General features: G+C 42.0%; 41 protein-coding genes and 1 tRNA gene (2 of these 42 only partly in view). 33 read left to right on the top strand and 9 right to left on the bottom strand.

What is annotated here, in order from left to right; genetic code table 11:
- The 20 genes from K6V30_RS06485 to K6V30_RS06390 form a co-directional block, all read left to right on the top strand.
- Positions 1 to 765: the end of an alpha-amylase family protein gene (locus K6V30_RS06485; protein ID WP_055269083.1), read on the top strand. It extends 1,485 nt beyond the left edge of the window; only the last 765 of its 2,250 coding nucleotides appear in the window; the start codon falls outside the window, past its left edge; the stop codon is at positions 763 to 765.
- Between the two features lie 26 nt (positions 766 to 791).
- Positions 792 to 2,816, top strand: coding sequence for a DUF6259 domain-containing protein (locus K6V30_RS06480; RefSeq protein ID WP_224207267.1), 2,025 nt, complete (start codon positions 792 to 794; stop codon positions 2,814 to 2,816).
- Positions 2,817 to 2,853: 37 nt separating this feature from the next.
- The gene (locus tag K6V30_RS06475) at positions 2,854 to 4,464 is read left to right on the top strand and encodes a phosphodiester glycosidase family protein (RefSeq protein ID WP_055269081.1); all 1,611 of its coding nucleotides are present in this window, start codon (positions 2,854 to 2,856) and stop codon (positions 4,462 to 4,464) included.
- Positions 4,465 to 4,555: 91 nt separating this feature from the next.
- On the top strand, positions 4,556 to 4,843 hold the full coding sequence (locus K6V30_RS06470; RefSeq protein ID WP_055269080.1) for an SGNH/GDSL hydrolase family protein: 288 nt from the start codon (positions 4,556 to 4,558) through the stop codon (positions 4,841 to 4,843).
- Between the two features lie 22 nt (positions 4,844 to 4,865).
- On the top strand, positions 4,866 to 6,047 hold the full coding sequence (locus K6V30_RS06465) for a DUF4855 domain-containing protein (protein ID WP_008762541.1): 1,182 nt from the start codon (positions 4,866 to 4,868) through the stop codon (positions 6,045 to 6,047).
- A 27-nt stretch (positions 6,048 to 6,074) separates the two neighbouring features.
- Positions 6,075 to 8,273 carry an alpha-N-acetylglucosaminidase gene (locus tag K6V30_RS06460; RefSeq protein WP_016269716.1) on the top strand — a complete coding sequence of 733 codons (2,199 nt, stop codon included), beginning with the start codon at positions 6,075 to 6,077 and terminating at the stop codon, positions 8,271 to 8,273.
- A gap of 143 nt (positions 8,274 to 8,416) precedes the next feature.
- Positions 8,417 to 9,733, top strand: a complete 1,317-nt coding sequence (locus tag K6V30_RS06455; RefSeq protein WP_008762539.1) for a sugar MFS transporter — start codon at positions 8,417 to 8,419, stop codon at positions 9,731 to 9,733.
- A 31-nt stretch (positions 9,734 to 9,764) separates the two neighbouring features.
- On the top strand, positions 9,765 to 10,952 hold the full coding sequence (gene nagA / locus K6V30_RS06450; protein WP_055269079.1) for an N-acetylglucosamine-6-phosphate deacetylase: 1,188 nt from the start codon (positions 9,765 to 9,767) through the stop codon (positions 10,950 to 10,952).
- Positions 10,933 to 11,718, top strand: coding sequence for a glucosamine-6-phosphate deaminase (locus tag K6V30_RS06445; RefSeq protein WP_008762537.1), 786 nt, complete (start codon positions 10,933 to 10,935; stop codon positions 11,716 to 11,718). The genes nagA and K6V30_RS06445 overlap by 20 nt, the downstream gene beginning before the upstream one ends.
- Before the next feature lie 6 nt (positions 11,719 to 11,724).
- Positions 11,725 to 12,729, top strand: a complete 1,005-nt coding sequence (locus K6V30_RS06440; protein WP_055269078.1) for a Gfo/Idh/MocA family protein — start codon at positions 11,725 to 11,727, stop codon at positions 12,727 to 12,729.
- A gap of 9 nt (positions 12,730 to 12,738) precedes the next feature.
- A complete protein-coding gene (locus K6V30_RS06435; RefSeq protein WP_055269077.1) occupies positions 12,739 to 14,145 on the top strand; it encodes a putative oxidoreductase C-terminal domain-containing protein in 1,407 nt (468 codons plus the stop codon).
- 55 nt (positions 14,146 to 14,200) lie between these two features.
- Positions 14,201 to 14,968, top strand: coding sequence for an FAD:protein FMN transferase (locus K6V30_RS06430; RefSeq protein WP_055269076.1), 768 nt, complete (start codon positions 14,201 to 14,203; stop codon positions 14,966 to 14,968).
- Positions 14,969 to 14,972: 4 nt separating this feature from the next.
- The gene (locus K6V30_RS06425; RefSeq protein ID WP_055269075.1) at positions 14,973 to 16,298 is read left to right on the top strand and encodes a Gfo/Idh/MocA family protein; all 1,326 of its coding nucleotides are present in this window, start codon (positions 14,973 to 14,975) and stop codon (positions 16,296 to 16,298) included.
- A 3-nt stretch (positions 16,299 to 16,301) separates the two neighbouring features.
- Positions 16,302 to 16,541, top strand: coding sequence for a hypothetical protein (locus K6V30_RS06420; RefSeq protein WP_055269074.1), 240 nt, complete (start codon positions 16,302 to 16,304; stop codon positions 16,539 to 16,541).
- Between the two features lie 87 nt (positions 16,542 to 16,628).
- On the top strand, positions 16,629 to 17,972 hold the full coding sequence (locus K6V30_RS06415; protein ID WP_055269073.1) for a Gfo/Idh/MocA family protein: 1,344 nt from the start codon (positions 16,629 to 16,631) through the stop codon (positions 17,970 to 17,972).
- 713 nt (positions 17,973 to 18,685) lie between these two features.
- Positions 18,686 to 21,331 carry a DNA gyrase/topoisomerase IV subunit A gene (locus K6V30_RS06410; protein WP_010536292.1) on the top strand — a complete coding sequence of 882 codons (2,646 nt, stop codon included), beginning with the start codon at positions 18,686 to 18,688 and terminating at the stop codon, positions 21,329 to 21,331.
- A 38-nt stretch (positions 21,332 to 21,369) separates the two neighbouring features.
- Positions 21,370 to 22,230, top strand: coding sequence for a DUF3316 domain-containing protein (locus K6V30_RS06405; protein ID WP_010536291.1), 861 nt, complete (start codon positions 21,370 to 21,372; stop codon positions 22,228 to 22,230).
- A 55-nt stretch (positions 22,231 to 22,285) separates the two neighbouring features.
- Positions 22,286 to 23,308 (top strand): S41 family peptidase, encoded by a 1,023-nt coding sequence (locus K6V30_RS06400; protein ID WP_010536290.1) that lies wholly within the window; start codon positions 22,286 to 22,288, stop codon positions 23,306 to 23,308.
- Positions 23,309 to 23,380: 72 nt separating this feature from the next.
- Positions 23,381 to 23,462 (top strand) — tRNA-Leu (locus K6V30_RS06395).
- A 59-nt stretch (positions 23,463 to 23,521) separates the two neighbouring features.
- A complete protein-coding gene (locus tag K6V30_RS06390) occupies positions 23,522 to 24,412 on the top strand; it encodes a carbohydrate kinase family protein (protein ID WP_029425238.1) in 891 nt (296 codons plus the stop codon).
- Between the two features lie 15 nt (positions 24,413 to 24,427).
- Here the strand turns inward: K6V30_RS06390 and K6V30_RS06385 are convergent, their stop codons facing one another.
- A complete protein-coding gene (locus K6V30_RS06385; RefSeq protein WP_055269072.1) occupies positions 24,428 to 26,074 on the bottom strand; it encodes an alpha-L-fucosidase in 1,647 nt (548 codons plus the stop codon).
- 239 nt (positions 26,075 to 26,313) lie between these two features.
- Here K6V30_RS06385 and K6V30_RS06380 point away from each other — a divergent pair, with 239 nt between their 5' ends.
- On the top strand, positions 26,314 to 27,174 hold the full coding sequence (locus tag K6V30_RS06380) for a helix-turn-helix transcriptional regulator (RefSeq protein WP_055269071.1): 861 nt from the start codon (positions 26,314 to 26,316) through the stop codon (positions 27,172 to 27,174).
- Between the two features lie 405 nt (positions 27,175 to 27,579).
- Here K6V30_RS06380 and K6V30_RS06375 read toward each other — a convergent pair whose 3' ends face one another.
- The 7 genes from K6V30_RS06375 to K6V30_RS06345 form a co-directional block, all read right to left on the bottom strand.
- Positions 27,580 to 27,945: a hypothetical protein gene (locus K6V30_RS06375; RefSeq protein ID WP_374692868.1), complete on the bottom strand. Its 366-nt coding sequence runs from the start codon at positions 27,943 to 27,945 to the stop codon at positions 27,580 to 27,582.
- A 340-nt stretch (positions 27,946 to 28,285) separates the two neighbouring features.
- A complete protein-coding gene (locus K6V30_RS06370; RefSeq protein ID WP_055269069.1) occupies positions 28,286 to 28,648 on the bottom strand; it encodes a hypothetical protein in 363 nt (120 codons plus the stop codon).
- Positions 28,649 to 28,662: 14 nt separating this feature from the next.
- Complete coding sequence (locus K6V30_RS06365; protein WP_070101309.1) at positions 28,663 to 30,033, bottom strand: M12 family metallopeptidase; 1,371 nt, start codon at positions 30,031 to 30,033, stop codon at positions 28,663 to 28,665.
- Positions 30,034 to 30,165: 132 nt separating this feature from the next.
- Complete coding sequence (locus K6V30_RS06360) at positions 30,166 to 30,813, bottom strand: outer membrane beta-barrel protein (protein ID WP_055269067.1); 648 nt, start codon at positions 30,811 to 30,813, stop codon at positions 30,166 to 30,168.
- A gap of 85 nt (positions 30,814 to 30,898) precedes the next feature.
- Positions 30,899 to 31,762: a hypothetical protein gene (locus tag K6V30_RS06355; RefSeq protein ID WP_141758181.1), complete on the bottom strand. Its 864-nt coding sequence runs from the start codon at positions 31,760 to 31,762 to the stop codon at positions 30,899 to 30,901.
- Between the two features lie 211 nt (positions 31,763 to 31,973).
- A complete protein-coding gene (locus K6V30_RS06350) occupies positions 31,974 to 32,327 on the bottom strand; it encodes a DUF3244 domain-containing protein (protein WP_055269065.1) in 354 nt (117 codons plus the stop codon).
- A 162-nt stretch (positions 32,328 to 32,489) separates the two neighbouring features.
- Positions 32,490 to 34,115: a tetratricopeptide repeat protein gene (locus K6V30_RS06345; protein ID WP_055269064.1), complete on the bottom strand. Its 1,626-nt coding sequence runs from the start codon at positions 34,113 to 34,115 to the stop codon at positions 32,490 to 32,492.
- A 199-nt stretch (positions 34,116 to 34,314) separates the two neighbouring features.
- Between K6V30_RS06345 and K6V30_RS06340 the strand changes: the two genes are divergently transcribed.
- From K6V30_RS06340 to K6V30_RS06305, 8 genes are all read left to right on the top strand, one after another.
- Positions 34,315 to 37,380, top strand: a complete 3,066-nt coding sequence (locus tag K6V30_RS06340) for a SusC/RagA family TonB-linked outer membrane protein (RefSeq protein WP_081030778.1) — start codon at positions 34,315 to 34,317, stop codon at positions 37,378 to 37,380.
- 19 nt (positions 37,381 to 37,399) lie between these two features.
- Complete coding sequence (locus K6V30_RS06335) at positions 37,400 to 38,929, top strand: RagB/SusD family nutrient uptake outer membrane protein (protein ID WP_010536279.1); 1,530 nt, start codon at positions 37,400 to 37,402, stop codon at positions 38,927 to 38,929.
- A 127-nt stretch (positions 38,930 to 39,056) separates the two neighbouring features.
- Positions 39,057 to 41,372, top strand: coding sequence for a beta-glucosidase BglX (gene bglX / locus K6V30_RS06330; protein ID WP_022302186.1), 2,316 nt, complete (start codon positions 39,057 to 39,059; stop codon positions 41,370 to 41,372).
- A gap of 164 nt (positions 41,373 to 41,536) precedes the next feature.
- A complete protein-coding gene (locus K6V30_RS06325; RefSeq protein WP_371441496.1) occupies positions 41,537 to 42,859 on the top strand; it encodes a glucoamylase family protein in 1,323 nt (440 codons plus the stop codon).
- A 231-nt stretch (positions 42,860 to 43,090) separates the two neighbouring features.
- Entirely contained in the window at positions 43,091 to 44,314 is a 1,224-nt protein-coding gene (locus K6V30_RS06320; protein WP_055269060.1) for a hypothetical protein, read from the top strand.
- On the top strand, positions 44,311 to 45,450 hold the full coding sequence (locus tag K6V30_RS06315; RefSeq protein ID WP_022302184.1) for a CHASE2 domain-containing protein: 1,140 nt from the start codon (positions 44,311 to 44,313) through the stop codon (positions 45,448 to 45,450). Before K6V30_RS06320 ends, K6V30_RS06315 begins: the two co-directional genes overlap by 4 nt.
- Positions 45,447 to 47,012, top strand: a complete 1,566-nt coding sequence (locus tag K6V30_RS06310; RefSeq protein WP_010536275.1) for a caspase family protein — start codon at positions 45,447 to 45,449, stop codon at positions 47,010 to 47,012. Before K6V30_RS06315 ends, K6V30_RS06310 begins: the two co-directional genes overlap by 4 nt.
- Positions 47,013 to 47,022: 10 nt before the next feature.
- Entirely contained in the window at positions 47,023 to 47,934 is a 912-nt protein-coding gene (locus tag K6V30_RS06305) for a hypothetical protein (RefSeq protein WP_055269059.1), read from the top strand.
- Positions 47,935 to 48,024: 90 nt separating this feature from the next.
- Here the strand turns inward: K6V30_RS06305 and K6V30_RS06300 are convergent, their stop codons facing one another.
- Positions 48,025 to 50,583 (bottom strand): TonB-dependent receptor, encoded by a 2,559-nt coding sequence (locus K6V30_RS06300; protein WP_055269058.1) that lies wholly within the window; start codon positions 50,581 to 50,583, stop codon positions 48,025 to 48,027.
- Between the two features lie 1,613 nt (positions 50,584 to 52,196).
- Between K6V30_RS06300 and K6V30_RS06295 the strand changes: the two genes are divergently transcribed.
- The 4 genes from K6V30_RS06295 to K6V30_RS06280 all read left to right on the top strand — a co-directional run.
- On the top strand, positions 52,197 to 52,673 hold the full coding sequence (locus K6V30_RS06295) for a hypothetical protein (protein WP_055269056.1): 477 nt from the start codon (positions 52,197 to 52,199) through the stop codon (positions 52,671 to 52,673).
- Between the two features lie 487 nt (positions 52,674 to 53,160).
- A complete protein-coding gene (locus tag K6V30_RS06290) occupies positions 53,161 to 55,587 on the top strand; it encodes a DUF5689 domain-containing protein (protein WP_224207266.1) in 2,427 nt (808 codons plus the stop codon).
- 103 nt (positions 55,588 to 55,690) lie between these two features.
- Positions 55,691 to 56,893, top strand: a complete 1,203-nt coding sequence (locus K6V30_RS06285; protein ID WP_055269054.1) for a DNA/RNA non-specific endonuclease — start codon at positions 55,691 to 55,693, stop codon at positions 56,891 to 56,893.
- An 11-nt stretch (positions 56,894 to 56,904) separates the two neighbouring features.
- A protein-coding gene (locus K6V30_RS06280; RefSeq protein ID WP_055269053.1) for an endonuclease/exonuclease/phosphatase family protein crosses the window boundary here: on the top strand, positions 56,905 to 57,671 show its 5' portion. 268 nt of this gene lie beyond the right edge of the window; only the first 767 of its 1,035 coding nucleotides appear in the window; the start codon lies at positions 56,905 to 56,907; the stop codon falls past the right edge of the window.

The raw sequence follows: 57,671 nt of genomic DNA, 5'->3' as shown, positions 1-57,671 counted from the left end.
TACAACGAAATGAAACCAACTCCATTATTTGCAGAAGGAGCATTGAAATCACATTATGGATGGCATATTTTAAGTCGTGGGAATGCTTTCGATATATTCCCTCCGGAACGTATCCGTCCGGCAATGAAGAAGTATACACTTCGATGTGCAGAGCAGATAGCCAAAGATTTTACTTCTGTCAATTTCGGATGGGTGAATTACTTGGCTCCCAACGACAAGACAATAGGCATGCAACCAGACATGTATGAATATATTTGCAGCAAAGCTGTCGCATGGAATTCTCCCATATCATTAGTTGGCAATTTAAAAGAGTTACAGAATCATCCTCGTACGGAAGATAACCTGAGAGTTATCAAAATGTGGGAAGAAGTAAAACTTCAAGGTGTCCTGACAGACAAACAGAAAGAATTACTCAAAAATCCCGAACAAGAATATCTTCTGATGAAAGATAAAAAAGGAAATTATCAGTTATACCCCTATCGTCAAATAACCAAGGATGACGAAAAGCCAATCCGGGCATTCATTTTCCAGAAAGCAGGAAGGACTTGTATCATTTATTGGCATATGAACGGTACAGGGCAACTCACTCTTGATATAGAAAAAAACAAGCTGTCTTTGATGAATGAGAGTGGTAAAAGAATACCTATCCGGTCAGCAGGAAGCAAAAGTATCCTCCCCGCAGCAGGGCGTCTCATATTGGAAACCGCTCTTCCACAAGAGGAAGTAATAAAATTATTCAGAAAAAGCATCGAAATTATTAAATAGAAATTATTCATCCTAATCTTTTGTATATGAGAAATATGATAACCGGTATTATTAGCATATTATGCTATTTACAATGTTTTGGAACTTTATCAGCCTCAGTGACTGCTAAAAATGAAAATGGAAACTTTGTATTAAAAAACAAGAATGTTGAATTAGTGTTTGCCAACGGAAAAGAATTCTTATTCAAGGAATTCCGCATGGATGGCATGAACATATTGCCTGTAGATGGAAGTACAACACATCCGTGGCAACTAATCTATCGGGGTCCCAACGGAGAGAACCCGACCTTAATGCCCCGATGGGGCGAATATAAAGGAGGCGAGATACAAAAAACTCAAGATGCCTCAACATTAATATTCACCTGGCAAATGGTTATAGATGCAGGACCGACGTGTCCGGTACGCATATTAGTCACATTAGGTAAAGATGCCGAACTACCGGAATGGCGCATTGAAGCAGAAATGCCGGAAGGATGGGTGATTACAGAATCTGAATTTCCCCGTATTGCTGTAAACAGACCGGAAGGAGCAAAAGGAATTCTTCCTGTCGGATTCGGGACCGAATACACAATCGGCAATGAAGGACAACTGCAATCACGTTATCCTTCGTGTACAGGCACAATGCAGTTAGTGCTGATGCATCATAAAGGAGGCACAGTCTACTTTGCCGCACAAGACAAAGGGGGATCTGGCAAAGTATTCAGAATGAAAAGTGAAGGAAAAAGTCTTGTATTTATTCAGAATGTGACAACATCCTATGCCTGGACTCAAAACAAGAAGTTCTGCATTCCTTGGGAAACAGTGATGGGATTTACCCAAAAGGGATGGCAGGACGCTGCAGTACAATGGTATCGTCCATTTACTTTCGAAACACTGTGGGGTGCAAAAACTATTTCAGAACGTCCTATAGCAGAATGGATCAAAAACGCTGATATGTGGCTACGGCCGGGAGAAGTAAATGCTGAAACAATGGAAGCAGTACGTAAAGCGATGAAATACTATGGAAAAGGAGTCGGATTGCATTGGTATTATTGGCACAATCATCGTTTCGATACTAAATATCCGGAATACTTTCCCGAAAAAGCAGGATTCAAAGAGATGATTAAAGAAACACAGGAACTTGGAGGATTTATTACTCCATATATTAACGGTCGTCTATGGGATCCAGCAACAGACAGCTATAAAACGCTTAATGGTAAAGATGCCTCTTGTCGCAAAGCTGATGGTACATTATATACAGAAGTATATAGCTCAAAGGTATTAAATACCGTAACCTGCCCATCCTCTTATATTTGGAGAGATATTCTGAAAGGAGTCAACAAACAGATATTAACTGAACTAAAAACGAACGGTGTATATATGGATCAGATAGGTTGCGCCAACAGCGAACCCTGCTATGCAACCAACCACGGACATGCACCTGGCGGTGGTGACTGGTGGCCTTTTGCCTACCGCAGTTTACTCACCGAAATGCGCACAAATCTATACAAAGAGAACCAAGCCATGACAACAGAAGAAAATGCAGAGTGCTATATTGACCTGTTTGACATGATGTTAGTTGTCAATTCTCCGCACAACAGCTATACAAAAATGGTTCCGTTGTTTCCGCTCATTTATTCTGACCGTTGCATCTATAGCGGATACACCTACATCCCTTGGCGTATCACAGACGGTTCTTTGAATTTCATGAGTATGCGTAGTCTGTTATGGGGTTCTCAGTTAGGATGGGTAGAGCCCAGTCTGTTGATGCGCCCAGATGCGAAAAGGGAAGCTAAATTTCTGAAAAATCTGACAGATTTCCGCCGTCAACAACATGATTTATTCTTGGGAGGCCGTTTTATACAGGAAATAATTCCAACTGGTGATAACCCAACGCAAGAGATACCCAACTATGAAATAACTCCGGTAGTATTAGCGGCAGAATGGGCTAGTGTATCAGGCGAACACGTATACCTTATAGTAAACATGAGTGAACAAGAACACAAGGTTACACTGCCTAATAAAAAACAAATAACCGTTAAAGCACTTGATGCGATCAGAATCAGCAAATAAACAGTCTTTGTAATCAAACAATAAATAGTACAGTAAAATGAAACAGATTATATTTATAGCAATATTATTAACATGTGCCTTCGGAGCCTGCTCAAGTGACAATGACGGCGACGAACAGTCTGCAAGCGTACAAGCACCTTCAGACATAACCATAGAAAGAATGGGAAAAACCAAAGTATTACTACGTTGGAAAGACAATAGTAATAATGAAACCGGATTCAGCATCTTATTAAGAAAAGCAGATACCAGTGAAAATATAGAAATAGCCAAGGTATCCGCAAATGTCACAGAATATACAATCGAAAATGGTCTGGAAGAAGGAAACATATACTATTTCGGAGTAAGAGCATTCTCGGCTACGAATACTTCACGTGCCATTTACGAGCTCTATCGGTTGGTAGCCCTCGGTGACGAGCCAAGCATCGCAATCATAGGAAGTATCAAAGCAAACTCAACTTGTATCAGTTCCTCTTATCAAGTGACAAACATAGCTGGACAAACCAACGTAAAATATGGTTTATGCTGGAGTACCGAAAACACACCCACTATCAATGATCAAAAGCAAAACGGACCGGAAGTTGCTGAAGACGGAAAAGTATTTCAAGTGATTCCGAATACCTTACTCGACTATGGCAAATCCTATAAAGTACGTGCCTTCCTGACAACCTCTACCGGTACTTATTACAGTGCAGAGTCGACTGTTTCCTTGGAAACAGAGCCACAAGCGATCCAATTGACATGGAATAAACTGACTAAGTCTACATTGCCGGCAGAAATCGAACTGTACGAAACCACCAGTAATTTAAATGGTAGTAATTTCCATGCATGGTACGCCATTGGTGATCTCTCTACCGGTAAGGTAGAAGTACGTGTCCACATACCATCTTCTCCCGCAACCATCGACACGCAATCTGCATCATTCAATGGAGACTGTTATTTATTGGTCAATGGAGGATACTTCTATAATGGAAACCATACAGGAATAGCTGTTATCAATTCCATTAAATCGGGCTCTGTTTCAGCCGTTCGGGGGTCACTAAAAACTGGCGATACAGAATACAACAGTATGTATAATGTGACAAGAGGAACATTCGGCGTAGATGCTTCAGGCAAACCGAATGTTGTTTGGACAGGAACGGATGCCTCCAGTAATGTTTTCTATTTCGACCGTCCTTTGCCATCTGTCAAAGGAGAAAATAAATATGGAATTGTCACTAATGAAAATCCGACTGCCGCAATTAGCTGGAGTCCTAAATATGCTTTAAGTGCAGGTCCTGTATTACTGAAAGACAAAAAAATCCCATTCGATTTTACAGAGACATCAAAGGGCACAGATTACTATCTCAGTAACTATGAAATCATTCCGTATGACATTTTCGGAGCGAATGTAACCCCGGACCGTACAGCAATCGGTTATCGTGAAGATGGAAAAGTGGTCATATTCATATGTGACGGACGTATTACCGCCAGTGGTGGAGCTACTTTAACAGAACTGGCACAAATAATGAAAGGATTAGGCTGTGTAGGAGCTATTAATCTTGATGGCGGAGGTTCTACCGGAATGGTTGTAGGAGACGAACACTTGAATGACATGACCGGAGGAAACCGGGCAGTCGTTTCTACAATTGGATTCTTCAAGAAGAATTAGCCCAATCCGGATATTCATAAAAGCTATAGCAATATACATAGTAAGTTTCTTTTTATGTATATTGCATTGCTTTTATAAACAACCATTTATTATGAAAAGACATATCATCATTTTGCTCATTACATTCTTGTGCTTGCCAGAATATTTGGAAGCTCAATTAAAATATTATGATACTGCCGAATTTCCATTGTATGGTAAAGCCACAAAGAATACAGAAAATCGGGATAAGCATCCACGTACTCCGATTATATTCATTGAGGACCCCGTATTCGCTCATGCTCTGTTCGACAAGAAAATAGCTATCGAAATAAACAAAAAGAATAAAGCCGTCAACAGTGTCTTCAAATCTCTGAAAACAAATAAAGAAGTATTAAAATAACACCTATAAAATAAAAGCAAATATGAAACGTATTCTATTTATTCTCTTTCTCTGTTGTATAGGTAGTGGTCTTGCTGCTTGCCAAGACGAAGACCACACGGTCCCTACCCTCCCATCCGAGAATGATCCGGAAATAAACGATCCAGTCGTAGAATTCTATGATTGGGAAAAGAACCGCACCGAGTTACTGACATCTACAGATATGGTGTTACTTTATGGCGGAGGACATCATCGCACTCCCTATACATGGGATAAAGAACGTGTAAGTTCTTATATCAGATATGTAGATACCGACAATCAATCCCACTGGCTATTCGACAGCTTCCTCTTTTTAGAAATTATGGACACAGGTACAGGAGGCGCTAATAAAATGTTCGCCAAAGGGTACAATCTGGAATCAGCCAATCAAGCAGACTGGACGAAACTTATAGACTATTACTTCCAATCTGAAACAGGAATCGGAGCATTAGATGCATCAGTCAAAGAGGCCTCTGCCATTTTGGGAACCCCACGGCAGAAACGTCAGATTGTGATCAGTATACCAGAGCCCATTGTCTACCAACACCCGGAACAAGCATCCTCATCAACCAAGTATTGGGGGAAAATTGATAACCAGACGCTTGACTTTTCCAACTCTGCCGACCGAATTAAAGCCTGCAAATGGTATATCGATCAGGTACGTGCCAAGTTCAATGAAAAGAACTATCAACATGTAGAATTAGCGGGATTTTATTGGCTTGCCGAGAAAGCGACCGACACCCGTGACATTTTAAATGCGGTTGCCATCTACCTGAATAAACTAAAATATAGTTTCAACTGGATCCCCTATTATGGAGCAGATGGATATAATCAGTGGAAATCACTAGGATTTAATTATGCTTATTTCCAGCCTAATTATTTCTTCAACGAATCCGTCCCCGATTCTCGTCTGGAAGATGCCTGCCAGAAAGCACTCACGTATGATATGCACATGGAACTGGAATTTGATGACAATGCTCTGAATAGCAGAGGAAAGGCTTATCGTTTGAAGAACTATATGAGTGCATTCAAGAAACATGGCATATGGGAGAAAAAACGCCTTGCCTATTATCAGGGAAGTGCATCCCTACTTACACTAAAAAAATCAGGGAACGCAGCCGATACCCAACTCTATCATGAGTTCTGTAATTTTGTCATCAGCCGCCCCATCCGGAGTTCACATTAGTATAAACAGTTTAATCATCGCCATTCTATGAATCATAAATACCTATACTTACTCCTGCTATTTTTGATAGTCAGTTGCCAACGCAATGTAGAAACAGGCCCTCCTGTATTAAAAGAAATGTGCCAAAGATTATTTCCCCGGCATGCCCAGTCGTTTCTATTCGAGTTACTGACAGATTCTATTGATACAGACCGTTTTATACTGGAATCGAGTCAAGGGAAAATACGGATAAAAGGTAACAATCGTAACTCATTGGCTGCCGGTTTGAATCATTATCTGAAAAACTACTGTCATACCCATGTTTCCTGGTATGCCTCAGAGACAGTGGAAATGCCTGATGTACTACCGGAGATACCTCAGCCAGTATATATCCGTTCCAAATGTGACAATCGTTTTTTTCTCAACTATTGTACATTCGGTTATACTATGCCCTATTGGAAATGGCAGGACTGGGAACGACTGATAGACTGGATGGCATTAAACGGAGTCACCATGCCTCTTGCTATTACCGGACAAGAATCCATTTGGTACAAAGTATGGACAGACATGGGTTTGAGCGACGAACAGGTTCGCTCATACTTTACAGGGCCAGCCCATCTTCCCTGGCATCGGATGTCCAATGTCGATTACTGGCAAAGTCCACTACCTCAATCCTGGCTAAAGGATCAGGAGGAATTACAAAAACGTATTCTCGAAAGAGAACGTGAGTTTGATATGACTCCTGTATTACCAGCATTTGCCGGTCATGTACCAGCCGAATTAAAAACAATTTATCCGAATGCAAAAATCTATCAGATGAGTCAGTGGGGTGGCTTCGATGAAAAATACCGCAGTCATTTTATTGATCCGATGGACTCATTATACTCAATCATTCAGCGCCGTTTTCTGGAGGAACAAACCAAAGTATATGGTACTGACCATATTTATGGAATCGATCCTTTCAATGAAGTCGACTCTCCTGACTGGAGCGAGGATTTTTTAGCCAATGTCTCAAGCAAGATTTACGAGTCGATTCATCAGGTAGACTCAGCAGCCCAATGGTTACAAATGACCTGGATGTTCTTCTATGACAAAAAGAAATGGACTCAACCCCGTATCCGTTCCTTTCTAAAAGCAGTACCGGATAACAAACTGATATTACTCGATTACTATTGCGATCATACAGAAATCTGGCGAAATACTGAAAAATATTACGGGAATCCCTATATTTGGTGTTATCTGGGTAATTTTGGCGGCAATACGATGATAGCAGGCAATCTGAATGATATTGATTTCAAGATTAAACGACTCTTCAAGGAGGGAGGAGACAATGTCTATGGCTTGGGAGCAACTCTTGAAGGCTTTGATGTAAACCCTCTTATGTACGAATTTGTATTTGACCAGGCATGGGATTATCCTGTCACTACCGATCAATGGATAACCAACTGGTCCATGTGCAGAGGAGGAAATCAGGATGCCAATATCATCAAAGCGTGGAGAGCCTTGCATCAGAAAATTTATACCGAACATGCCACATGCGGTCAATCGGTATTAATGAACGCACGCCCCAGACTAACGGGAACTAAAAGTTGGAATACAAACCCCGGCATACATTACGCAAATAACGACTTATGGCAAATATGGAAAGAGCTACTAAAAGCCCGGAACATCAACAATAGTGATTTTCGCTTTGACGTAATCAATATCGGAAGACAAGTACTAGGAAACTTGTTCTCCGAATATAGAGATCAGTTTACCGCTTGCTATAACCGGAAAGATACAACAGGCATGAGAGAATGGAGTACCCGTATGGACAACCTCTTGCTTGACGTAGACCGCCTCCTTTCCTGTGACGCGACTCTATCCATCGGGAAATGGTTACAAGACGCCAGAAACTGTGGTGCAACCGTGTCGGAAAAGGATTACTATGAAGAAAATGCACGCTGTATCCTGACCGTATGGGGGCAACAGGACACCCAACTGAATGACTATGCCAATCGAGGCTGGGGCGGACTTACCCGAAGCTTCTACCGGGAACGTTGGAAACGTTTCACAGACGGAGTCATCGCTGCTGTTTCGGAAGATAAACCTTTTGACGAAGACAAATTCCACCAGGACATTACGCAATTTGAATACAACTGGACACTACAGAAAGACTCTTTCCCTATTGTTTCAGAGGAAGACCCGATTCAAATAGCAGACAGTCTTATCTTAAAATACGATACGTACTTTACCAAAGCACAATAATGAAGGCGGACATTCGACAAACAGGCGCTTCAAAAGATACGTTTTTTGAATGTAGCTTTTCGTTTTTCACAGAGAAGAAAGAAATCGAATGTCCTACCTTTGTTTTATCAATTATATAAATACATACTATAAAAGACCAATTTATGGGAAACAATCAACCTTCGGCAAGAAAAAAAACTTATTATATATCTCTGGCTATTCTGGCCGGTATGTTCTTTATATTCGGATTCGTATCATGGGTCAATTCCATACTGATTCCATACTTCCGTATTTCTTGCGAGCTTACCCATTTTGAATCCTATTTTGTAGCCTTTGCTTTCTATATAGCATACTTTGTCATGGCCATTCCTTCGGGCATTCTATTGAAGAAAGTTGGATTTAAAAAAGGAATCATGTATGGCTTTATGCTGACTGCTTTGGGAGCCTTTATCTTTGTCCCGGCAGCTCTGGCACGGCAATTTGAAATATTTCTCATCGGCTTGTTTTCTATTGGCACCGGCCTGGCTATTTTGCAGACAGCCGCCAATCCTTATGTCACCATTATCGGTCCGATAGATAGTGCAGCACGACGTATCAGCATCATGGGAATCTGCAATAAAGTGGCAGGAATTATCTCCCCGCTCATATTCGCTGCCCTTATTCTGAAAGCAAACGACAGTGAACTCTTTGCATTAATTGAATCCGGTGCACTGGACGAAGCAACAAAGAACGCCATGCTCAATGAATTGATACAACGTGTCATTATCCCATACATTATTCTGGGCATCATCTTACTGCTGACAGGTATCGGTATCCGCTACTCCGTATTACCGGAAATAAATACTGACGAGCAGAATGCCACTGATGAACAGGACAATAAACATACTGACAAAAAAAGCATTCTCGACTTTCCATACCTCATATTAGGTGCATTGGCCATTTTCTTTCATGTAGGTACACAGGTTATAGCCATTGACACTATAATCAATTACGCTAACTCTATGGGGATGGATTTACTGGAAGCAAAAGTATTCCCTTCTTACACACTGGGATGTACAATGATAGGATATATACTTGGTATCATCCTTATCCCTAAATACATTTCCCAGAAAAATGCACTGATAGGGTGTACATTACTAGGTTTGGCTCTCTCATTCGGAGTGGTATGGGCAGACTTCGATATGACATTATTCGGTCATCAAGCCAATGCTTCCATCTTCTTCCTGAATGCTTTAGGTTTTCCCAACGCTCTGATCTATGCAGGAATATGGCCTCTTTCCATTCATGGGTTAGGCAAATTCACCAAAACCGGTTCCTCTCTGCTGATTATGGGATTATGCGGCAATGCCATCTTACCTTTGGTATATGGTCACTTTGCCGACCAGTACAGTTTGCGTATCGGTTACTGGGTACTTATTCCTTGCTTTATCTATCTGGTATTCTTTGCCATCAAAGGGCATAAAATCAACTCCTGGAGATAAGACTGAACATAAGACATTAAAAATTTAAAAAATGGAAAGACTGATTATTATCAATGGAGAACTAATACTCCCTACCGGCATCGAAACCAATAAAATAATGGTTTGCCGGAATGGTAAGATAGAACAGATTGTATCATCCGAAGCATATATTCCTCAAGCTGACGACCGGATCATAGATGCCAACCAACAATATGTCTCCCCAGGATTTATCGATATACATGTTCACGGTGGCGGAGGTCATGACTTTATGGATGGAACCGTAGAGGCCTTTCTGGGAGTAGCCGAAACTCATGCCAGATATGGAACAACAGCCATGGTACCTACAACACTGACCAGCACAAACGAAGAGCTAATGACGACCTTTGCCGTTTATCAAAAAGCCAAAAGTCTTAATAAAAAAGGTGCCCAATTTATCGGGCTGCATCTGGAAGGGCCCTACTTCTCGCCTAAGCAGCGTGGAGCCCAAGACCCCAATCATTTGAAAACGCCTCATCCGGACGAATATAACACAATACTGGAAGCTTCACAAGATATTGTACGGTGGAGTATTGCTCCGGAACTGGCAGGAGCAGTTGAACTGGGGGAAAAGCTCAATAGCTGTCACATCCTCCCATCCATCGCACATACCGATGCCATTTATGAAGAAGTGGTAAAAGCATACGAAGCAGGGTATACTCATATCACTCATTTATATTCAGCGATGTCAACCATCACCCGTAGAAATGCCTATCGCTATGCAGGTGTGGTAGAGGCAGCTTATCTGATTGATGGTATGACAGTAGAAATCATTGCGGACGGCATTCATCTGCCCAAACCTTTACTACAATTCGTATATAAGTTCAAGGGGGCCGATAAAACAGCACTTTGCACAGATGCCATGCGAGGTGCGGGAATGCCGGACGGTGAATCCATATTGGGCAGCCTGACCAACGGTCAGAAAGTTATTATTGAAGACGGAGTAGCCAAGCTTCCCGACCGTTCGGCATTTGCCGGAAGCGTAGCTACCGCCGATCGTTTGGTAAGAACCATGATAAATATAGCCGGCATACCCCTAATCGATGCTATCCGAATGATAACCCTTACCCCCGCCCGCATTCTGCATGTGGATTCCCAAAAGGGTTCTTTGGAGGAAGGTAAAGATGCCGACATCGTCATCTTCGACAATCAAATTAACGTAACAACAACTATATCAAAAGGCCATGTTATCTACAATCAATGAAACATACCTGTTTCAACAAGATCTATTAACAGTCAAAATGTTCCCTTCTATCCAACAGATGGGGAAATGTGCTGCGACAGAAGTTACTAACAAAATATGCGAACTTCTCAAAGAGAAAGCTGAAATCAATATGATTTTTGCCGCAGCTCCTTCACAAAATGAATTCTTAAGTCATCTTATTCACAGTAAACAGATTGACTGGAGCAGAATCAACGCTTTCCACATGGATGAATACATCGGTATTCATCCGGAAGCCCCACAAAGTTTCGGAAATTTTCTCCGTCAGCGCATCTTCGACAAAGTCCCGTTCAAGACTGTAAACTATCTGAACGGACAAGCAGAAAACCTTGAAGAAGAATGCAAACGTTATTCCGAATTGCTGCTTCGTCATCCTGTCGATATTGTCTGTCTGGGAATTGGAGAAAACGGTCATATTGCATTCAATGATCCGGATGTAGCCAATTTCAACGACTCCCATTTAGTTAAAGTAGTAGAACTCGACCCGATATGTCGCCAGCAACAAGTGAATGAAAAATGCTTTGAAGCATTCGACCTTGTTCCTGCTAAAGCACTGACTCTTACCATTCCAGCCTTATTAAAAGCGGACTGGATGTTCTGCATTGTGCCTTTTAAAAATAAAGCCAATGCAGTATACAACACTCTTTATGGAGAAATTTCCGAAAAATGTCCGGCCAGTATATTACGCAAAAAAGAAAATTCTTGTTTATATTTGGATCCTGAAAGTGCAGAACGAATAAACTTATAAATACATATGAAAAATATCTTATTTATCCTCCTTGCTTTCTTGTCTGTCAGCTTCAGACTACATGCACAGAATGTAATCAAAATAGGAATTATTGGACTCGACACCTCCCATTCTACAGCCTTCACCGAGCTACTGAACGGAGACTCCGATGACGAATTTGTGAAAGAGTTCGAAGTCGTAGCTGCCTATCCTTATGGTTCAAAGACGATCCAGTCCAGTTATGAACGGATTCCCGGATACATAGAAGAAGTTAAAAAACACGGGGTAGAAATCACCTCTTCCATAGCAGAGTTACTCGACAAAGTAGATTGTGTCATGCTCGAAACAAATGATGGAAGAATCCATCTGGAACAAGCAATGGAAGTCTTTAAGTCCGGAAAGATATGCTATATTGACAAGCCTGTCGGAGCTACTTTGGGACAAGCAATTGCCATCTACGAAATGGCTGAAAAATACAATGTTCCTATTTTTTCTTCTTCCGCACTTCGATATTCTCCACAAAATCAGAAATTGAGAAAGGGGGAGTTCGGCAAGATTCTGGGAGCAGACTGCTATTCTCCGCATAAGGTAGAACCGACTCACCCGGACTTTGGCTTTTATGGTATTCATGGAGTGGAAACACTATATACATTAATGGGAACCGGTTGTGCATCTGTCAACCGTATGTCCTCCAAAGAAGCGGATGTAGTAGTTGGACGCTGGAAAGATGGCCGGATAGGTACTTTCAGAGGAATCAAGGAAGGACCGTCTATTTATGGAGGTACGGCATATACCTCCAAAGAAGCAATTCCTGCCGGAGGATATGCAGGCTACAAAGTACTACTTGACCAGATATTAAAGTTCTTCAAAACCGGAGTAGCTCCTATCTCCAAAGAAGAAACAATCGAAATTTTCACCTTTATGAAAGCTTCTAACATGAGCAAAGAGCAAAATGGGAAAATTGTCTCTATGGAAGAAGCCTATCAGGAAGGATTGAAAGATGCCCGGAAATTAATCAAGTCCTATAAATAAAGACAACACATGAAGTACACGTTTAAGAATATCGGCATATTGTCTATTTCATTATTGATTGCTTCCTGCACTTTTTCCAAGAAACAGACTAGTAACCATCATAACAAAGAAATGGGACACGGCATAGAATTAGTAGTGCTTGACCCGGGACATTTTCACGCCAGTTTGTTACAAAAAAACGCGTTAGCTGCCGTCAATGACACTGTCCGGGTATATGCTCCCGAAGGAGTAGAAGTCAAGCAATATTTGAATAATATTCATTCTTACAATCAACGGACAGAAAGTCCTACAGCCTGGGAAGAAGAGGCATATATAGGAGAAGATTACCTTTCCAGAATGCTTTCCGATCGTAAAGGAGATGTTGTTGTCTTAGCCGGAAACAATCAAAAAAAGACAAAATATATTCTGGAAGCGATCAAAGCAGGCTACCATGTTCTTTCCGACAAACCGTTGGCTATCAACAGGCAGGATTTTGATTTACTGGCAACAGCCTATCAATTAGCCCAGAAAAAGGGATTACTTCTCTATGATCTGATGACTGAACGATATGACATTCTTAATATCATAGAAAGAGAGTTACTACATACCCCGGAGATATTCGGTGAATTACTGCAAGGTTCACTCACTGAACCGACGGTCAGTATGGAGAGTGTGCATCATTTCTTCAAAACGGTGTCCGGCAAACCATTGACCCGCCCAGCATGGTACTACGATGTGGCCCAACAGGGTGAAGGTATAGCTGATGTGACCACTCATCTCATCGATTTAGTTAATTGGCAATGCTTCCCGGACGAGGCTATCCACTATCAATCGGATGTCAAGGTATTGACAGCCGAACATTGGGCTACCCATATCACATTACCGGAGTTCACCCAATCAACTTTAGTCGATACTTTTCCATCTTACTTAAACAAGTACGTAAAAGACAATGTACTGGAGGTTTTAGCAAACGGTACTCTTCATTATACAGTAAAGGGCATCCACGTAAACATGAAGGTTACCTGGAATTATACTCCTCCAAAGGGCGGCGGTGACACTTTTACTTCTATCAAAAAAGGAAGTAAAGCCACATTGAAAACCATTCAAGATAAGGAAAGCGGTTTTGTCAAACAACTCTATATTCAAAAAAGCCCTGACATGGATAGTGCCGGATTTGAAGATCAGCTACAAAAAACAATCCAACGGTTACAGGCAAAATCTCCGTTTTTATTTATCAAAGATATGGGTAATGGAACTTATCTGATTGATATTCCACAGGAAAACAGATCAGGCCATGAAGCTCACTTCAGTAAAGTAGCGGAATCGTTCCTGACTTATCTGCATGATAAGAACATGCCGCAATGGGAAAATGAGAATACAATATCCAAATATTATATTACCACAACAGCTGTAGAACTTGCCAAGAAAGAAAAATAAATAAAGGATCAGGTCAGTGTTAAGGACAGAGACAAAATATTACGAAAATGAATCCATGTTTCATGGATTCATTCCTCATGTTATGGGGACACGTTTCGACATGTTAATGATTCATCCCAATAGGGAGTACTTAAATAAGCTTTGGCCGGTCATTACCAATGAGTTGGAAAGATTGGAAAGGATGCTGAACCGCTTTGACCCGAAAAGCGAAGCAGCCCAATTAAAACTCTCTTCTCAAACTCCAGTACCTGTCAGCCCGGAGTTCGGGACGATTCTTCAGCTTTGCCGGTCTTACTATGAAAAGACTTTTCATCTTTTCGATATCACGCTGAAAGATTTCTCTCTCATACAGTTTCACGACAACAGGCATATATCTACTGCCTATCCGCCGCTTTCTCTTGATTTCGGCGGTTTTGCGAAAGGGTATGCACTAAAAAAGATTCAGGAGATTCTTCTACAAGGAAATATACGGGACGCTTTCATTGATTTCGGGAATAGTTCTATTATGGGAATTGGCCGTCATCCTTATGGTGACTGCTGGAAAGTCAGCTTATTAAATCCATATAGTCAACAGTCCCTCAACGAATTCAGTCTTGCGGACAACACATTGTCCACATCGGGAAATACAATGCAATACACCGGACATATTATAAATCCGCTCACCGGTACCTACAACAACCAGAAGAAAATTACGACTATCATATCCAGTGACCCACTGGATGCAGAAGTGCTCAGCACAGTCTGGATGATCGCGGACAATAATCAACGGAAGCAGATCAGTACACATTTTAAAAATATACAAGGAAACATATATACTCTATAAAAATATGACGAAAAATACAGAAAAAGGAGTAGACTTAAGTCTTAGACAGTTTATAAAAAGTCTGGGATACATTGCAGGAGGAACCGCTTTACTCAGCACAACACCCTGGTTGTCTTCCTGCACCCCTGAAAAGCTCAAAGAGATACGCAACGAGAAAGCACGGATCGCTTTAATCGGAACAGGTTCCAGAGGACAGTACCATATCCATAACCTGAAGGAAATTCCGCATGCACAGATTGTCGCAGTTTGCGACAACTACGCTCCTAACCTTCAGCAAGCATTAGATTTGTGTCCGGATGCCAAACCATACACAGATTATCGTCAATTACTGGAATCGGCAGATATCGACGGAGTCATTATTTCCACTCCGCTGAACTGGCATGCTCCTATTGTATTGGACGCATTGGCAGCAGGCAAACATGTGTTTTGCGAAAAGGCAATGGCACGTACCTTAGACGAGTGTAAGGCTATTTATGACGCTTACCAAAATACCGGTCAGGTACTTTACTTCTGCATGCAGCGGATGTATGACGAGAAGTACATCAAAGGGATGCAAATGATTCATTCCGGACTCATTGGAGACGTTGTAGGAATGCGTTGCCACTGGTTTAGAAATGCAGACTGGCGCCGCCCTGTTCCTTCTCCGGAACTGGAACGTCAAATAAACTGGCGATTGTATAAAGAAAGTTCCGGCGGACTAATGACCGAACTAGCTTGCCACCAGCTGGAAGTCTGCAACTGGGCAGCCCGGCGAATGCCGGAAAGCATTATCGGTATGGGCGATATTGTCTACTGGAAAGACGGACGTGAAGTATATGACAGCGTAAATGTAACTTACCGGTACTCCGACGGAGCTAAAATTGCTTACGAATCATTGATTTCCAATAAATTCAATGGCATGGAAGACCAGATTCTGGGACATAAAGGTACTATGGAAATGGCAAAAGGAATTTACTATCTGGAAGAAGACCATTCAACATCAGGAATACGGCAACTGATCGGGCAAGTGAAAGACAAAGTATTTGCAGCAATCCCTACAGCAGGTCCCAGCTGGCGCCCGGAAACCAAAATGGAGTATACCCCTCACTTCATCATCGAGGGAGATATTCAGGTCAACAATGGTCTGAGCATGATCGGAGCTGATAAAGACGGTTCAGATATTATCCTCTCTTCGTTCTGCCAGTCGTGTATCACCGGCGAAAAAGCACAGAATGTAGTAGAAGAAGCTTATTGTTCCACGGTACTTTGCCTGCTCGGCAATCAGGCCATGGAAGAAGAGCGCCGCATCCTTTTCCCAGATGAATATAAAATCCCTTACATGAAATTTTAAGTTATGAAAGATATCATTATTACCTCCCAGAAAATCAGAAGGGAAAGAAACATTTACCTGGTATGCTTTCTTCTCGCTTTCGTGATTAATATTGCTGCTATTGTGGCATATACACGTCCCTGGATTGAAACGTTCACCCAACTCGGATATGTTTTTGTAATCAGCCTCTTTATCTATTTCATACAATGGATTCCCCGTATACTCTTTATTGGACTGCGCTACTTTTTTCGAAAGAAAAAATAGCATCCTGACGTTTTTTGAAGACCAATTAACGGAAAAGAAGTCTGATATTACCTAATAACAGCTTAATTTTGAAAAAAAATAAATACTATGACTACAAGAAGAGATTTTATAAAAAAGACAGTAGCAGGTACAGCCGCCCTTTCTTTGGGAAGTATCATTCCCGGATTCGGTGCCAATAGTTATCAAGAAATTCTAGGTGCAAACGACAAAATACGTATCGGGGTTATTGGTGTTAACTCCAGAGGGAATGCCCTGGCACAAGGATTTGCTAAAATGAAAGGTTGCGAAGTAACCTATCTTTGCGATGTTGATTCAAGAGCACTAGAGAAATGTCAGGCAGACATACATAAAATCAGCGGACGTACTCCGAAGGGAGAAAAGGACATCCGCAAAATGCTGGAATCAACCGATTTTGAAGCAGTAGTTATCGCTACTCCCGACCATTGGCATGCAAAGGCGGCTATCATGGCTATGCAGGCAGGCAAACATGTCTACCTGGAAAAACCGACCAGCCATAATCCGGCGGAAAATGAAATGCTGATGCGCGCCACTCTCAAATACAACCGTATTGTCCAAGTCGGCAACCAACGCCGTTCGTGGCCGAATGTAATCAAAGCAATAGAAGAAATCAAGTCAGGAACGATTGGCAAGGTGAGGTATGCCAAGTCTTGGTATGTCAACAATCGTCCTTCGATCGGAACAGGTAAAGTCATGCCTGTACCGGATTATCTGGACTGGGATTTATGGCAAGGGCCGGCACCTCGTGTGGCTGACTTTAAAGACAATTATATTCATTACAACTGGCACTGGTTCTGGAACTGGGGTACAGGTGAAGCATTGAATAACGGAACTCACTTTGTCGACATACTCCGTTGGGGGCTGGGTGTGGACTATCCGACAAAGGTAGACTCCATCGGGGGGAGATACCGGTTTCAGGACGACTGGCAAACACCGGATACACAACTCATTTCCTTCCAGTTCGGTGACGAAGCTTCCTGTTCCTGGGAAGGGCGTAGCTGCAACAGTACTCCGGTAGACGGATTCGGAGTAGGTACGGCTTTCTACGGAGAAACAGGTACGCTCTTTATCAGTGGCGGTAATGAATATAAAATAACAGATTTACAGGGTAAAGTTATCAAGGACGTAAAAAGTAATTTGAAGTTTGAAACCGGCAATCTATTAAATCCATCGGAAAAGCTGGACGCCTTTCACTTCGAAAACTGGTTTGACGCTATCCGCAAAGGAGGCAAGCTGAACTCCGGCATCGTAGATGCCTGTATCAGTACACAGCTTGTACAACTCGGCAATATTGCACAGCGCGTAGGTCATTCTTTAAACATTGATCCGGGTAGCGGACGTATTCTCAATGATTTGGAAGCTAACAAGCTTTGGGGAAGAGAATACGAAAAAGGTTGGGAAATAAGGGTATAATCCGCATTCTCCCCTCAGGTTTCTTCATTAGGTTTAAGTTTCATTGAGATATGACGCCAGTGCGTCATATCTCTTTTTGTATAATAAAGCAAACGAACGCATCTGTTATTATAGTTTACCATAGCAACTGCTTTATAAGAGAGATACTATACATCCTCCATCGAGATATATTGAAAATAGTTTATCTTTTACACAATGACTATTTGAACGTTTCTAATAAATTCTTTCATCGTTTATTAGAAACGTCTCTCTAGTTTATTATAAACGCGAATAGTTCCTTTTGCAGAAAAAGTCTCAAATTTATGCAACAAAAAAGGCTGTAAATCCACTAAAGATTCACAGCCCATTGTTTACACATGAGTTCCCAGCAGGTTATCACTGGCTGATTTTTCCTGTTATATTGTTAGCATATTACACCTATTTTGAGGTAAACACATGCAGATAAATGTTGCAATAAACAATTCTTTTTTCATTAATTTCGGTTTTTAGTCAGGCTTTATAGCCGACTACAAATATACAACATAAAAAGAACGTTGTCAAGTCCCTGGGTAGTTTACTCACGAAAACAAAGGATGATTGGAGTTGTCAGTATCATAAAAAACGTGAGTTCTTTTCGTCCTCATATGAATTAATTTCGTATTTTTGCGTGCACATCCCCTTTTTTTTGATGTAAAGAAGATAATTTGTTGTAAAAGCAAAGCGAAGATTGATATATGAGTGACGAAATCAACGAGATAACGGAAGAACATTCAGACTACAAACCGGCGGACGCGCGGGACGAAAACGTAAAGCATCAGTTAACAGGCATGTACCAGAATTGGTTTCTGGACTATGCTTCTTATGTGATTCTGGAACGTGCCGTTCCCCACATCAACGATGGTTTGAAGCCTGTGCAACGACGTATTCTACATTCCATGAAACGGCTGGACGACGGACGGTATAACAAAGTGGCAAATATTGTGGGACACACCATGCAGTTCCATCCGCACGGTGATGCTTCTATCGGCGATGCACTGGTACAGTTGGGGCAGAAAGACCTGCTGATTGACTGTCAGGGTAACTGGGGTAATATTCTCACCGGAGACGGTGCGGCAGCTCCCCGTTATATTGAGGCACGCCTTTCCAAGTTCGCATTGGACATCGTATTCAATCCTAAAACCACCGAATGGAAACTGTCATACGACGGCAGAAACAAAGAACCGGTGACTCTCCCTGTCAAATTCCCTCTATTGCTGGCACAGGGAGTGGAAGGTATTGCTGTCGGACTTTCATCCAAGATATTACCTCACAATTTCAACGAACTTTGCGATGCCTCTATCAGCTATCTGCGTGGAGAGTCGTTCCAGCTATATCCCGACTTCCAGACAGGCGGTTCCATCGACGTTGCCAAATACAACGACGGAGAACGTGGCGGAGCGGTAAAAATACGTGCTAAAATCAACAAGCTGGACAACAAGACACTGGCTATCACGGAGATTCCATATGGCAAGACTACCTCTACCGTCATCGACTCTATCCTAAAGGCAGTTGACAAAGGAAAAATCAAGATACGTAAAGTAGACGACAACACAGCTGCCAACGTAGAGATACTGGTACATCTGGCACCCGGAACATCATCGGACAAAACAATTGACGCATTATATGCCTTTACCGACTGCGAAGTAAGTATCTCCCCCAACTGCTGTGTGATTGATGACAGCAAACCCCACTTCCTCACTGTCAGCAAAGTGCTGAAAAAGTCGGCAGACAACACACTGGGACTGCTGAAACAGGAACTGGAAATCAAGAAAGGGGAAATACTGGAATCACTCCATTTCGCTTCCCTCGAAAAGATATTTATCGAAGAACGCATCTATAAAGACAAAGAGTTCGAGCAATCCAAAGACATGGACGCTGCCTGCGCACATATCGACGACCGCCTGACTCCTTTCTATCCGAGCTTTATCCGTGAAGTAACCAAAGAGGATATTCTCAAACTGATGGAAATCAAGATGGGACGCATCCTGAAGTTCAACACCGACAAAGCCGATGAACTGATCGCCCGTATGAAAGAAGAGATTGCCGAAATCGACGATCACCTCGCTCACATCGTGGACTATACCGTAAACTGGTACCAGATGCTAAAAAACAAATACGGAAAGAACTTCCCGCGCCGCACCGAACTGCGCAACTTCGACACCATCGAAGCCGCCAAAGTGGTAGAAGCCAACGAGAAACTCTACATCAACCGCGAAGAAGGATTTATCGGAACAGCCTTGAAGAAAGACGAATTCGTCGCCAACTGTTCAGATATCGATGATGTAATCGTCTTCTTCCGGGATGGTAAATATATCGTCACCCCGGTAGCCGACAAAAAATTTGTAGGCAAAAACATACTTTATGTCAATGTCTTCAAGAAGAATGACAAGCGAACCATCTACAACATCACTTATCGGGACGGCAAAGAAGGAACGACCTATATCAAACGCTTTGCTGTAACAGGTGTTGTCCGTGACCGTGAATACGATGTCACACAGGGAACGCCAGACTCACGTATCACTTATTTCAGCGCCAACCCGAACGGAGAAGCCGAAATCATCAAAGTGACATTAAAGCCGAACCCACGCGTAAGACGCATTATCTTCGAACGTGATTTCAGCGAAATCAGCATCAAAGGACGTCAGGCACAAGGAGTGATCCTCACCCGTCTGCCGGTTCATAAGATTGCCTTGAAGCAAAAAGGCGGTTCCACCCTCGGAGGGCGAAAGGTATGGTTCGACCGTGATATCCTGCGCCTCAACTACGATGGACGGGGAGAATATCTGGGAGAATTCCAAAGCGACGACACCATTCTGGTGGTGCTCAACAATGGCGAGTTCTACACCACTAACTTTGACCTGAGCAACCATTACGAGGACAATGTCAGCATTGTCGAGAAGTTTGACCCGAACAAGATATGGACTGCCGCGCTTTATGACGCCGACCAGCAGAACTATCCATATCTGAAACGTTTCTGTTTTGAGGGTTCCAACCGCAAGCAGAACTATCTGGGAGAAAATAAGAATACCCGTCTGATCCTCCTGACTGACGAGTACTATCCTCGTCTGGAAGTTATATTTGGCGGTCACGACAGCTTCCGTGAAGCGATGGTGATTGATGCGGAAGAATTTATCGCAGTGAAAGGTTTCAAAGCCAAAGGGAAGCGAATCACTACCTACACGGTGGATACCATCAACGAGCTTGAACCTACCCGTTTCCCGGAACCGGTAAAGGAACAGCCCGAAGAAGCGGCAGAAGAACCGGAAAATCTGGACCCGGACAGCGATAAAAGCGAAGGGGACATCATTGATGAAATTACGGGACAGATGAAGCTGTTTTAGCTAACGTATACATGCGGTAAAAAATACCCAATGTGCCAATGAAGAAAAACTTATTATACCTAGGGCTGACAGGATACCTCCTGTTCGCCCTTTGCACAAGATTACAGGCGCAGACCGACAGTCTGCAAGCTCATCGCTATGTAACACGTGCCACCATGTACGGGGTCGGATTTACCAACGTGTTCGACACCTATCTTTCGCCTCAGGAATATAAAGGAATAGATTTCCGCATTTCCCGCGAGACGATTCGGATGACAAAATTGTTCGACGGAAATGTTTCTGTGCAGAACTTCTTTCAGGCAGACGTCGGCTATACACATAACCGCGCAGACAACAACAATACCTTTTCCGGACTCGTCAACTGGAATTACGGCCTTCATTATCAGTTTCGTCTGACCGAAAACTTCAAGTTACTGGCAGGAGGACTGTTTGACGCCAACGGAGGCTTCGTTTACAACCTTCGCAATAGTAACAATCCGGCTTCTGCACGGGCATATGTCAATCTGGACGCTTCGGGAATGGCCATCTGGCACCTGAAAATCAAACGCTATCCGATGGTGCTCCGCTATCAGGTCAACCTGCCGGTGATCGGGCTCATGTTCTCACCGCACTACGGGCAATCTTATTACGAAATTTTCTCACTGGGTAACTCCGGCGGAGTCATCCAGTTTACCTCTCTCCACAATCAGCCCTCCCTTCGTCAGATGCTTTCTGTCGATCTGCCAATAGGATATACCAAGATGCGTTTCAGTTATCTGGCAGATTTGCAGCAATCCAACGTAAACGGGATTAAGACACATACTTACTCTCATGTATTTATGGTAGGGTTTGTGAAAGACCTGTATCGGCTTTCCAACAAAAAAGGTACAGGGCTGCCTTCATCGGTAAGGGCATACTAGAATAAGTGGAAAGTTGAAAATTAAAAGACTATAGACAAGAACTGAAAGATTAAGAATGAGAAATAGAATTATACAAATACTTTTGCTGCTCTGTTGCCTCCCCATACAGACGGGATGTATCGGAGAAGATGATTTCGCAGATGATCCTGTAGGAAACTTCGAGCAACTGTGGAAGATCATTGACGAACGGTATTGCTTTCTGGACTCGAAAGGCATTGACTGGGACGCTGTTCATGAGAAATACAGCAAACTGATTGTGCCGGGCATGTCCAATGACGACCTTTTCGATAAACTTAGCGAGATGCTCTATATCCTGAAAGACGGCCATGTCAATCTTTCATCCGCCAAGCGTGTCTCTTATTACGATGCATGGTATCAGGGATATCCGTGGAACTACCGGGAAGATATTCTGTACCAATACTATCTGGGTAGTGCCAGCAAAGACTACTACACATCGGCAGGTATGAAATACAAAATATTCGATAACAATATCGGATATATCCGCTACGAAAGTTTCAGCTCCGGAGTTGGTGATGGCAATCTGGATGAAATCCTTGTCTATCTGGCCACCTGCAACGGACTGATTATCGATGTACGTGACAACGGAGGAGGTAACCTGACCAATTCTTCCCGCATCGCCGCCCGATTCACCAACAATAAAATCCTGACCGGATATATACAGCATAAGACGGGAACAGGACATAGCGACTTCTCCAAACCGGAACCAATCTATTTGGAACCTTCCAACAGCATCCGGTGGCAAAAGAAAGTCGTCATACTGACCAACCGCCGTTGCTACAGTGCAACCAACGACTTTGTTAATCTGATGCGTAGCATAGACAACGGCAATATCATCCAAGTCGGTGACCAGACAGGAGGCGGTTCGGGACTTCCTTTCACATCGGAATTGCCAAACGGGTGGAGCATCCGCTTCTCCGCCAGCCCCCATTTCGACAAAAATATGCAACCACTGGAAGAAGGTATTTTACCTGATATAGACATTGATATGACTGAAGAAGACCAGTCCAAGCATAAAGATACGCTGATTGAAAAAGCTTTCGAAATCTTAAGCGAATAACTTTATTGCCTAATTATTTGTCAAATCAGAAAATCTTCCTATCTTTGCACCGCTAAACAAAAAGCGACGCATGCGGATGTGGCGTAATTGGTAGCCGCGCCAGACTTAGGATCTGGTGCCGTGAGGCGTGTAGGTTCGAGTCCTATCATCCGCACAAAATAAACTAGAAAGCCTTCAAGATTATTCTTGAGGGCTTTTTCATTGATTACACATATGAAAAAACATCAACTTTGCTGCATCGGTCATATTACTTTAGACAAAGTAGTCACTCCTCTAAATACAGTCTACATGCCTGGAGGTACTGCTTTTTATTGTTCACATGCCATTCGTCATTTCAATGACATTGACTATGCATTGATTACAGCCGTCGGTGCTACAGAAATAAAGGTAGTAGAAGAACTGCGTGAAACTGGGATCAATGTTACTGCATTACCCAGCAAACACTCCGTATACTTTGAGAATATCTATGGAGAAAATCCCGATGACCGCACACAACGTGTATTGACTAAAGCCGATCCTTTCACCGCTTCTCAACTCCGGGAAATAGAGGCGGAGATTTATCACCTCGGGTCCCTGTTAGCTGATGATTTTTCTTTAGAAGTGATTAAGGAGTTATCTCAAAAAGGGCTGATAGCTGTCGACTCACAAGGATACCTGCGTGAAGTCCGCGATACCCATGTATATCCGGTAGACTGGACTGACAAACGGGAAGCCCTGCAATATATCCATTTCCTGAAAGTGAATGAGCATGAAATGGAAGTGCTTACCGGACTTTCCGATCCTCACGAGGCAGCACGAAAACTGCATGAATGGGGAGTCAAAGAGGTATTAGTCACATTAGGCAGTATGGGGTCTCTCATATTCGATGGAAAAGATTTCTACCGAATTCCTGCTTATAAGCCTCAGCAAGTAGTGGACGCCACTGGCTGTGGAGACACCTACACAATCGGATATTTATATCGACGGGTATCGGGTGCAAGTATCGAAGAAGCAGGCCGATTTGCTGCTGCCATGTCTACATTAAAGATTGAAAAATCCGGTCCTTTCTGTGGGAATAAGGAAGATGTATTGCAATGTATGAAGACTGCAGAACAAATGTTCTGAGTTCAAAGCAGATATCTACTTTCTTATTTTAAACACCGGAGCAATCTCATTCACTCGTTTATCAGGCATATTAATAATAAGTCCCTGATCAGTACGAGTGAATGTAACCTTTCCGTAACCTAGCAAGTCGATTCTGCTAATCTTCCCGGGATACTGTTCACTTCCTGCCGCCAACGATTTAATAATGACCTGTTTCTCTTCCGGCCATGCCAGCACTATCGCATATAAATTCTTGTCAGTTTGTGTAAACCGAATTTCTTTTGAAGTTGCTCTATTATAAGTTCCTTCATTGAAGCCCTGCGCATTGATAGGAACGGAAGATTCTGCTATCGGACCTTCTCCAAAGACTTTCCACGGACGGGTATCAATAATACCTTCTTTATTAACAGCCATCCAGTCGCCCAAATCATTTAGAATCACTTCTTCTTTTTCATCAAATGTCCCATCTGCCCGAAGAGGAACGCTGAGCAACAGATTACCATTCTTACTGACAATATCGACTAAGAGTTTTACAACTGACGCTGCCGATTTATAACCATTGTGTTCATAAATAGAAGTGTTATAATGCCAACCGCCAATACATGAGCACGACTGCCAGGGTTCTTCGATAATCCTATCCGGAGCACCACGTTCCACATCCCAGACTAAAGCTTTACGTTGTTGTTCATCCAGTATCTTAGCGAGCATCACAGCTTCCAGCTTACCTTTATGATCCGCCATATTATGATTATAGAAATGCGCGGCAATCTTCAATCCCGCATCACTGATAGGATAAAAAGGAAGTACAGTCACATCAAAATAAATCAAATCCGGATGATACCGGTTGATAGCATCCAAGGTACGGTCATAGAAATTCGTACAATATTCCTGAGTAGGCAGACAAACACCCTTTCCCCATGCCCATTGCTTATGGATCATACCATTGCTCCAGCTGCCTTCACTCAGCGGATGATTCTGTGCATATAAATCCTGGGGGGCATACCCTTCCCACCATTTTCCTTTACCATCCTCCTTAGTCAGCTTTCCATCATAAGGAATACCGGCTTTCGGACCTTCCCTGTCATAACGCTGTGAAGGTTCATACCAGGTCCAGGCGTGATCGGCATGGAAGCTAATTCCAAAAGGAAGCTCATATTTACGTGCTGCTTTCTCCCATTCCGCCAGAATATCTCTTTTTGGGCCCATATTCACCGAATTCCACGGCTGGTATTGGCTATCCCAAAGATCCATATTATCATGATGATTGCCCAATGCAAAAAAATACTGTGCCCCTATCTTCTTATATAGTGCAACCAATTTATCCGGGTCCCATCTTTCGGCCTTAAACAGAGGGATAATATCTTTAAACCCCACCTCTGACGGATGCCCATAATGCTTCACATGATGATTATAAGCCCTTGAACCTTCAAAATACAGTTCACGCGCCATCCAGTCACCGGAGCCCTCTACACACTGTGGTCCCCAATGCGCCCAAATACCAAACTTGGCATTTCTAAACCATTCCGGTACTTTATAATTTCGCAGAGATTCCCAGGTAGGCTTAAACTTTCCTTCCATCATTTTTTCATTCTTTTCTGAGACAGGTACAGAATAATCCTGAGCCATTGCCATCTCTGACGATAATAACAGAGCAGAAGCCAATAATAATAGTCTTGTTTTCATGGTATAGTTATTTATGTATTCCTCCACATTTGTGTGAATGCAAAGATAAAGAGCAATTCGGCATTTCTACTATCTAAAGACGTCATCACATAGGACATTATCGATTTTTATATCTAAAAACAGTTCTTCCGACACGAAAACGAGTGATTCAAGATGAAATAATAGCTTTTCCATTGGATAATAAATATAGTTATCGTTATTTTGCAAGCAGCTTTGTTTTCTATTCAATCATTTGAACCATGACACAATCAATTGACCAGCTACATTTGCTTATATTAAACGTAGGACTAGCCATCCACAACGCAGACTGGAATTGGAGAAACGTGAACAGTCCATTCACCAGACTTTATTATGTAACCGAAGGGGCTGCCCGTATCCTATTGCCGACAGGGATACAGGAATTAAAGCCGGATCATCTCTATCTGGTTCCATCATTTACAACTCACAGTTATTTGTGTGATACCCATTTTGCCCATTATTACCTTCACATATACGAAGACCACCAATCAGAATCAAGCATCCTGGAGGACTTTAGTTTCCCGACAGAGATACCGGCAGGAGATTTAGAACTGCCTCTTATTAAAAGATTGTGCGGAATAAATCCCACCATGCAGCTACCACAATCCGATCCTACAAGCTACGATAACAACCCCACATTAATCAAGAACATCATAAAGAACAAACAACGCACCTTTTGTGACAAAGTAGAATCACGGGGAATCGTTTATCAGCTCATGGCACGTTTCTTAAAAGACGCCCAGCCTAAGGCAGAAATAAACGATGACCGGATTCAAAAAGTACTTTCTTATATCCGAAAGAATATTTATAAAACAATAGATATAGATTCATTGGCAGCAATCTCCTGTCTGTCCAAAGATCATTTCATCCGACTTTTCAGAAAAGAAGTAAACAACACACCATTGCAATACATCAACCAAAAGAAAATAGAAAAAGCACAGCTTATATTGATAACAGACAGTATGCCGATAAAGAACATATCTTATCTGCTGGCTTATGAAGACCACTCTTATTTCAACCGCTTATTTAAAAAGTTGACAGGAGTTACTCCACAGCAATACAGAGATAGGTACAAGAAATAATAATACAGCAAATTACACTCCCATATCCAGCCATTGTTTTTCAATATTTGTCCGCAAATAATACCTGATTATGAAGTTATAACAGCAGAGAACATTTCTAGCTGATTATTAAGGCATTAGGAAGATGTTATTCGGTGTATGGAGACTGCGGAGCAGATGTACTAAAAGAGAGCCATACAGGCGTTAATATCAATAAGCAGAGCGCTGTTTTATCTTGAAAAAGGATGAAACAGCGCTCTGTTTATTAACTACTTTTTTCTCCTGTTCTTAATAAGTTGCCCTAGAAAAACACCACTCATTGTGAAAATCATTGCAATGGAAGCCGAGAACCAACGACTACTTTCCGTACATAAAAGAATGGTAAAGAGTCCCAATAATAGAACAAAGAATAATGCCAATTTAATATTACCTTTCATGTATCTTCGAACGTTTAAATTTAACAATCAGGAAATAGACACTTTGAAAGAAGACGCCAATAAATATCATTTTCAGACCATCAACATCAAACATACGTTCACACAGAACTCCGACAATCTTTAAAGCACAAAGTACTGCAATGATAAATGTGAAAGCATATTGTAAGGCAGCATTTCTTATCTTTAAATATTCAGCACTTGTTTCTTTACAGCACCAAGGAAAAAGATGCACCAAATTAAAGCCAACAAAAATAGATACCAAAGTATCATATTCAAAGGGTACTACGAATATCTCATATATTCCCCAAAGAATAAGCAGTATAATAATCATCACATCTGCCTTATTTTCTTTCACACATTTCATATCATTAGTTTATTCCGGTTCGATTTTTATAGAAATCACACACCAACAATAAGATCGTAAAGACCAACATTATAAGCATGAAAGTATTTGGATATTCCTCATTTATTCTCATCTTGTAAATGAGCAAATAAGTAGCAGGCAATATCCATATCCTTTTAAGGATGATTATTAAAGCACGTTTCATATTACAAGTTTTAAAAGGTATAACTTAACTCATTCCCACAAAGATAGCAATTAAATTAAAACTAAGAGTAATACTAATTTAATATCATCACCTTCATGCATTTTTTATTTTAGAGGTCTAAACAGCAGACAAATAGAGCATTGATATTCATTCTTTTAGCTTTTCAAGAACTCTTATTAAATAATAATCATAAGTATATATTTCATCTTCATATGGTTTACCGTTATGCTTTTTAACTGCCTTCACTTCAACAACATACCTATACCCTTCCTCATAAATATCATCAAAATCAACAATTCTATTAATGACGATTTTATTATTATTAACATCATAAGCTATGTAGACATAATAATCCACATTAATCACCGGATCATGTATCTTTTCTTTATGAGGTGATATCGTAAGAGTCATTATCTCTTCTTCATTCTTTTCATCATCATTACATGATACAGATGTACACAATATCACAAAAAAGAATAGTATGTAATTGAAAGGTTCAAAACATCTCATACTTCAATTATTAATTAAGCAATAGAAATAAAAGTCAATCTCTTTGTATCCGCATCCGAGGAATTATTAGGTATAGATATATTCCTATTATCAATAATTACACTATTAAGATGTAAATATACCATAGGGTTATACATAAGCCATTTCAACACATCCAATTTGGATGAATTAGACACACCATTAACTACTCCTTTTAAAGATAACTTTGCTGTATAAAAGCCTTGTGGGATTTCTATACTCGGCAAATACAAGTCTTCATAACCGGAAGTCTCAGAAAGCGGTATTTCTTTTGTATAAATGCAATTTCCTGTTCTATTGTTTGTAATAGTAATAATTGCTTTAACATCAAAATCATTTAGTGAGTACCCATTAAGTTTATTATGGTCAAAACGAAAAGAATGTTGAAATCTGAAAACTATATTAGTTTTCTCTGGACATCTCAGATATTTACTTCGTATGTATTCATAAGGACTATCGACTGGTTCGTTATGACCTAATGGGTCGTAAAAAGTATAATTAATAGCCGGTTGTAATTTTGCCAAAGCAAGCATATCACCGTTTGCAATCCAACTTCTGTTAGCATAAAAAGTCGATCCATCAGTTTTTTTTGTCATCACCACTTCTCCATTAAGCCATGAACCATATAACATGATAGAATTGAAATCAAATGCCCCAAAATCTGCTCCATTTTCTCCACGTTCAATATAAGTTTTATATTGATTCCTGTCATCTGCACTCATTTTACTAAAATCAATATTAACATATTGGTCCCTATCAGCTCTACACTGTTCATGGTATAATCCAATTGCATGACACAACTCGTGCATAATTGTCCCTTTAGTCCATGCCGCTTTTGTTATTTCAATATTTTGTTCAAATCCTTTCATACCTAAGTAAGTAGAAAATGCAGAGAATGTATCACTATTAATAAATTTAATCCGTACATAATTTAATGATCCATAATAATTAGCAGGTAAAAATGTTAGATATGAATGACCTTCCAATTCAGTTATCGCAGAATAAAATTCTACTGCATAATTACTGGGGACATTATCGAGTAAATAATATACTTTATTATTGGGCCAACTCCTATTTAATATTCCTGCACCTCTAGAGCTCATTTTAAAAAGGTCCTCTTTGTAAATTCGTATATCCCCTTGAAATAGAAAATAATCTCCCTTATCAATTACTGCTACTTCACTACCCCACAAATTTATAGTTGTGAAATCATAGTTATTTTCATCATATACAGAAAGCTCATTTTCTGTCTTTATTTCATTGCTAAAATCGTTACTATCCGAACAACAAGTAAGAATCAAACTAAATAATATCACAAGAAAAGCCATAAATACTATTCTGATATTTTTAAGTGTCATTGTTTCCATAATTCAAAATTTTAAATTAAATATTTTCCACTAGATCTCCATTCCTAAAGACTAAAAGAGCAAATAGCAATTAAATCGATACAATTCCTTTTTCATTCATATTTTCACATACAGGATAAATAATATTATTCATCAATAACAGAAGACCAGTCCTAACTGAAAATCAAGACGTCGCACATAGATTCTGTCCAGTTTATCAGGGCGTAATGTTTCTTTTTTGTCATCGACTGTCGCTTTTATCTTCTTAAAATCGCCAGTTAAAATCGAGAATCCTCCGTTTACTGCAAGATGGTCTGTCAACTTATATTCAATTCCAAAATCCATATTCCCGGCAAATGCACCGGAGCTACATTTAAAATCAGCATTACTACGCCCTTCGTTTCGATAATGCAGATAACCAACTCCTAACACATAACTAAAAAAAGTTCTTTCGTTTATTGGTATTTTAAATCCGAGTTGTGGTCCTAAGTACCAAAGATCCACATTGTCAGCAACATTCGTGCCATCATCAAGAGCATAATTGGCAGAAGTACCGGAGAGGTTAAATTTTAATCCGGCAACCCAAAACTTATCAATTCGATAGAGCGCTTTCACATTACACATCAAACCTCCATCATACCCTCCACGATAACCAATACCAAAAGGTGACAAGTTTGATTTTCCAAACAATACACCTTTTCCACCCTCTACTGAGATAAAAAGCTTATCTTTAGAGAAACTTTGTGCAAATCCCACCATAGCAGAAAGCACAAATAAGAAAGATAAAATAAGTTTTCTCATCTTACTATTTTTTATGTCCATAGTCACATGAATAATGACATTAGATATCACCAATTCATGTGACTATTGCTGTTTACACTTATTATTACGGCTTTAAAGAGACAACCTCTTCCGGCTCTATCCACAAGATCGCACTACTCTCCGCGACTACCACAGAAGAAACCAGGGCCTTACGTTCAGTAAGTGGTAATTGAGCATCAGATATAATCTGTACACAACCTTGTGTATATTCTTTCAAATCATCTTCATTAGTTATCAGACTTGCTGTTGAAACATAGCTATGAATCACATCCAACTGCTGAGCATACTCAGGCGCTTTCGCTTTATAGTATGATATTAATTGTTCATCACTTTGCATAAGCTCAGATGTGAGTGGCATCGTTTTTACATTATTCATTATTGCATCTTCATCACTTGCAGACAAAGAGTAACCATATTTTTCCGCTTTGGACACAATAAGATTTGTCCATTCTTCAGCTGTCAAATTCTGATCAAAGATACCTTCATTCTCTTCTGCTATTTCAAGAAGAATTGCATTATGCGAAAATCCAATGCTATCCTCCTGTTCCATTAAACAAGGAATATCTCTCACAAAAGCCACTTCGTTAGGAAGTTCCGGTCTAGGAACAACATAAGCACAAGATGCACCTAACGCAGAAAAAATAGCACCACCAATTAGTGCACCTCCACCTCCAAGAGAAGAGCCTAATAATGCACCCGTAGCATCACAAGCCAACACAGTTCTGAACCACTTCCAAAATCCTCTTGTACTTGTGGACGTAGCATGAGTCGCAGCAAAATCTTGGCTATAAAGATTTAAAGCCTCGTTCAATTTCACATAATTTACTTCAACTTCTGTTTTCTCTTTTACATCTGTTTTAACGTCGTCAGAACATGAAACGCAATAGAAGCTACATAGTAATAGCATAAATAACAATTTAGTTTTCATAAAATCTTAGATTTAAAACATTATTGATTATAACTCTCCAGTTTTAGAATACAACACTCACGAAACTTGGAAAAAAGATGAATGTTAATAATAGAACGTTGGCCTCCATTCTTTTTTATTGTTAGTTCCACAAGGAATATAGTTTTTTGTAAAAACACCGTAAAAGTCACTTTAGGATTATTGTAACAAACGTATATTCACAATTTATTTCTTATTGCACAGTAAATATACCTTCCAACAAACAATCATCCAAAGTAATATAGATAGTATACTCTCCTTTATCGCAAGATGACATATCAATCATGACAAAGTTAGTGTTGTGATAAGTTTTGGAATGCACAATTTCACCAGTAGCTTTATTCGTCACAGTAATGGTAGCATAATCTTTCGTTCTATCGAAACTTACATTAAGAATATTAGAAAAAATGGTACATTTCTCATAAGTAGGTTGAATGGGTATTCCCATAGGATTGGGACGGCCTTCTTTTAGTAAATGAATATTAGAACTTGCCCATCCTCCAATCGCAAATAAACTACAGAGTAGTAATAATAATTTCATTCTCATAACACTTGTTTTTAATTGGTTATAGCACAAATGTAAGAAAGAAGATTTAAATAAATTCAAATGCCTAGTCACAATAAAGTTACAAGTAAATATAGACCAGAATCGCAAAGTTGCAAAAGAGTTACAGAAAAGTCACAGGAATGTCATAAGTCAGATAAAGCTCTATGGAACAAGACATTGACGCATAGTCATCCATCCAAAAAAATCTTCACCTAATTTAATTTTCATACGACTTTTCCGACTTTTAAATGCTCCTTCAGAAGTACGTGTACATAATAAAATTGTTTCTTTAGAACAACCTAGCAGAAAAAATACACAATGAAGCATATCCTCTTTTGTTAAATCTCTATATTGAATTTTCAAATTCAACATAATATCGCCAAAAGTCTCATAAATACTTTCACATATCATTTGTCCTTCTTGAATACTTAAAGAAACGTCACCCCCCATCCTCTTCTCTAAGAAAAGAAGTTTTTCATAAGCTTCTGTCCTACGAAACAATTGAAGACAAAGTTTTAAACTGGGCTCCAGCACTTCTATAAAATCATATTTACTATTATCCTGATCCTCAAGATCACCGGATAGGATATCCGTACGACTTTTCATTAACTGATTTTGCAACTCAAGATACTTCTTTTTTCGACGTTTATCAATTAAAAGATAAATTGTTCCCCAAATGATAAAAAACACTAATAACAATAGAACCTCTATTTTATATCTTCCTCCGAGTTTCTGTTGATAAAGTTCGATTTCACATTTATCAACCAAATGAGCTGTTTCTACCGCCTTTGTCGTATCGTAGATCGAATCAAGATAATAGATAAAAGAATCTGCAGCCTCTATAGCAGCAGGATAATTTTTCTCCTCCTTCTCCAATTTATATAATTCTCCATAACTTCCTCCACGATTAAATATATAAGGAGAAGATTTACTTAAATTCAAATAATGCCGTGCAGAGTCCATTTGATGGATATTACGTAAGATACATCCTTTTCGAAGATATTCAGAAAACAAATTAGTGCCTATTGGAGCAGAAGATATAGATGCAGAAAGATATTGATTAGCCTTTTGAAATTCCCCCTTTTCATTATGCAAAATCCCCAGCTCACTCAATATCATTGATTTATAATAATCTTCCCCTATATTTTCAGCAATATCCAATGCCTCTTGATAATAGACCAAAGCACTATCCAGTTGATGTTGAAGCATAAAAACATACCCTATTCCTCTGACAACATAAAATAAGCCATCATCTTTCTTTTGCTTAATATAAATTTCATGCGCTTTATGATGCGCACGCATAGCATCCTCATAAAGATTCTGCTCCTCATAGCATCCCGCCAAATTCTCATAAATTGCCCCCAAATAAAGATGTTCACTCTCTTTAGGAATAACCTTCAGTGCTTGCAAAAAATCTTTCACTGCTAAATCCATACACCGCATATCCCGATACACGCAGCCCCGATAATAATAAGCCTGCATTTTTCGCTCATCATTCCAACTTCTTTTATAATAATCTACTGCATACCGAATTAACGAATCACTTGATTCATGAATATACATCTTAGTTCTTGCGCGAGTTAAAAATATTGCATAATCAGCCCTATTAGAACCAGACAATTTTTCCACATGTGGAATCGATTCAAGAATAGCCAAAGCACTGTCAGGAAACTCTTGCATCAGCGAATCGGCACGATGTAAAAGAGACGTTTTATCACTATCTCGATGGCAGGCAAAGAGAAATATGAAAAAGAATAATCCTGTTATTGAATATTTATGTAATTTCATTATTTCTTTCGTTTTACAAATGTACATAAAGAAAAGCAAACAAGCAACAAAAAGACAAATAAAAATAATCTACACCTACTCTGACAATGTTAAAATTGAGCTTTCTATGTCTTTCCAAAATCTTTTTTGCATTTCATTTGTTCACTTTGTTACTTTCGCCGGAAGACGGCAGAATAAACTTCAACCTAAATAATAACGAATGGAAAAATTTAATGCAATGAGGACTAGACTTTTACAAGATCTTCAAAAGAAAACCATCTGGTTTAAGAGCATAGTGGCGCTCACTTGCTTGTTGCTGACCTCCGCATCTGCCTTTGCACAGACAAAGACTGTGACTGGTACGGTAACAGATGCCACCAATGAACCGCTGATCGGTGCATCGGTGCTCGTACAAGGAACTTCCACCGGAACCATCACCGATATGGACGGTAAGTATTCAATCTCCGTCACACCGGAAGACGTACTGGTATTCTCTTATGTAGGAATGAACGCACAAAGCGTCAAAGTCGGAACGCAGAATGTGATCAACGTCACGCTGAAAGAAGACTCGCAGATGCTAGCCGAAACAGTAGTTATCGGATACGGTAGTGCCAAGAAAAGAGATTTGACAGGTTCTATCACTAACATCAAAGGAGAGGAAATAGCCAATAAACCTGCGACGAATCCATTATCTTCCCTACAGGGTAAAGTGGCAGGTGTACAAATCGTAAACTCCGGACATGCCGGTGCCGACCCCGAAATCCGTATCCGTGGTACAAACTCCATCAACGGATACAAACCGTTGTATGTTGTAGACGGATTATTCAATGACAACATCAACTTCCTCAATCCGGAAGATATCGAGTCTATGGAAATCCTGAAAGACCCGTCATCACTTGCCATCTTCGGTGTGCGCGGTGCGAATGGTGTCATTATCATCACCACCAAGAAAGCCAAAGAAGGACAGACTCTGGTAAACATCAATACCTCCTTCGGTTTCAAGAAAGTAGTAGATAAAGTGGACATGGTTAACGGTCCGCAATTCAGGGAACTGTACAGCGAACAGCTCGCCAATCAAAAAGACGATCCGTTCGACTTTAGCGGCTGGAATGCAAATACCAACTGGCAGGATGAGATTTTTCAGACTGCCTTCATCACCAACAACAATATCAGCATTACCGGAGCTTCTCCGAAGCACAGCTTCTATCTGGGTGTAGGTTACTCTCACGAACAAGGAAACATCAAGCATGAGAAGTTCAGCAAAGTGACCATCAATGCAAGTAATGACTACAAAATCACGGACTTTCTGAAAGTCGGCTTCCAATTCAATGGGGCACGTACGCTACCTGCTGATTCCAAGCAGGTATTGGGGGCTCTCCGTGCCACTCCTATCGCACCGGTATACAATAAGGAATACGGCTTATACAGCGTTCTGCCCGAATTTCAGAAAGCACAGATCAACAATCCGATGGTAGACGTCGAGCTGAAAGCCAATACGACCAAAGCCGAAAACTACCGGGCATCGGGTAATATCTATGGTGAAGTGGACTTTCTGAAACATTTCACTTTCAAAGCGATGTTCTCTATGGACTATGCTTCCAACAACGGACGTACTTATCTGCCTATCATGAAAGTGTACGACGATACAGCTGCAGGAGATGTCGTGACACTGGGAACCGGCAAAACGGAAGTCAGCCAGTTCAAGGAAAATGAAACGAAAGTACAGAGTGACTATCTGCTGACCTATACCAACAGCTTTGACAATGGCAATCACAACCTGACTGCTACAGCCGGTTTCACCACTTATTACAATTCGCTGAGCAGACTGGACGGAGCACGCAAACAAGGTGTCGGTCTGGTTATTCCTGACGATCCGGACAAATGGTTTGTCAGTATCGGTGATGCCGCAACAGCTACCAACGGAAGTACCCAATGGGAGCGGAGTACGGTATCCATGCTGGCACGTGTGATCTACAACTATAAAGGGAAATACCTGTTCAACGGTTCGTTCCGCCGGGACGGTTCTTCCGCCTTCTCCTACACAGGCAATGAGTGGCAGAACTTCTTCTCATTAGGTGGTGGCTGGCTGATGACCGAAGAAGAGTTTATGAAAGATATCAAATGGCTCGACATGTTGAAACTCAAGGCATCTTACGGTACGTTAGGTAACCAGAATCTGGACAAAGCCTACCCCGCCGAACCTCTATTGACAAATGCTTACTCAGCAGTTTTCGGCAAGCCATCCATTATTTACCCCGGATACCAGCTCGCCTATCTGCCTAACCCTAATCTGCGTTGGGAAAAAGTAGAAGCCTGGGAAGCTGGTTTCGAAACGAACGTGCTGCGCAACCGCCTGCATTTTGAAGGAGTATATTATAAGAAAAGGACAAAAGACCTGCTAGCCGAAGTGCCCGGTATCTCCGGAACAGTGCCCGGCATCGGCAACTTGGGAGAAATCCAGAACATGGGTGTTGAAATGGCAGCCAGCTGGCGTGACCAGATCGGTGACTGGGGATACTCTGTCAGTGCCAACCTGACCACTATCAAGAATAAGGTGAAGAGCCTCGTTCAGGATGGATACTCCATCATTGCCGGAGATAAACAGCAGAGTTACACCATGGCAGGCTACCCTATCGGATACTTCTATGGTTACAAAGTAGCAGGCGTCTACCAGTCGCAAGCCGACATCGATGCATCGCCCGAAAACACCCTTGCCACAGTCACTCCCGGTGACCTGAAGTTCGCCGACGTGAACAGAGACGGCAAGATTACCCCGGAAGACCGTACAATGATAGGTAACCCGACACCGGATTTCACCTATGGCCTTTCGCTCGGACTAACGTATAAGAACTGGTCACTGGGTATCGACATGATGGGACAGCATGGTAACGAGATTTTCCGTACCTGGGACAATTACAACTTTGCACAGTTCAACTATCTGGCACAACGCATGGACCGCTGGCACGGAGAAGGCACTTCCAACAGCCAGCCATTGCTGAACTCCAAACATTCCATCAACACGTTAAATTCGGATTATTACATCGAAGACGGAAGTTTCTTCCGCATCCGTAACGTGCAGCTTGCCTACTCATTCGACAAGTCTTTGCTTGCCAAGATACGCCTGCAGGCACTGAAAGTCTATGTCAACATACAAAACCTGAAGACATGGAAGCATAACACCGGCTACACCCCGGAACTGGGTGGCAGCGCTACCGCCTTCGGAGTAGACAATGGCAGTTACCCCGTACCCGCCGTCTACACCTTCGGTATCAACCTAACTTTTTGATCTTTAAAACAATAATGGTATGAAACTAAATAAATATCTTTTTTCCACTTTCATTGCCGCTTCTGCCTTGCTAATAAGCAGTTGCAGCGACTTTCTGGACCGGAGTCCGCAGGGACAATTTACCGAAGACGACAATCCCAACGCATTGGTCAACGGTAAAATCTATAATGTCTATACCATGATGCGTAACTTCAACATCACTGCCGGCACCCCCGCCCTTGCCATCCATTGTCTGCGTTCCGAAGATTCCGAAAAGGGAAGTATTCCGAGCGACGGATCGGACGTAGCCGAAATGTACGATGACTTTCTGTACACTCCAACCAACGGTCTGTTAGGGGCTTACTGGGGACAGAATTACGCCGTCATCTACCAATGTAATGATATCCTCGACGCCATTGCCGAGAAAGAAACTGCCGGACAAACGGAAGCCGAAGACATCATCAACAAAGGAGAGGCTTCTTTCTTCCGTGCTTACTGTTACTTCAATCTGGTGAGAGCCTTTGGCGAAGTACCTCTGGTGACTTACAAGATCAACGACGCTTCGGAAGCCAACATTCCGAAAACGACTGCTGATAAAATCTACGAGCAGATTGATACCGACCTGAAAACAGCGGAAGAGTCATTGCCCGAAACATGGAGTACCGAATATACCGGACGACTGACCTGGGGGGCCGCCCGTTCACTTCATGCCCGTACCTATATGATGCGCAACGACTGGAACAATATGTACACAGCTTCTACCGACGTTATCAATAAAGGTTTATATAATCTGAAAACACCCTATAATGAAATATTTACCGATGACGGTGAGAATAGCGGAGGTTCCATATTCGAACTGCAATGTACAGCCACAGCCGCTCTCCCGCAAAGTGAAGTGATCGGCAGTCAGTTCTGCGAAGTGCAAGGCATACGCGGAGCCGGTCAGTGGGACTTAGGATGGGGATGGCACATGGCCACCCAGTTTATGGCAGACGCCTACGAAGCAGGAGACCCTCGTAAGAACGCTACGCTGCTCTACTTCCGTAAATCGGACGATGAGCCTATTACTCCGGAAAACACCAACGAGCCTTATGGTGAGTCACCCGTTTCTCCGGCTATGGGAGCTTACTTCAACAAGAAAGCCTATACGGACCCTGCCCTGCGTAAAGAATACACCAACAAAGGTTTCTGGGTAAATATCCGTCTGATCCGGTATTCGGACGTAGTATTGATGGCTGCCGAAGCTGCCAACGAAAAGAATATCCCCGGAGAAGCAATAGATTATCTGGAAATGGTACGCGCACGTGCCAGAGGCAGCAATACGAATATATTGCCGAAAGTAACAACCACCGATCAGGGAGAATTGCGGGAAGCCATCCGCCACGAACGCCGCGTGGAACTCGGACTTGAGTTCGACCGTTTCTATGACCTTGTACGTTGGGGAATCGCTGCGGATGTATTGCACGCCGCCGGAAAAGTAAACTATCAGGCCAAGAATGCCTTATTGCCTTTGCCTCAATCAGAGATTGACAAGTCAAAGGGAGTGCTGGTACAGAATCCGGATTATTAATATAATATGAAATAATAAATTTAGGCACGGATTACACGGATTTCACGGCTTTAAGAGATTAGACAGGCTATTGAAAACCGTGTTAATCCGTGTAATCCGTGCCTAAAAATTAAACTGATAGAACGATATGATAAATAAGAAAATATTTTTTTCATTTCTACTGCTCACTGCCGGCTTCCTGAGTGCGGCAGCGCAGAAATCGCCGCAGGACATGGACCGTTTCATCGACGCACTGATGAAGAAGATGACTGTGGAAGAAAAGATAGGGCAACTGAACCTCCCCGTCGCAGGAGAGATCACTACAGGACAAGCCAAAAGCAGTGACATCGCCGCCAAAATAAAACGGGGCGAAGTGGGCGGCCTGTTCAATCTGAAAGGAGTAGAGAAAATACGTGATGTACAGAAACAGGCAGTAGAACAATCCCGTCTGGGTATCCCCTTGCTGTTTGGTATGGATGTCATCCACGGATACGAAACAATGTTCCCCATTCCGTTAGGACTGTCCTGTACCTGGGATATGACCGCCATTGAAGAATCGGCACGCATTGCAGCCATAGAGGCCAGTGCCGACGGTATCTCATGGACATTCAGCCCGATGGTGGACATCTCACGCGACCCACGTTGGGGACGTGTTTCCGAAGGCAGCGGTGAAGACCCGTTTCTCGGAGCAATGATTGCCGAAGCAATGATACTCGGTTATCAGGGAAAGAATATGCAGCGGAATGACGAAATCATGGCCTGCGTAAAGCACTTTGCACTGTATGGCGCAGGGGAAGGCGGACGCGACTACAACACGGTAGACATGAGCCGCCAGCGGATGTTCAATGAATACATGCTACCCTACGAAGCTGCTGTTGAAGCCGGTGTAGGAAGTGTGATGGCATCGTTCAACGAAGTAGACGGTGTGCCTGCTACCGCCAACAAGTGGCTGATGACAGACGTACTGCGTGGTCAGTGGGGCTTCAACGGATTTGTAGTAACCGACTACACCGGAATCTCTGAAATGATCGACCACGGTATAGGCGACCTGCAAACAGTTTCCGCACGTGCCATCAATGCCGGAGTAGACATGGATATGGTAAGCGAGGGCTTTGTCGGCACACTCAAAAAGTCTGTTCAGGAAGGCAAGGTTTCTATGGCAACACTGAATACCGCCTGCCGCCGTATTCTGGAAGCTAAATACAAACTGGGATTATTTGACAACCCCTACAAATATTGCGACCCGAAACGTCCTGCACGTGACATCTTTACGAAAGCGCATCGCGACGCTGCCCGCAGAATTGCCGCAGAAAGTTTTGTGCTTTTAAAGAACGACGACGTGACACTCATTCCGGGAACTCCTGCGGAACCTCTTCTTCCCTTCAATCCGAAAGGTAACATCGCCGTGATAGGCCCGCTCGCCGACAGCCGGACAAACATGCCCGGTACATGGAGCGTAGCTGCCGTACTCGACCGGTGTCCGTCGTTGGTAGAAGGACTGAAAGAAATGACTACCGGAAAAGCCAATATTCTTTATGCCAAAGGCAGCAATCTGATCAGTGACGCATCCTACGAAGAACGTGCCACCATGTTCGGACGTTCGCTGAACCGTGATAACCGGACAGACCAGCAACTGCTGGATGAAGCATTGACAGTAGCCAACCAGTCGGATATCATCATCGCCGCCCTCGGAGAGTCATCCGAAATGAGCGGAGAAAGCAGCAGCCGTACCGACCTGAACATTCCGGATGTACAGCAAAACCTGTTGAAGGAATTGCTGAAAACCGGGAAACCCGTTGTATTGGTATTATTTACAGGCCGTCCGCTGACACTGACTTGGGAGCAGGAGCATGTACCTGCCATTCTGAATGTATGGTTCGGAGGCAGCGAAGCTGCTTATGCCATTGGCGACGCGCTCTTCGGATATGTCAATCCGGGTGGAAAACTGACCATGAGCTTCCCGAAGAATGTCGGTCAGATTCCGTTGTATTATGCGCATAAGAATACAGGACGTCCGCTGGCACAAGGCAAATGGTTCGAAAAGTTCCGCAGCAATTATCTGGATGTAGACAACGAACCGCTTTATCCATTCGGATACGGACTTTCTTACACGACCTTCTCCTACGGGGATATCGACCTGAGCCGCTCTACCATCGATATGACGGGAGAGCTGACGGCAGCAGTAATGGTGACCAATACCGGGACATGGCCGGGATCAGAAGTAGTACAACTCTACATTCGGGATCTCGTCGGCAGTACCACCCGTCCGGTGAAAGAACTGAAAGGCTTTCAGAAGATATTCCTCGAACCGGGACAGTCAGAGATTGTACGGTTCAAGATTGCACCGGAAATGCTGAGGTATTACAACTACGACCTGCAACTGGTAGCAGAACCGGGTGAGTTTGAAGTAATGATCGGAACAAACAGCCGGGACGTGAAATCCGCACGATTCACGCTAAAATAAAAATCGTACAATAGGCACGGATTACACGGATTCACACGGCCTTTAACTGCGCAATCTCTTAAAACCGTGAAATCCGTGTAATCCGTGCCTAAATCTTATTCTCTCATTTAAATCCACAATCAATGAAAAAGCTATCTCTCTATATTGCGCTTTTCTGCCTCATAATGACGGCAGGAGCGTGTAAGAACAAGACTGGCGGACAAACCACCGCCAGTTCCGAACTTTCGGATGACGCCCTGATGGACACCGTTCAGCGTCGCACCTTTCTCTACTTTTGGGAGGGTGCCGAACCCAACAGCGGGCTTGCACCCGAACGGTATCATGTAGACGGGGTATATCCGCAAAATGACGCCAATGTAGTTACTTCGGGCGGCAGTGGTTTCGGTATTATGGCTATTCTTGCCGGAATAGACCGTGGCTACGTCACCCGCGAAGAAGGTCTGGCACGAATGGAACGTATCGTTTCCTTCCTCGAAAAAGCAGACCGCTTTCACGGAGCATATCCGCACTGGTGGTATGGCGATACGGGAAAGGTGAAACCTTTCGGTCAGAAAGATAATGGAGGTGACCTGGTAGAAACCGCTTTCCTGATGCAAGGTCTGCTTGCCGTACACCAGTATTATATCAATGGCAACAAGAAAGAAAAAGCTCTGGCCCAACGTATCGACCAAATTTGGCGGGACGTCGACTGGAACTGGTATCGTAAGGGAGGACAAAACGTGTTATATTGGCACTGGAGCCCCACATACGGTTGGGAAATGGATTTCCCGATACATGGCTATAACGAATGTATGATTATGTATATCCTCGCCGCAGCCTCTCCTACCCACGGAGTTCCGGCAGCCGTCTATCACGATGGCTGGGCGCAGAATGGGGCTATCGTCTCTCCGCATAAAGTGGAAGGTATCGAGTTGCATCTTCGCTACCAGGGTACAGAAGCCGGCCCGCTTTTCTGGGCACAGTATTCTTTCCTGGGGCTCGATCCGGTAGGATTAAAAGATGAATATTGTCCGAGCTACTTCCACGAGATGAGGAACCTGACACTCGTGAATCGTGCTTACTGCATCCGTAATCCCAAGCATTACAAAGGTTTCGGACCGGACTGCTGGGGATTGACAGCCAGCTACTCCGTTGACGGCTATGCCGCTCACTCACCGAACGAACAGGATGACAAAGGGGTGATCTCCCCTACCGCCGCCCTTTCGTCCATCGTCTATACTCCGGAATACTCGATGCAAGTGATGCGCTACCTATACAACATGGGTGATAAAGTCTTCGGTCCTTTCGGATTCTACGATGCTTTCAGCGAAACGGACAACTGGTATCCACAACGTTATCTTGCCATTGACCAAGGGCCTATCGCAGTCATGATTGAAAATTACCGCACAGGGCTGCTATGGAAACTCTTTATGAGCCATCCCGACGTACAGGCAGGACTTACCAAGCTAGGTTTTAATACCAACAAGCAGGATGTAAGGCAGAAATAAAGAAACCAACCATCATCTAATTTTCAAGAGTTGCCTCAAAGCATCTCAACTCCCCGCTCTCAAGGAGGATGTGTCTAAATCTGACACATCCTCCTTGTCTATAAACACGTCCCTTTCTAAGAACTTAGAAAGTACTGCTTTCCAAATTATTAGCATATTTTTTGCTCATGTTCTATTTTTTAGCGAATATTGCAGAAAAGTTCAAGACTTTAATACTGCTGACAAATAATTATGAGGTTATCACTTTTCTTGTGTCTATTCGTATATTTCTCTTTTTCTGTACGCGTCTGTGCAGCAAAAGACGAACTGCCTCCCTGGGTATTCGAAAATCAGGAAGGTCTTTATTTGGGAGTATCCGAAGTCATGGATGATGCCGGTCTGGCCTTGCTACAAGCCCAGACACGTGCCGTACTGAACTTTTGTCTGACCCAAGGTTTACCTTTCAAAACCATTACTACTTCAGAAATAGATGTAGAAGGAAAAAAAGAATCCACCCGACGTCTGGAAGCAGCACGACTGGAATTGTCAGGTTTTGAATGCGCACTAGAGAAATTATACGCACACCCATCCGGAGAATACTTTGTACTATGTCGGGTAAAACAAGGTAAATCCAATAATAAAATCATTTTCAGCAGGGACGTCAGCAAGAAAAACCATTCCTCCGGGATTGATTCCTGTCTGGTAAGCAGCCTCATCGCAACTACGTTGGGACACCATTCCTACAGTGAATCTGTCGTTTACAACAAGAATAACGGTAAAGAAGAGATCACAGTAAAAGTAGGGGAAAACGTATTACCCGGCAAAACCAGTTATCGCTATGCAGAATACACTCCACAAGCGAACAAAGAGAAAATGGGCCTGAAGTTTTCTTATGATTTGCAGCATTCCTTTGGACGGGCGTGGATAGGAGCCCTCACGCAAATCCCACTTTGCAATAAAGTAGTATCTGTCGCAAGCGTGATATCAAGTTCTACAAAATCGAATGAAAAAGAAGAGATTGAATCGATATTCAATAGTATTTCAAAACTTAGTGGAACATCGGAAGGAGTTCCTTTTCCTTTATATTGCACAGGTATTACAAAAGGACAGTTAATCATAGAAGCCGGAATTTATGGTACAGTCAAAGAAAATATTGCAGAACAAATTTGTTCCACTGGTATGGGAGAATCTAAAGACGGTATCGCAGCTTGTTCCGACGCATTGGTTACTGTTTTGATAGAAACTGCTTCGATGATTCAGGCAGAAGTAAGTTCAACTATCAAATCCTATGTCCCCAATGATGCCTCGCCCGATGGCAATAAATCAATGCACGCCCTTATCGACGCTTTCACTTCTAAGACAGATCTCTCACTGAAGACTTTCCGAATTGGATGGCAACAATTACCTGAAGGTATTGTCTGTATCTGCACCTGTCCGACACCTAAAACTGGAGCAAAGAAGGAGGTACTGCCATGAAACATAAGTTCTGGAGTTTTCGCTTCTGGCTACACCGAAGCCACCTCTACATTACATTAGGGATTTTCCTTTTCTCATTTTTGGTGATCTATATTCCGCTGAACACCTCTTTCTTCGACCCGGTAACCCGTGCATTCGAAGATTTCCGCCTGTCCGATCTCTTCCTCCGCCTGTCAGACAGGAATTCAATGCCGGAAAGCAATGAGATCTTTGTGGTAGACGTAACCTCCATCCGCAACCGCAAAGCCATAGCAGAGACAATTGCCGAAGTAGCTGCTACTTCTCCTAAAGTGATCGCACTGGATATCATGTTTCCGGACGATGACCGTTCTGAAGACAATCTAATCCTGATGCAGACACTCGATACCATTCCGGCTACAATTGTAACGGCCTCCGAAGTATCAGACGACAACAACGTGCTCTCTTCCTTCTTCACCCCTGCCCTACCGCAGCTTCGTGAAGGATATACCAATACAACGATGAACAACACATACAGCAAGTGCCTGCGAACCTATACCACCACAATCACCAACGGAGACGATACGCTTCGTTCGCTCCCCTTACAAATCGCACTTGCTTACCAGCCAAGCCTCCGTTATGAGAAGGATGCTGAGCAACTGATCAATTATTCGGACGTACACATTCGCAAAGTACTCCCCACCGATATTTCCCTTTTCGCCGACCGTTTCAAAGATAAAATAGTAGTGATAGGCATCGCTTCGGGCAAGGAAGATTTGCATCTGACACCTGTAGGAGACCTTAGCGGACCGGAAATTGTGGCACTCTCTGCACATACCCTTATCCACCATCGGGAAATTACTGAGATGCCGGTCTGGCTGGGAGTAGTGTTAGGCTTTCTACTGACCTATTGCTTTGTAGTGACATGCAGTTACCTGCACATCAAATACGAGAAAACAGATAATATCCGTATTACCCTTTCCGCTATTCTGGTAACTATACTATTGGTATTTATCAATCTGATAGTCAATCATTTCTTCCACTACAGCATTAGTCTTATATATGCATTCACCGGCATCGTACTGACAGGTAATGCGCTTTCGTTCTATGTGGGCTGGCTGCTATGGCTGCAAGAGAAAAAGAAGTTGAAACACCCGGAAAAAACACTTTACTTATGAAAAAAACAGTATGCATATTATGGTTACTTTGCACGGTTCTCGCTTCAGCAATAGCGCAACAAACACCAACCACTGCACAGATAATGAGCAAAGCCTCCGAATACTGGGCCAAGCAGGATTATACACAGGCTGCCAGTTGGTATCGCAAGGCTGCCGAGAGAGGAGATGCCACAGCGCAGAACTGTTTAGGTAACTGTTATTTTTCGGGAAAAGGTGTGGATCAGAGCGATATGTACGCCCTGGCATGGTATCAGAGGGCCGCAGCACAGGACAATCCGGATGGAATGGTGAATTTAGGATATTGTTACTATATAGGCAAAGGCATTGCCCAAGACTATGATACAGCGATGTCGTGGCTGCAAAAAGCCAAAGTTCTTTATACCCGTGCCCGGAAAAAAGGCGCAGATGTACAAAAAGAACTGGACAGAATCAATGCTATGTCGAAAAAGCCGACCTTTGCTCAAAACGAAAGTCCGATACCGGCTTCTTTCGTTACCGGTGAAGCCCCTGTCACACCGGCCTCACCGGTCGTGAAAATTATTCCGCCGGAAGGTTTCCCTTATTTCAGTGAAACTCAACTGGAAATCCGTTACAGCGTAGATACTCCGCCGGACAATCCGGTAAAAGAAGTAAAGGTCACAGTCAACGGTGAGATACAGCCGACAGCGCGTGTCGTAAAAAAGGGACGAAGCGTGACGGTGACTCTGCCCAAAGACGATAGCAGCATATCCATCTCCGCCCGTAATAATACGGGATGGAGTGAAACGGAATTCCTCCGGCTCAAATGGGACAAATCGAAAGAAAACCTGATACGGCCTAATCTTTACGTGCTGGCTATCGGAATCAATGATTACGATCAGATTCACCCTCCGTTGAAAATGGCGGTGAAAGACATGAATGACTTCGTTCGGGTGGTGGAGAAGAAAAAGCATGCGCCTTACGAAAACATTTATGTGACCAAGCTCTCAGACAAGGAAGCTACCCGCCAGAAGATTGAAGACGAATTGTGTCAGTTGGCGGCAAGGGCAGAAAGTACCGACTTTACTTTCATCTTCTTCGCCGGACACGGACTAAAAGATAACAAAGACCGATTCTATCTGGCACCGGTCGATGCGAATATAGAAATGATCCGCAGTTCCTGCATCGATGCCGACAGATTCTCGGGCTATCTGGACGATATACGTGGCAAGGTAGTTGTATTTGCCGATGCCTGCTATTCCGGGGCACTGTTACAGGGACGCCGGAGTGTGTCTTCGCTGGATATGCAGAAGGTTGTTTCGGAGATGAACCGTGCCAAACCGGGAAGATATATTTATGCATCGAGCGAGGATGATACCGTTTCCAACGAGTTGCCGGAGTGGAAAAACGGTGCTTTCACCAAAGCATTGATCGAAGCATTCGAAGGGAAAGCAAAGGCAGAAGGACAAAAGGCACTGACCACCGTCGAGCTCATGAATTTCCTGCGCAAGCGAATGAAGGAAATTATTAAAGGCGACAATAACCGGAAACAGATCCCCGGATTTGACGGCTGGAATGAGGAATTCCCATTATTTACTTATTAACAGGCATCCAATGAAAACAATCCTGACAGCAGTTTTTCTTCTGATCGCTATCCTTTCTCCGGCCACAGCGCAACAGGGAGGAGATTCGTACATTGTCTACTCCGTTGCGGGCAGTGTAAAATCGGCAGGACACCCCATACAGCCCAAACAGAAATTGTTTCCGCTGCAAACAATAACGATAGGCAAAGAAAGCCAGTTAACTCTTCTGAATGAGGATGCCAAATTGCTGTATAGCCTGAACCGTACCGGTACATGGACGGTCAAGGAATATATTCACGACATGAAACCTTCTGTACTTCGCCTGTCTGCCAACTATCTCCGATATATCAAGGACCAGCTTTTCAGCAATACCGACGACACAGCGCCAAACCGGAAACTGGGCAAAGTGACCACCACAGGATACAGAGGAGAAGAAGAAAACCAACAGTTTATCCAGGCAATGTGCGCTTGCCTGCAAGTATCGGGCAACGAAACCCTGCAAGAAGTCTTTGTACAGAAAGATCCTTCACAGAAAAGTAATTATCTGCTGACTTTCGAACTGGTTTCACATCAGGACGGCTCGGTTCTGAAACCGGACGGTTCCAACCTGAAGAATCCTTATTACGTACGGGCCACCAATCATTCCCTTGTCACGCTGTTCGTCAATGTGCTGAATATAGACAGTTCCCTGAATACTTATCTGGTACTCCAGCCGGACAAGCAAGGTCATTTTGCCAACTACCTGCTTCCTGCCGAAAGCACGGTTTCATTCCCGCAACAAACCATTGAGTTCAGCAGGATGTCAACTGAGAATTTCGTATTAATGGCAGCTCCTTTCCCTGTCGATTTCTCTTTATTGGAGTCGCCTATACACCGCCAGTCAGAAGAAAGCAAATCAAAAATGAAGATCGGGCTCAGCCGGCTGACGTTTCACTTACACTAATATTTTGTTCTCTTTAAAGTAATGAAACAGACATCAAATAATAAAGCCGGATTTCCCCGGCTTATCTTATGAATTGAAGGTGAGGGTGGTCTACTGACCACCTCCGCCACCGGTACTTCCACCTTCTCCGCCGCCTTTCACGTCATCGTTATTGATGCTTCGGGCTGCTTTCTTCACACTGGCTTTCAGTTCGCCAATCCGGTAGCTGATACTAAATCCAAAGCTACGGCTCGGCCATTTACTGCTACTCTTCGACAGGAAGTTTACGCCCTCCGTATGATTGTTATAGCTTCTGTACTTCTCAAATATATTATTGCAGTACAAGTTCAGGCTCAAACGTTCTTCTTTCATGAAAGAACGGCTGATCCCCAAACCATAATAATAATAACCGGAACCTTTTCCCTGCAGGTTAATGTACGGAGTACTACCGCCACCATTCAGACTTAACCGTATCTTCAATGGAAGAGTGTGCTGGACACCGCCATAGAAAGAACCGTTCCATCCATAATTATGCAATCCCTGCGCCTCACTTTTCAGGTCGCTATAACTTCCGCGTCCGTTGACGTACAAGCGTGTTTTAGGCGATGCGTTCCAGTTAAGGTAAAAGCTTAATCCCGTATTCCGGCTCTTTCCTATATTGGCATACGTACTGTACAAAGCTCCTTCCGGTGCCACATGTTCCGGATTATCGTCAAACATCTCTCCTCCCGGTTCGGTAATCAACCGGCTTATATTCTCTATGCTGTTATTATTGAACGAATGCCGTAACGACAGATTGACATTGAACTTCGCCCCAAAATTACTATAAGACAAGTCAAACGAATGACTTTTCTCACTCTTCAAGTCCGAATTTCCCTGAGTGATAAACATCGGATTCTGATTATTAAAATAAGGATTCAGATTCCAGATGCCCGGACGCCAGATACGCATATTATAACCCGCCCGTATATTTTGAGTCTTGCCCAGTTTCATACCCAGTGAAACAGAAGGTACGAGGTCACTAAAGTTCGTATGGAAATTCTCACCCGGACCAACAATATACTTCACGCGCTGTATGGTTTGCTCATACCGCATACCCGGTTTGAAAGTGAAATCTTTGTATTTCAGTGTATATCCGAGATAAGCCGCCAAAATATGATTCAAATGGCGATAGTCGCTACTGCGGTCTTCATTGTATAAATAATCCTCGCTTCCTCCGGACGCTTCATAAAGTTTATTGTCGCTGGTATTGCGGCGGAAAATATATTTCGCACCCACCTCGATAGTATGTAACTTACCAATCGGCGTGGTATAGTCCACCTGAAACGTTTGTTCCATTGTATTGGTCTTTCCGTCCGAATGATAATTTCTCAACAGCAGCCGCTTGACGAGTTCCTCCATCTCATCTTCGGGATAAATATCCTTATAGGTATTATAAGAATTGCTTGTCTGAGGTTGTGTATTAATCTTATAAGAGAAAGTGATCATCCGCTGCTTGTTCTTTCTGGAGGTACGCTGATAGTCTATGTTTCCATTAATGGAGTACCAGGAACCTTTTCCATGATTGTCCATCCGATAGCTGTAGGCTATATCCTCATGGTTAGCGCCGTACATGTTGGTAAAGCCATCACCATAATTCTTACTGTTGCTGCCATACATTCCCAAAGCTACCGTCAGCAGTCTTAGTGTATCGATTTCATAACTGGCTTCCAGATTTCCATACTGGAAGTTGCCTTTCGACTTGGAACTGCTATTTGATTCAAGATACTTTTCCGTTTCCGACTCGTAATTTTCGCGATAGCTATCCGAATAGCCGCGCGGCCTGTCATTGTAGTTATAGTTATAATTGGCAGAGACGGTCATTTTACCCTGCTTGACCATTGCATAGCCACCGGCACCGGCGCCATAATTGCTGGCATTCGCCCGGAAGGTTGCTGTGTATCCTTCGAATCCACCGCCTACTGTCACGATATTCAGAATACCTCCCACTCCTTCGGCGTCATACTTGGCACCCGGCGAAGTTATCACCTCAATATATTTAATGGAATTGGCAGGCATGCTTTTCAGCACTTCTTTCGGATTGTTGCTCATCATGTTATTGGGCTTTCCATTGACGTGCACCTTAAAGCTGCTGCTACCGTTCACCTGTATATTATCTTCTCCGTCCACCGTCACCAAAGGCACTTTCCGAAGCATCTCCAGTATGCTGTTCGACTTCGAATCGGGATCGTCTTCAATGTTATACTCTATCTTGTCTACATCTACCTTAACCAAAGGTTTTTGCGCCACAACTTCCACTCCCTTCAGTTCATTGGTAGCCTCAGCCGAAAGCATCGTTCCCAGATCAATGACTTTAACCGACGGCTTCAACGTAAACTCTCGGGTGATAACTGCCTTACCGATGGAAGAAATAGTAATCACATAATCTCCTGCCGCTGCATTCAGTTTCTCCTGAAACTTACCGCTGGCACCGGTCACCGCCATCTTGATAGCTTTGTCCGGAGCACCCTTTTTAGTAATCTTAATGGTTGCGTAAGGTTCTCCTTCCTGAGTCAGTGAATCTAAAAGTACACCTTTAATGGTATACGAGGGAGTCGCAGAGTTTTGTGCCCACCCTGTCATCACTGCGGTGAACACGAATAGTAATAGTAGCAATAGTCTGTGTTTCATGCCCCAAATGTTTTAGTTTTTAGTTTATTAGACGAAGATTCCTTCAATTCTTCACAAAATCGGGGGTAAAAGTAGATGGTTTCTTTATCGTTACGAAACTTTCGGAGTTAAGAATAGTAAAAGAAGAGATAAAAAAGATTATACGAAACCTTCAAAACCTTAATAACAACGGCATAATAGAATAATAGTTTTCTCTATAGAAAATAACGTCTGCGCATTCATAAATTAATTCGTCCGCCTATAGGCATCTTTCCGTCCGCCTATAGCCGGACGAAAGGTTGCCTATAGGCAAACGTAACTTTGCCTATAGGCGGACGAATTAATTTATTCACTAAAGGAGATTAAGTTGTGCACTAAAAGATATTATATTTAGAATCCCATATTTTATTTCCTAAAATACAGGAAACAAACGAATTAATATTTCCTTAAAAATAGGACATGTTATAGACGTCAATACATCTCTTTACAGTCATAACACAAAGAAAAGTACCGTGTGCTGTACCATGATCATTGCCAAAGAGAACCTACGTAACTTCTTACGCTGGCACGAACCCCTTCCCATCAAAGACAGATGTTTTTACACGTCACACTATAAGTTTTCAAATAGGTGGATATCCTTCACCTTTTCTTCGAAACCTTTTATCCATAAGCGATAACGGGTGAAGCACATCGCCCTTCACCGATCCTTCATCCAATTTTCATATTGGACCATAAAGAAATCGTTCACTTTGCTATAAGCTAATTTGTTTTTGCTATAATGATATTCGTATTAGCTATAACCTAATCGAAAGATGCTAATAGATTATTTTTTTCTTCCCAATGTTTATTTCAAATCATTGAATAGTTTATTTCAAACATTTACAATGTTTTCTCCACTCACTAGGTGAATAGCCGCCCCTTCACCCGAGACCACTGATGGATAAGAGGTTGGGAGGAAAAAGTGAAGGTGAAAGCGATGCTCGTAACATCTGACGTACGGTTATCTAAAGCTATGCTTTAGCAACCATAAAGCATAGCTTTTGAAGATACAAAGCATTGCTTTACGAAAGAGATAAATGCGCTATGAATAATGGTAGACAACATCTTGAAAACATTATTCAACCAAACACAAAAAAGCCATTCTAAATATCGGACTTCTTTTATTTATTTCCGTTTTTCCATATTATTCCCCAAAAACATATATCTTTGTCATACACTTTCTGCACATCAGCGAGATGTAATAAGCGGGTAGTGCTTTTTATTACTTTATTGGAGTAAATAACGTATTGTCTCTCAGCCTTGAAACTTAGCAATTTCTGCCTACAGAGAGATGATACAACAGATACTCCACGTGGATAGCTGTATATCAACATATCAGTTACAGATGTGTTATATATAAACGATTGGCGTGGATGTCTGTTGTTATCATTATCTTTTAGGCGGGTAGCTAAGACCTCAAGGCTAGATAATGGTTCAACAGCATCCATGCCTCTTTTGTACCCGGTCGGTTCCCTTCATAATCCCCATACCCCACAACCCTCCGACTGGAAAGCAAAATGCAGGGATGCTTGTTGCACCACACTTACCAAGACTTATTCACTCTTTTTTGTTAAACACATAAACAAAGAAACACTATGCCGAAATGGATTAGCATAGACGAAGCCGTACACAAATACGAAGTCAAGGAGGAAGACGTCTGTTTGTGGGCAGAAACGGAAGCAATTACCGCATCTTTCACTGAGACTACTCTTATCATTGACGAAGAGAGCCTTCAGAAATTCCTGTGCTGGCACGAAGCTCTTCCTACCAAAAAATACATTCAGACGTTGGAGCAACTCTGTATGAATCAAGCAGAAATATGCAAACTATCTCTTGAAGTCATCGAATTGCAAAAACGAGACCTTCAGCATCAGCAAAGAACAATCGCACTACTCGAAAAACGGCAAGCGATGGCAACCGAACAAAACAGGTTAAACCAGCAGGTGATCACGATGGTGTCTGATACGCTAAGCAAAAATGAGGATGGGTGGATGGAGAGGTTATGGAGAAGAATTAGAGTTACCGAGCCGGCACAGAACATTCTAAAATCAAAGCATAAAAAGAAGAGATAAATAGTTTATACAATGAGATTTCATAATCAAGATAAAAGCAAGAAGACGATTTCATCTCCAATACTGTATTTCAGTATTCCAATATTAAAATAATTTTATACGACTAAGATTCTATCTATCAAATCACAAATGATATTCATTCAAAAGAAATTCCATTTAATGCTCCGTAAACACGCAATTACCAACCAACCCAAGCCCAATAAAGACGTAATGCAAATCTTTCAAAAAAGTAATAAACTTCTCTAAATTCTTTCACAATGTTATATATCGAAGATAAAAAGAATCAATCTATTCGTCAATGTAAGAAATCACCTCATAACCGATTCCTAAGTCACTAAAATTTAACACAGTTGTAATACGAAAAAGACGTTAGAAACTTTGCATGTTTCATAGAAAAAAATAACTTTGCTAAACTATTATTATCGAGAGAGAATAAAAAGATAAATGATTCACAAAAATTTTATTAATTAATTAACAAAGCAACAAAATGAGAAATTTGAACTTTCTGAAGTTATTCTACGGGCTTATGCTTGTAATGGTTAGCACAGCTTTCGTAAGTTGCGTTGACGACAATGATGATACCGAGGCTCCATACCTCGAAGTTTCGCCTACAACCTTGATTTTCGGCTTAGACGGTCAACCAGCCAGCGGAAGCCAAGCTTCTTTTGACATTTCAACTAACCGTAGTTGGAAAGCTACAGTAAAGGATGATAAATCATGGGTTACTCTATCAAAATATGAAGGTGAAGGTTCTGCTACTATCCAAGTTAGCATTCCGGAAAATATCAATGACGAAGCCAGCGTTGTTATCGAAATTTCTAACAAGGTGGGTGTGTTGATGTCAGAGACTGTTAAGATTACAAGCGGAAGTGTAGAGCCTACAGAAGTAATTTACAACGAAACGGTTGGGGATAAGACTGTATCAAGCCCCTACCCATATGTAGATTCATATGATGGATGGAATAAGAGCGGAATTGGTTCTGCAAATGTCACTTATTCTGGAGCAAGTGCATCAGTTCGTGCTAGTGGATTAGCTAATTCAGGCGCTTATGAAGGTGCATCGGGACCTAACGTGGTGTTCTTCGGAAGTCTTCCTGCATATTTCCAAATTAATAAAATAGCTCTCACAGGTGCACAAACTAATCTGAAGCTTACGTTTGGTGCTAGCTACTCTATAAAAGTTGGAGATGATTATGATAATACATTTGATATATCTAAGTTAACTGTATCATTAAGTGCTGACGGTACAAACTGGGTTCCTCTTACATATACTAAAAACAATGGAGATTCAGAAAAACCATATTGGGTATTAGCAACAGCTAACTTCACTCTTAAAAAAGCGGTATCTGAGCTATACATCAAATACACTGCTTTAGCAGCTTCTTCTATCCGTCTTGATGATATAACACTTGCTACAGGTGCTGGTGGAACAGAAATAGATTTAGGAAATGGCGGTGGTGACCCGAGCGAAGCAACAGCAATAACTATTCCAGAGCTAATAAGCAAGATGACAACTGAACAAACGATACTTGACAATAACGCAGATCGCTATCTTACAGCAATTGTTCAGAGTGATGTTGAAGGCGGGAATTATACGAATAACAACCTTGTTGTTGCAACTGAAAATGCTACAACAGCAGGTAATGGTATAATGCTTTATGGAAGTCAAGTTGATCCAAAGGAACTAGGCCTCAAGAAAGGAGATAAAATCAAAGTTACATTACACAAAGGGAAAGCACAGATAGTTAACTATCAGGGAGTTTATGAAGTTACAGGAGCAAAGACTGAAGAATGGGCTACTGTTGAGAAAGAAGGAACTGCAACTATTACCCCTATTGAGATAACTCCTAATGATTTGATCAACTATCAAAGCATGACGGTCAAAATAAAGAAAGCAACTCCACAAGCTGCTGGAATATGGGGCGTCAATAGCCCATATACATTTACATCTGGGGGACAAGAGTTTGCTGTTTTCTGTAAATCAGATGCAGCCGCCTTTATGGATCAACCATTTGCAGCCGTAGAAAGCGATATCACTGGTATAGTAACGGTTTATAAAGAGGTACCACAACTTGCTCCACGCAATATGGAAGATGTTGCAGGTTTTGCTTCGACTACTCCAACAATCACATCTGCTACCCCAACATCCTTAAGTTTCCCTGCAACCGGAGGCAGTAAAGACATCGAAATAGGTGTTGTAAATATGGGAAGTAACACACTATCTCATGGTGGATTAAGCGGTATTCTATCTGCGACCATAAATGGTACTAAAGTAACTGTAAATGCAGAAGCTAACACTACAACAAAGGAGATTGAACAAACTTTGAAAGTATCTTTGACCAATGGAAACAGCATCGACATTCCAATAACAGTTGCTGCACCATCAACAGGCGGAGGTTATTCTTTAATCTCAACATTAGAAGAATTAACTGCTGGCAAATATTTTATGGCAGGTTATGTTGAATTAAATAATGATAAAGTAGACTTAACTCCATATAATTATCAATTATGGACAGGTGAAGTTTCATATACAGGTAGTGGACAAAGCTCTAACAGTGATTTAGTAACAGTTTCATATCAATTCAAAGATAATGAAATAACTCCTCAAGAAGCATCAAAAACAGGAACAGAAATGGAGCTTGTAGCAGTTACAGGTAAGCCCAACACCTATTATATAAAAGTAGGAGACAAATATTTATACAACTCTGTTGCTACTACCAATCGCCGTCTTTATTTAAAAGATACAGCAGAAGATGCAGAATGGGTATTCATGGATAAAAGTAATGGTACAGGAGTTACTGCTTCCAATAATAACACATACCTAATTACAGCAAGCGCAACATATAATTATATTCGTTCTTATAAAACAGAAACCCAAACAAAAACAGGTATTTTCTTCTTTAAAAAGAACTAATAAAAAGAAATCTATAATTATATTATCTTTTATCAACTCTTGGCAAGATCATATCTTGCCAAGAGTTGATCATCTCAAGATTCCATCAATATAATCAAAATAAATGAGATTATTAAATAGTTACTATAAAGCAACTTTAAAGTTTCTCTTGCTAACTGTATTTATATCATGTATAGCTGCATGTAGCAATGATGACTCTAACGGTGGAGACTCATCACAGTCAGGTGAAGCCTACTGGAAGATTTCCTCCACTGTAAAATCTGCATCCGGATCATCCGCCATAATCATCACAGGTACTCCTGGGACCATATGGAATGCAGAGATCACTGAGGGTACAACATGGTGTTCTTTCAGTAGCAATGATCTTACCTTATCCTCTAAATCCGGAGAAGTAAAAGACGGACTCAATGTTCTATACGTATATTATAATAGCAATACAAGTAAAGAACAGCGTGTAGCCAAGATTTCAATCCAGTTTGCAGATCAAGAAGCTAAAGTCTTTGATTTAGTACAATTGTCTGAATCGCAGCAGAACCTGCCGGCTTTCAAGTTGTGGGCTGAAGTACCAGACTTCAAAGAGAATGCAAATTATCAGTATGTAACTCATTATGCTCTTCTGAATGATAAAACAATACGTAATTATTCCATTTGTTTTGATAAGACAAAGAAAGCAGCTTTGTGGGTAGCATATCCGATACATACTGCATACCTCAAAGGATCAGGAGAACGTACAGACCGTTGGGCTTTCGATCCGATCATTCCCCAAAGTTATCAAGCCGATTGCACATTAAAATCCTACGGAGGTTCTTATGACCGCGGACATCAGCTTCCATCAGCCGACCGCTTGGGAACAGATGAGATGAATGCTCAAACTTTCTATATGTCAAACATGACTCCACAGCTTAATCGTCTGAATCAGGATATGTGGGCTAAACTTGAAACCAAAGTTCGGGCAAACAACTGTTCTGATACGTTGTATGTAGTTACCGGTGCATATTTTGGAGCAGGTGCAACCACCACTACAGATGGAGCAAAGAATACAGTTCCGGTTCCTACAAACTACTTCAAAGTACTTCTGCGTACGAAGAGTGGCAAAACAGGAAAGAACATCAAAGACTGTTCGGACAGTGAACTGATATCAATAGGATTTTGGGTAGACCATAAATCATATGGAAATATCGAGCCTCCTAAGTCTATTTGCACTTCTGTAGCAGATATTGAATCCAAAACAGGATTTACGTTCTTCCCACAAGTATCCAGTAGTGTAAAAAAACAAAATAATCCATCCCAATGGGGGATTAACTAATACGCTAGCTTATGAAAAAACTGTTATTAGTAACCGCGCTCTTTGCGCTGCTGATATCGTTCAGCTTTGCACAGAAACCGTATAAGGTTGTATTTTACAATCTTGAGAACTTCTTTGATACAATCAATGATCCGGAAGTTCACGATGATGAATTTACTCCTGAAGGTCCCAAGAAATGGAACTCAGCCAAGTACAACAAGAAACTGGCCAATACCGAACGGGTATTCTTTGACATCGCAGCTATCAACAAGGATTATCCGGTCATTATCGGTGTATCAGAAGTAGAAAACCGCAGTGTACTGGAAGATATTATCGCAACTCGCAAACTGGCTCCGGCAAACTATCGAATCTCACACTTCGATTCTCCTGAAGCCCGTGGTGTAGATGTAGCTTTTCTGTATCGTCCGGATGTGTTTAAGATAGAAGGAGAAAAAGCTGTGAGAACAGTCATCCCTTCACTTCCTGACTTCAAGACCCGTGATATCCTCACGTTATGGGGAACGATTGAAAACGAACCTTTCTTCTTTATGGTAGCACACTGGCCTTCACGTTTAGGAGGCAAAGAGGCTTCGGAGTTTAAACGCATTGCAGTTGGTCAACAGATGCGCAGCATTGCCGACTCCGTCATGAAGGCAAATCCTAATACAAAGGTCGTTATGATGGGGGACTTTAATGATGACCCGACTGACAAGAGTATTGCTCAAGGCTTGGGAGCTAAGTTCAAATTAAAGGATTTGAAAGAAGGCGACTTCTTCTCTCCTTATGCCGACATGCTCAA

It is taken from the genome of Bacteroides faecis, from assembly GCF_020091505.1.
Classification (GTDB): domain Bacteria; phylum Bacteroidota; class Bacteroidia; order Bacteroidales; family Bacteroidaceae; genus Bacteroides; species Bacteroides faecis.
Note: the sequence above shows the minus strand (reverse complement) of the source record. Positions and strands in the feature narration are given on the sequence as shown.

Coding starts and splice junctions, on each gene's coding strand:
- K6V30_RS06480 (WP_224207267.1), top strand. CDS start 792: ATGAGAAATATGATAACCGGTATTATTAGCATATTATGCTATTTACAA.
- K6V30_RS06475 (WP_055269081.1), top strand. CDS start 2,854: ATGAAACAGATTATATTTATAGCAATATTATTAACATGTGCCTTCGGA.
- K6V30_RS06470 (WP_055269080.1), top strand. CDS start 4,556: ATGAAAAGACATATCATCATTTTGCTCATTACATTCTTGTGCTTGCCA.
- K6V30_RS06465 (WP_008762541.1), top strand. CDS start 4,866: ATGAAACGTATTCTATTTATTCTCTTTCTCTGTTGTATAGGTAGTGGT.
- K6V30_RS06460 (WP_016269716.1), top strand. CDS start 6,075: ATGAATCATAAATACCTATACTTACTCCTGCTATTTTTGATAGTCAGT.
- K6V30_RS06455 (WP_008762539.1), top strand. CDS start 8,417: ATGGGAAACAATCAACCTTCGGCAAGAAAAAAAACTTATTATATATCT.
- nagA (WP_055269079.1), top strand. CDS start 9,765: ATGGAAAGACTGATTATTATCAATGGAGAACTAATACTCCCTACCGGC.
- K6V30_RS06445 (WP_008762537.1), top strand. CDS start 10,933: ATGTTATCTACAATCAATGAAACATACCTGTTTCAACAAGATCTATTA.
- K6V30_RS06440 (WP_055269078.1), top strand. CDS start 11,725: ATGAAAAATATCTTATTTATCCTCCTTGCTTTCTTGTCTGTCAGCTTC.
- K6V30_RS06435 (WP_055269077.1), top strand. CDS start 12,739: ATGAAGTACACGTTTAAGAATATCGGCATATTGTCTATTTCATTATTG.
- K6V30_RS06430 (WP_055269076.1), top strand. CDS start 14,201: ATGTTTCATGGATTCATTCCTCATGTTATGGGGACACGTTTCGACATG.
- K6V30_RS06425 (WP_055269075.1), top strand. CDS start 14,973: ATGACGAAAAATACAGAAAAAGGAGTAGACTTAAGTCTTAGACAGTTT.
- K6V30_RS06420 (WP_055269074.1), top strand. CDS start 16,302: ATGAAAGATATCATTATTACCTCCCAGAAAATCAGAAGGGAAAGAAAC.
- K6V30_RS06415 (WP_055269073.1), top strand. CDS start 16,629: ATGACTACAAGAAGAGATTTTATAAAAAAGACAGTAGCAGGTACAGCC.
- K6V30_RS06410 (WP_010536292.1), top strand. CDS start 18,686: ATGAGTGACGAAATCAACGAGATAACGGAAGAACATTCAGACTACAAA.
- K6V30_RS06405 (WP_010536291.1), top strand. CDS start 21,370: ATGAAGAAAAACTTATTATACCTAGGGCTGACAGGATACCTCCTGTTC.
- K6V30_RS06400 (WP_010536290.1), top strand. CDS start 22,286: ATGAGAAATAGAATTATACAAATACTTTTGCTGCTCTGTTGCCTCCCC.
- K6V30_RS06390 (WP_029425238.1), top strand. CDS start 23,522: ATGAAAAAACATCAACTTTGCTGCATCGGTCATATTACTTTAGACAAA.
- K6V30_RS06385 (WP_055269072.1), bottom strand. CDS start 26,074: ATGAAAACAAGACTATTATTATTGGCTTCTGCTCTGTTATTATCGTCA.
- K6V30_RS06380 (WP_055269071.1), top strand. CDS start 26,314: ATGACACAATCAATTGACCAGCTACATTTGCTTATATTAAACGTAGGA.
- K6V30_RS06370 (WP_055269069.1), bottom strand. CDS start 28,648: ATGAGATGTTTTGAACCTTTCAATTACATACTATTCTTTTTTGTGATA.
- K6V30_RS06365 (WP_070101309.1), bottom strand. CDS start 30,033: ATGGAAACAATGACACTTAAAAATATCAGAATAGTATTTATGGCTTTT.
- K6V30_RS06360 (WP_055269067.1), bottom strand. CDS start 30,813: ATGAGAAAACTTATTTTATCTTTCTTATTTGTGCTTTCTGCTATGGTG.
- K6V30_RS06355 (WP_141758181.1), bottom strand. CDS start 31,762: ATGAAAACTAAATTGTTATTTATGCTATTACTATGTAGCTTCTATTGC.
- K6V30_RS06350 (WP_055269065.1), bottom strand. CDS start 32,327: ATGAGAATGAAATTATTATTACTACTCTGTAGTTTATTTGCGATTGGA.
- K6V30_RS06345 (WP_055269064.1), bottom strand. CDS start 34,115: ATGAAATTACATAAATATTCAATAACAGGATTATTCTTTTTCATATTT.
- K6V30_RS06340 (WP_081030778.1), top strand. CDS start 34,315: ATGGAAAAATTTAATGCAATGAGGACTAGACTTTTACAAGATCTTCAA.
- K6V30_RS06335 (WP_010536279.1), top strand. CDS start 37,400: ATGAAACTAAATAAATATCTTTTTTCCACTTTCATTGCCGCTTCTGCC.
- bglX (WP_022302186.1), top strand. CDS start 39,057: ATGATAAATAAGAAAATATTTTTTTCATTTCTACTGCTCACTGCCGGC.
- K6V30_RS06325 (WP_371441496.1), top strand. CDS start 41,537: ATGACGGCAGGAGCGTGTAAGAACAAGACTGGCGGACAAACCACCGCC.
- K6V30_RS06320 (WP_055269060.1), top strand. CDS start 43,091: ATGAGGTTATCACTTTTCTTGTGTCTATTCGTATATTTCTCTTTTTCT.
- K6V30_RS06315 (WP_022302184.1), top strand. CDS start 44,311: ATGAAACATAAGTTCTGGAGTTTTCGCTTCTGGCTACACCGAAGCCAC.
- K6V30_RS06310 (WP_010536275.1), top strand. CDS start 45,447: ATGAAAAAAACAGTATGCATATTATGGTTACTTTGCACGGTTCTCGCT.
- K6V30_RS06305 (WP_055269059.1), top strand. CDS start 47,023: ATGAAAACAATCCTGACAGCAGTTTTTCTTCTGATCGCTATCCTTTCT.
- K6V30_RS06300 (WP_055269058.1), bottom strand. CDS start 50,583: ATGAAACACAGACTATTGCTACTATTACTATTCGTGTTCACCGCAGTG.
- K6V30_RS06295 (WP_055269056.1), top strand. CDS start 52,197: ATGCCGAAATGGATTAGCATAGACGAAGCCGTACACAAATACGAAGTC.
- K6V30_RS06290 (WP_224207266.1), top strand. CDS start 53,161: ATGAGAAATTTGAACTTTCTGAAGTTATTCTACGGGCTTATGCTTGTA.
- K6V30_RS06285 (WP_055269054.1), top strand. CDS start 55,691: ATGAGATTATTAAATAGTTACTATAAAGCAACTTTAAAGTTTCTCTTG.